The organism is Microbacterium indicum DSM 19969 (assembly GCF_000422385.1).
GTDB classification, from domain to species: Bacteria; Actinomycetota; Actinomycetes; order Actinomycetales; family Microbacteriaceae; genus Microbacterium; species Microbacterium indicum.
The window spans coordinates 1-56,819 of record NZ_AULR01000004.1 but is presented as its reverse complement, the minus strand read 5'-3'; the positions used below and the strand labels follow the sequence as shown (position 1 = coordinate 56,819).

The 56,819-nt window shown below is 68.9% G+C and carries 50 protein-coding genes and 2 tRNA genes (1 of these 52 running past the window's edge); 21 read left to right on the top strand and 31 right to left on the bottom strand.

The features are described from left to right. A protein-coding gene (gene murJ / locus H576_RS0106515) for a murein biosynthesis integral membrane protein MurJ (protein ID WP_029150275.1) crosses the window boundary here: on the top strand, positions 1-1,284 show its 3' portion. The gene continues 318 nt to the left of window position 1, outside the view; 1,284 of the gene's 1,602 nt are visible here — the last part of the coding sequence; its start codon lies beyond the left edge, outside the window; the stop codon is at positions 1,282-1,284. A gap of 72 nt (positions 1,285-1,356) precedes the next feature. Here the strand turns inward: murJ and H576_RS17270 are convergent, their stop codons facing one another. The 8 genes from H576_RS17270 to H576_RS0106475 are packed head-to-tail and all read right to left on the bottom strand — an operon-like array spanning position 1,357 to position 9,707. Continuing rightward, entirely contained in the window at positions 1,357-2,136 is a 780-nt protein-coding gene (locus tag H576_RS17270; RefSeq protein ID WP_029150274.1) for an ATP-binding cassette domain-containing protein, read from the bottom strand. Continuing rightward, positions 2,133-3,005 (bottom strand): ABC transporter ATP-binding protein, encoded by an 873-nt coding sequence (locus H576_RS16625; RefSeq protein WP_051172291.1) that lies wholly within the window; start codon positions 3,003-3,005, stop codon positions 2,133-2,135. Before H576_RS16625 ends, H576_RS17270 begins: the two co-directional genes overlap by 4 nt. Then, positions 3,002-4,585, bottom strand: coding sequence for an ABC transporter substrate-binding protein (locus H576_RS0106500; protein ID WP_029150273.1), 1,584 nt, complete (start codon positions 4,583-4,585; stop codon positions 3,002-3,004). The genes H576_RS16625 and H576_RS0106500 overlap by 4 nt, the downstream gene beginning before the upstream one ends. After that, a complete protein-coding gene (locus H576_RS14615; RefSeq protein ID WP_084502509.1) occupies positions 4,582-5,535 on the bottom strand; it encodes an ABC transporter permease in 954 nt (317 codons plus the stop codon). The genes H576_RS0106500 and H576_RS14615 overlap by 4 nt, the downstream gene beginning before the upstream one ends. Continuing rightward, complete coding sequence (locus tag H576_RS0106490; protein WP_029150272.1) at positions 5,532-6,482, bottom strand: ABC transporter permease; 951 nt, start codon at positions 6,480-6,482, stop codon at positions 5,532-5,534. The genes H576_RS14615 and H576_RS0106490 overlap by 4 nt, the downstream gene beginning before the upstream one ends. Beyond that, positions 6,479-7,468: an NAD(P)-dependent oxidoreductase gene (locus H576_RS14610; protein ID WP_051172288.1), complete on the bottom strand. Its 990-nt coding sequence runs from the start codon at positions 7,466-7,468 to the stop codon at positions 6,479-6,481. Before H576_RS14610 ends, H576_RS0106490 begins: the two co-directional genes overlap by 4 nt. Beyond that, positions 7,465-9,051 carry an amidohydrolase gene (locus H576_RS0106480; RefSeq protein ID WP_051172286.1) on the bottom strand — a complete coding sequence of 529 codons (1,587 nt, stop codon included), beginning with the start codon at positions 9,049-9,051 and terminating at the stop codon, positions 7,465-7,467. The genes H576_RS14610 and H576_RS0106480 overlap by 4 nt, the downstream gene beginning before the upstream one ends. Further along, the gene (locus H576_RS0106475; protein WP_029150270.1) at positions 9,051-9,707 is read right to left on the bottom strand and encodes an FMN-binding negative transcriptional regulator; all 657 of its coding nucleotides are present in this window, start codon (positions 9,705-9,707) and stop codon (positions 9,051-9,053) included. Before H576_RS0106475 ends, H576_RS0106480 begins: the two co-directional genes overlap by 1 nt. Before the next feature lie 27 nt (positions 9,708-9,734). Between H576_RS0106475 and H576_RS0106470 the strand changes: the two genes are divergently transcribed. Together H576_RS0106470 and H576_RS0106465 are read left to right on the top strand one after the other, a co-directional pair. Beyond that, complete coding sequence (locus H576_RS0106470) at positions 9,735-11,051, top strand: aminotransferase class I/II-fold pyridoxal phosphate-dependent enzyme (protein WP_084502506.1); 1,317 nt, start codon at positions 9,735-9,737, stop codon at positions 11,049-11,051. 20 nt (positions 11,052-11,071) lie between these two features. Further along, positions 11,072-12,103, top strand: a complete 1,032-nt coding sequence (locus H576_RS0106465; RefSeq protein WP_029150268.1) for a zinc-binding dehydrogenase — start codon at positions 11,072-11,074, stop codon at positions 12,101-12,103. Between the two features lie 76 nt (positions 12,104-12,179). On the opposite strand, the gene H576_RS0106460 is transcribed toward H576_RS0106465, so the two are convergent. From H576_RS0106460 to H576_RS0106440, 5 genes are read right to left on the bottom strand one after another with little or no spacing between them, the layout of a single operon-like run. Continuing rightward, the gene (locus tag H576_RS0106460) at positions 12,180-12,896 is read right to left on the bottom strand and encodes a Type 1 glutamine amidotransferase-like domain-containing protein (RefSeq protein ID WP_029150267.1); all 717 of its coding nucleotides are present in this window, start codon (positions 12,894-12,896) and stop codon (positions 12,180-12,182) included. 20 nt (positions 12,897-12,916) lie between these two features. Continuing rightward, entirely contained in the window at positions 12,917-15,220 is a 2,304-nt protein-coding gene (locus H576_RS0106455; RefSeq protein ID WP_029150266.1) for an FAD-dependent oxidoreductase, read from the bottom strand. Beyond that, entirely contained in the window at positions 15,220-16,521 is a 1,302-nt protein-coding gene (locus tag H576_RS0106450) for a sugar ABC transporter substrate-binding protein (protein ID WP_029150265.1), read from the bottom strand. The genes H576_RS0106455 and H576_RS0106450 overlap by 1 nt, the downstream gene beginning before the upstream one ends. A 15-nt stretch (positions 16,522-16,536) precedes the next feature. Further along, the gene (locus H576_RS0106445) at positions 16,537-17,451 is read right to left on the bottom strand and encodes a carbohydrate ABC transporter permease (RefSeq protein ID WP_029150264.1); all 915 of its coding nucleotides are present in this window, start codon (positions 17,449-17,451) and stop codon (positions 16,537-16,539) included. Then, entirely contained in the window at positions 17,448-18,383 is a 936-nt protein-coding gene (locus H576_RS0106440) for a carbohydrate ABC transporter permease (protein ID WP_029150263.1), read from the bottom strand. Before H576_RS0106440 ends, H576_RS0106445 begins: the two co-directional genes overlap by 4 nt. A 124-nt stretch (positions 18,384-18,507) precedes the next feature. On the opposite strand from H576_RS0106440, the gene H576_RS0106435 reads away from it, so the two are divergent. Beyond that, a complete protein-coding gene (locus H576_RS0106435; protein WP_029150262.1) occupies positions 18,508-19,284 on the top strand; it encodes an IclR family transcriptional regulator in 777 nt (258 codons plus the stop codon). Positions 19,285-19,361: 77 nt separating this feature from the next. Here H576_RS0106435 and H576_RS0106430 read toward each other — a convergent pair whose 3' ends face one another. The 4 genes from H576_RS0106430 to H576_RS0106415 form a co-directional block, all read right to left on the bottom strand. Next, positions 19,362-21,338: a beta-galactosidase gene (locus H576_RS0106430; RefSeq protein WP_029150261.1), complete on the bottom strand. Its 1,977-nt coding sequence runs from the start codon at positions 21,336-21,338 to the stop codon at positions 19,362-19,364. 86 nt (positions 21,339-21,424) lie between these two features. Next, the gene (locus tag H576_RS0106425) at positions 21,425-22,735 is read right to left on the bottom strand and encodes an ABC transporter substrate-binding protein (RefSeq protein WP_156888152.1); all 1,311 of its coding nucleotides are present in this window, start codon (positions 22,733-22,735) and stop codon (positions 21,425-21,427) included. A gap of 49 nt (positions 22,736-22,784) precedes the next feature. Beyond that, complete coding sequence (locus tag H576_RS0106420) at positions 22,785-23,708, bottom strand: carbohydrate ABC transporter permease (RefSeq protein ID WP_029150259.1); 924 nt, start codon at positions 23,706-23,708, stop codon at positions 22,785-22,787. A gap of 1 nt (position 23,709) precedes the next feature. Then, positions 23,710-24,642 carry a carbohydrate ABC transporter permease gene (locus tag H576_RS0106415; RefSeq protein WP_029150258.1) on the bottom strand — a complete coding sequence of 311 codons (933 nt, stop codon included), beginning with the start codon at positions 24,640-24,642 and terminating at the stop codon, positions 23,710-23,712. A gap of 101 nt (positions 24,643-24,743) precedes the next feature. Between H576_RS0106415 and H576_RS0106410 the strand changes: the two genes are divergently transcribed. Beyond that, positions 24,744-25,751, top strand: a complete 1,008-nt coding sequence (locus tag H576_RS0106410; RefSeq protein ID WP_029150257.1) for a LacI family DNA-binding transcriptional regulator — start codon at positions 24,744-24,746, stop codon at positions 25,749-25,751. Positions 25,752-25,757: 6 nt separating this feature from the next. Here H576_RS0106410 and H576_RS0106405 read toward each other — a convergent pair whose 3' ends face one another. Then, positions 25,758-27,929, bottom strand: coding sequence for an alpha-galactosidase (locus H576_RS0106405; protein WP_036319747.1), 2,172 nt, complete (start codon positions 27,927-27,929; stop codon positions 25,758-25,760). Between the two features lie 115 nt (positions 27,930-28,044). On the opposite strand from H576_RS0106405, the gene trxB reads away from it, so the two are divergent. Beyond that, positions 28,045-28,995, top strand: coding sequence for a thioredoxin-disulfide reductase (gene trxB / locus H576_RS0106400; protein WP_029150255.1), 951 nt, complete (start codon positions 28,045-28,047; stop codon positions 28,993-28,995). A 32-nt stretch (positions 28,996-29,027) separates the two neighbouring features. Continuing rightward, the gene (gene trxA / locus H576_RS0106395) at positions 29,028-29,348 is read left to right on the top strand and encodes a thioredoxin (RefSeq protein WP_029150254.1); all 321 of its coding nucleotides are present in this window, start codon (positions 29,028-29,030) and stop codon (positions 29,346-29,348) included. A 69-nt stretch (positions 29,349-29,417) separates the two neighbouring features. Here trxA and H576_RS0106390 read toward each other — a convergent pair whose 3' ends face one another. From H576_RS0106390 to H576_RS0106380, 3 genes are read right to left on the bottom strand one after another with little or no spacing between them, the layout of a single operon-like run. Continuing rightward, a complete protein-coding gene (locus H576_RS0106390) occupies positions 29,418-29,765 on the bottom strand; it encodes a hypothetical protein (RefSeq protein WP_029150253.1) in 348 nt (115 codons plus the stop codon). Positions 29,766-29,820: 55 nt separating this feature from the next. Beyond that, positions 29,821-31,005, bottom strand: a complete 1,185-nt coding sequence (locus H576_RS0106385) for a ParB/RepB/Spo0J family partition protein (protein WP_029150252.1) — start codon at positions 31,003-31,005, stop codon at positions 29,821-29,823. Next, positions 31,005-31,874 carry a ParA family protein gene (locus H576_RS0106380; protein WP_051172283.1) on the bottom strand — a complete coding sequence of 290 codons (870 nt, stop codon included), beginning with the start codon at positions 31,872-31,874 and terminating at the stop codon, positions 31,005-31,007. The genes H576_RS0106385 and H576_RS0106380 overlap by 1 nt, the downstream gene beginning before the upstream one ends. Before the next feature lie 2,270 nt (positions 31,875-34,144). Here H576_RS0106380 and H576_RS17100 point away from each other — a divergent pair. Both H576_RS17100 and H576_RS17095 read left to right on the top strand, forming a co-directional pair. Further along, positions 34,145-34,411, top strand: a complete 267-nt coding sequence (locus tag H576_RS17100; RefSeq protein ID WP_245559129.1) for a 6,7-dimethyl-8-ribityllumazine synthase — start codon at positions 34,145-34,147, stop codon at positions 34,409-34,411. Positions 34,412-34,420: 9 nt separating this feature from the next. Next, the gene (locus tag H576_RS17095; protein WP_281167307.1) at positions 34,421-34,612 is read left to right on the top strand and encodes a GNAT family N-acetyltransferase; all 192 of its coding nucleotides are present in this window, start codon (positions 34,421-34,423) and stop codon (positions 34,610-34,612) included. Between the two features lie 148 nt (positions 34,613-34,760). On the opposite strand, the gene H576_RS0106370 is transcribed toward H576_RS17095, so the two are convergent. Genes H576_RS0106370 through rpmH form a run of 7 tightly spaced genes read right to left on the bottom strand, consistent with a single transcriptional unit; the run spans position 34,761 to position 38,544 of the window. Continuing rightward, the gene (locus tag H576_RS0106370; RefSeq protein ID WP_029150250.1) at positions 34,761-35,447 is read right to left on the bottom strand and encodes an alpha/beta fold hydrolase; all 687 of its coding nucleotides are present in this window, start codon (positions 35,445-35,447) and stop codon (positions 34,761-34,763) included. 42 nt (positions 35,448-35,489) lie between these two features. Continuing rightward, positions 35,490-36,131, bottom strand: a complete 642-nt coding sequence (rsmG, locus tag H576_RS0106365; RefSeq protein ID WP_029150249.1) for a 16S rRNA (guanine(527)-N(7))-methyltransferase RsmG — start codon at positions 36,129-36,131, stop codon at positions 35,490-35,492. Between the two features lie 5 nt (positions 36,132-36,136). Further along, positions 36,137-36,619, bottom strand: coding sequence for a Jag family protein (locus tag H576_RS0106360; RefSeq protein ID WP_029150248.1), 483 nt, complete (start codon positions 36,617-36,619; stop codon positions 36,137-36,139). Beyond that, positions 36,616-37,695: a membrane protein insertase YidC gene (gene yidC, locus H576_RS14600; RefSeq protein ID WP_036319743.1), complete on the bottom strand. Its 1,080-nt coding sequence runs from the start codon at positions 37,693-37,695 to the stop codon at positions 36,616-36,618. Before yidC ends, H576_RS0106360 begins: the two co-directional genes overlap by 4 nt. Positions 37,696-37,701: 6 nt before the next feature. Beyond that, positions 37,702-38,049 carry a membrane protein insertion efficiency factor YidD gene (gene yidD, locus H576_RS0106350; protein ID WP_036319776.1) on the bottom strand — a complete coding sequence of 116 codons (348 nt, stop codon included), beginning with the start codon at positions 38,047-38,049 and terminating at the stop codon, positions 37,702-37,704. Next, complete coding sequence (rnpA, locus tag H576_RS0106345) at positions 38,046-38,384, bottom strand: ribonuclease P protein component (protein ID WP_029150246.1); 339 nt, start codon at positions 38,382-38,384, stop codon at positions 38,046-38,048. The genes yidD and rnpA overlap by 4 nt, the downstream gene beginning before the upstream one ends. Positions 38,385-38,406: 22 nt before the next feature. Next, positions 38,407-38,544, bottom strand: coding sequence for a 50S ribosomal protein L34 (gene rpmH / locus H576_RS0106340; protein WP_029150245.1), 138 nt, complete (start codon positions 38,542-38,544; stop codon positions 38,407-38,409). Positions 38,545-38,817: 273 nt separating this feature from the next. Between rpmH and dnaA the strand changes: the two genes are divergently transcribed. The 9 genes from dnaA to H576_RS0106295 all read left to right on the top strand — a co-directional run bounded on the left by dnaA (position 38,818) and on the right by H576_RS0106295 (position 49,644). Continuing rightward, on the top strand, positions 38,818-40,221 hold the full coding sequence (gene dnaA / locus H576_RS0106335; protein WP_036319739.1) for a chromosomal replication initiator protein DnaA: 1,404 nt from the start codon (positions 38,818-38,820) through the stop codon (positions 40,219-40,221). A gap of 590 nt (positions 40,222-40,811) precedes the next feature. Beyond that, entirely contained in the window at positions 40,812-41,957 is a 1,146-nt protein-coding gene (gene dnaN, locus H576_RS0106330; protein WP_029150243.1) for a DNA polymerase III subunit beta, read from the top strand. Between the two features lie 19 nt (positions 41,958-41,976). After that, positions 41,977-43,155: a DNA replication/repair protein RecF gene (recF, locus tag H576_RS0106325; RefSeq protein ID WP_029150242.1), complete on the top strand. Its 1,179-nt coding sequence runs from the start codon at positions 41,977-41,979 to the stop codon at positions 43,153-43,155. Further along, entirely contained in the window at positions 43,148-43,642 is a 495-nt protein-coding gene (locus H576_RS0106320) for a DciA family protein (protein ID WP_029150241.1), read from the top strand. Before recF ends, H576_RS0106320 begins: the two co-directional genes overlap by 8 nt. 119 nt (positions 43,643-43,761) lie before the next feature. Then, positions 43,762-45,828 carry a DNA topoisomerase (ATP-hydrolyzing) subunit B gene (gene gyrB, locus H576_RS0106315; protein ID WP_029150240.1) on the top strand — a complete coding sequence of 689 codons (2,067 nt, stop codon included), beginning with the start codon at positions 43,762-43,764 and terminating at the stop codon, positions 45,826-45,828. Positions 45,829-45,863: 35 nt separating this feature from the next. Then, entirely contained in the window at positions 45,864-48,410 is a 2,547-nt protein-coding gene (gene gyrA, locus H576_RS0106310; RefSeq protein WP_029150239.1) for a DNA gyrase subunit A, read from the top strand. After that, positions 48,407-48,811 carry a DUF3566 domain-containing protein gene (locus tag H576_RS0106305; protein WP_029150238.1) on the top strand — a complete coding sequence of 135 codons (405 nt, stop codon included), beginning with the start codon at positions 48,407-48,409 and terminating at the stop codon, positions 48,809-48,811. Before gyrA ends, H576_RS0106305 begins: the two co-directional genes overlap by 4 nt. A gap of 87 nt (positions 48,812-48,898) precedes the next feature. Then, positions 48,899-48,972: transfer RNA gene (locus H576_RS0106300), tRNA-Ile, on the top strand. A gap of 120 nt (positions 48,973-49,092) precedes the next feature. Beyond that, a complete protein-coding gene (locus H576_RS0106295; protein ID WP_029150237.1) occupies positions 49,093-49,644 on the top strand; it encodes a hypothetical protein in 552 nt (183 codons plus the stop codon). 10 nt (positions 49,645-49,654) lie between these two features. On the opposite strand, the gene H576_RS0106290 is transcribed toward H576_RS0106295, so the two are convergent. Further along, the gene (locus H576_RS0106290) at positions 49,655-51,406 is read right to left on the bottom strand and encodes a phosphoenolpyruvate carboxykinase (GTP) (RefSeq protein WP_084502534.1); all 1,752 of its coding nucleotides are present in this window, start codon (positions 51,404-51,406) and stop codon (positions 49,655-49,657) included. A gap of 214 nt (positions 51,407-51,620) precedes the next feature. Between H576_RS0106290 and H576_RS0106285 the strand changes: the two genes are divergently transcribed. Further along, a tRNA-Ala gene (locus H576_RS0106285) sits at positions 51,621-51,693 on the top strand. Between the two features lie 198 nt (positions 51,694-51,891). Here H576_RS0106285 and H576_RS16620 read toward each other — a convergent pair. Further along, the gene (locus tag H576_RS16620; protein WP_156888151.1) at positions 51,892-52,419 is read right to left on the bottom strand and encodes a hypothetical protein; all 528 of its coding nucleotides are present in this window, start codon (positions 52,417-52,419) and stop codon (positions 51,892-51,894) included. Between the two features lie 253 nt (positions 52,420-52,672). Between H576_RS16620 and H576_RS0106280 the strand changes: the two genes are divergently transcribed. Both H576_RS0106280 and H576_RS16310 read left to right on the top strand, forming a co-directional pair. Next, on the top strand, positions 52,673-53,872 hold the full coding sequence (locus tag H576_RS0106280; protein ID WP_029150235.1) for an AAA family ATPase: 1,200 nt from the start codon (positions 52,673-52,675) through the stop codon (positions 53,870-53,872). A 205-nt stretch (positions 53,873-54,077) separates the two neighbouring features. Continuing rightward, positions 54,078-56,369 (top strand): S8 family serine peptidase, encoded by a 2,292-nt coding sequence (locus H576_RS16310; protein ID WP_169564315.1) that lies wholly within the window; start codon positions 54,078-54,080, stop codon positions 56,367-56,369. Positions 56,370-56,536: 167 nt separating this feature from the next. Here H576_RS16310 and H576_RS0106270 read toward each other — a convergent pair. Continuing rightward, positions 56,537-56,819, bottom strand: a 283-nt coding sequence (locus H576_RS0106270) for an integrase core domain-containing protein (RefSeq protein ID WP_156888150.1), incomplete at its 5' end; no start/stop codon positions are given.

The following is a 56,819-nucleotide window of genomic DNA, read 5'->3' as shown; positions in this document are numbered from 1 at the left end:
CTCCTCATCGGCCTGATCTCGTCGTTCCAGACCGACGCGCAGTACGAGCTCGCGGTCGCCTTCGCGTACTGGTGCATCCCCCAGGTCTTCTTCTACGGCATGTTCGCCCTCGTCGGCGAGACCCTCAACGCACGCGGCATCTTCGCGCCCTACGCCTGGGCGCCGATCACCAACAACATCGTCTCGATCGCGGGCTTCGGCCTCTTCATGTGGCTGTTCGGCCCCGGCCGCCGCGACATCGAGGCCTACGACGGCACGATGATCGTGTTCCTCGGGCTCACGGCGACGCTCGGGATCGTGGCGCAGACGGTCGTCCTCTTCGCGTTCTGGCGCCGCACGGGCCTCCGCCTCTCGCCCGACTTCCACTGGCGCGGCATGGGCCTCGGCCAGCTGCGCCGCGTCGCGACGTGGAGCGTCGGCATGCTGCTCGTCGGCCTCGTGGTCTCGGCCGTGCAGCAGCGGGTGATCACGACCGCCTCGTCGGACGCCGTCGTCAACGCGTCGAGCAACATGTGGTTCAACGCGTGGCTCGTCTTCATGCTCCCGTACTCGCTCATCGTCATGAGCATCGGGACGCCCTACTTCACGCAGCTGTCGCACCACGCGCACGCGGGGCGGCACGACGCCGTGAAGAGCGACATGAACACCGCGATCAAGACGCTCGGCCTGCTCGTGGTCTTCGCCGCCGTGACGCTCATGGCCGCGGCCGTCCCCGCGGCACGGATCTTCTCGAGCGACCTCGCCGAGGCCGAGGCGACGGCACCCGTCCTCATCAGCTTCCTCGTCGCGCTCGTGCCCATGGCGGTGCTGTTCATCGTGCAGCGCACGTTCTACGCCTACGGCGACACCCGCACGCCGTTCTTCTTCACGCTCTTCCAGGCGGCGATCGCGATCGCGGGATCCCTCGCCACGCCGCTGATCTTCCTGCACGGCGGCCTGACCGCAGGCGTCGCTCTCGTGCAGTCGATCTCGAGCACCCTGCAGGTCCTGCTGGCGATCTTCCTGCTGCGGCGCAAGCTCGGCGGGCTGCGGATCGGCGGCGGGCTCTGGGCGATCGTCCGGTTCACGCTCGCCGCCCTCCCCGCGGGCGCGGCCGGCTTCGCGATCTACCTCTGGGCGGGCGGCGCCGACGGCTGGATGGCGCAGGGCAAGATCCTCGCGGTCCTCGCCTGCGCGCTCATCGGCACCGTGTCGCTCGCGATCTACGTCGGCGTCCTGGCGCTCTTCCGGGCGCCCGAGCTGAAGCAGATCGGATCGCTCGTCCGATCCCGCCTCGGGCGGTAGCCCGCGGAAATCGGATCGGAGGTCCTCCCGGCAGGCAGATCTCCCTTTACGCGGCGGGGAGCGGCCGGCGGATCAGGTGCGATACAGCGCGGGCATCGAGTCGAGCAGGGTCCGCGTGTACGGGTGCTGCGGCGCGGACATCACCTCGGCTCCGGTTCCCTCCTCGACGATTCGCCCACCATTCATCACCGCGACGCGATGGGCGACGTGCGTGACGACCGCCAGGTTGTGCGTGATGAACAGATAGGTCACACCCGTCTGCTCTTGGAGGTCGACGAGCAGGTTCAAGACCTGCGCCTGCACCGAGACGTCGAGCGCCGAAGTCGGCTCGTCGAGGACGACGAATTCGGGCTTCGCGATCATCGCGCGCGCGATCGCGATGCGCTGCCGCTGGCCACCGGAGAACTCGTGGGGCAGGCGCGTCGCCGACTCGGCCGGAAGGCCCACACGTTCGAGAATCCCGGCGACCCGCTCGCGCCGCTCGCTTGGGGCCATTCCGAAGCCGCCGAGCGGCTCGGCGAGCGATCGAGCGACCGTGAACCGGGGATCGAGCGAGTCGTTCGGGTCCTGGAACACCATCTGCACGCGCCGGCGATGTCGCCGCAGTGCTGCCCCGCGGAGTCCTGTGACGTCAGCACCGTCGAAGGCGATCGAACCCTCACTCGGGCGCCGCATCAGGAGGATGGCACGTGCAAGGGTGCTCTTGCCGGAACCCGACTCGCCCACGAGGCCGAGTGTCTCGCCTCGCGCCACGGACAGGTCCACGTCGTCGAGCGCGGTCACTGCACGCGCTCCGTGGCCGAATCGCTGGGTCAGGCCCGTCACTCGGAGGACGGGGTCGTCGTCGCTCATGCGATCTCCTCGTGCCAGGCGGCATGTGCCGCGAAGTCGTTGTCGGACGAGATCACCGTGAGGGGCGACCGTGCGGCGACCGACGGCCGGGGGATGCTGTCGAGGAGCGCACGCGTGTATGGGTGGTGCGGGGTCCCGAGCACGGACGACACCGACCCCGACTCCACGATGCGCCCGCGATACATCACCGCGACGCGATCGCACAGTTGAGCGATCACGCCCAGGTCGTGGCTGATGAACAACACACCCATCCTCGTCTCATTGCGCAGGGAGCGGATGAGGTCCAGGATCTGCGCCTGCACCGTGACGTCAAGCGCGGTCGTCGGCTCGTCGGCCACAAGCAGGGCGGGACGCGCCACCATCGCGATCGCGATGACGACGCGTTGCCGCTGACCGCCGGAGAGCTGATGAGGGTAGTAGCCCACGCGGCGCTCGGGATCCGGCATGCGGACCGCGTGAAGGATCTCGAGCACGCGGGCCGCGGCCTCCCTGCGGCTCGCGAGACCGTGGATCCGTAGCACTTCGGCAATCTGAGCGCCGATCCGCATGGACGGGTTGAGTGCCGTCATGGGCTCTTGGAACACCATCGAGGCACGGGTCCCCCGCAGCCGGGACCATCCACACTCGTCAATGTCCCGAGTGTCGATCCCCGCGATCTCCCGCCGGGAGGCTTCAACATGAGCGCTATCAGGCAGGAGCCCGAGCGCCGCCAAGGCGACGGTCGACTTGCCGCTCCCGGACTCGCCGATCACGCCGACGATCTCACCGTGGCGGACCGTGAGGTCGATGCCGGCAACGGCGGGCTCACCATCGCCGTAAGCGATGGTGAGCCCTTCCAGCGCAAGCGCTTCAAGACGATCATCTGTCACTCTGCGAGCCAGCTCTCGGTCAGTCGGTAGCGGGAACCATACGGGTCGCTGTCGTAACCCTGCAGCGCGTTCGCGTCCCAGACCTCGAAGTTCGACGGCACGCTCATCGGCACGAGGACGAGCACCTGCTCGGCGACCTCGTCGTTCAGCTCCGCGGTCAGCTCGGCCTTCTCATCCTCATCGATCGCCGCCTTCGCCTCGGCGAGCAGCTCTGTGGCCCGCTCGGCGTCAGCGTTGCCCGACCAGTGGTTCATCGCCCCGGCCTCGGAGAGGAACGGGTCGAAGTAGAAGGTCGGGTCCGCGCGGTAGCTCCACGGCAGCGACACGAGGTCAGTGAACGTCTCGCCCGCTGTGAAGATGGGCGCGAGTTCGGCGGTCGGAGTCGCTTTGAGCTCCAGCGTGATGCCAGCCTCGGCCAGCTGCTGCTGCATCAGCTCGTAGATCGGGTGCTGGCTTGCCAGCGCGTCGGAGAAGTACGACAGCGTGATCGTCGGATCGGGCTGGCCGGCCTCGGAGAGGAGCTCCTTTGCAGCCTCGACATCACGGGTGTAGTACGGCGTCTCGTCCGTGACCTCAGGCGCGGCCGGATCCCCCGCGGGGATCGCGGTCGACACCTCTCCATACCCGAACATCGCGGTGTCGATGAGCGCTTGCCTGTCCAGCGCGAGGGAGACCGCCTGGCGGACGCGGACGTCCGAGAGCGGACCCGACTCAGGGTTGATGAAGATGGGGAGGCTCTGCGTGTAGGAAGGGTTGCCGAGTGTCAGCCCGCCCTGAACCGCCTGATCAGCGAGCGTCCCGTCGCCCAGGTAGGCCGCCTGGACGGTGCCCTGTTGAAGCGCGGAGAGACGGGTCGACTCATCCGGGATCACCGAAAGCACGATCTCGTCAACGTACGGACCGGCGTCGCCCGTGTAGTACTCGTTCCGCGTCAGGGTGAGGCTGACGCCGTCCTCCCAGTCGGTCACCTGGAACGGCCCCGTGCCGTAGGTCTGCACTGAGCGCTCGTCCTCGCTCGCGGCGCCGTACCCCTCGCGTCCGACGATCATGAAGGTCTCGCGATGGGACACCGCGTTCAGGAACGTGCCGTCGGGGCTCGAGAAGTGAAAGGTGACCTCGTCGTCGCCGGTCGCTTCGACGCTCTCGAGATTCGCGAGGTACGCCTTCTTCGAGGTCGTGGCCTGCTGGTAGGTCTCGAACGTGTACACGACGTCGTCGGCCGTGAAGTCGGATCCGTCAGCGAACTTCACGTCGTCGCGCAGGGTGAACACGAACGTCGTGTCATCTGGCTGGTCGTACGAGAGCGCGAGGCCGGGCTCGATCTCGCCGTCGTCGTTCTTGGTGAGGAGCGTTTCGTAGCCCTGATCCATGATCGTCTGGGCAGCGAGCGCCGTCGCGATCATCGGGTCGACGCCGCCGGCCGTCGGCTGCGCGCCGATCGCCCAGGTCAGTGTTCCGCCGTCGACGGGTTCGGATGTCGCGGCGGTCTCGGCGGTCTCGGCCCCCGGGCTGCATGCGGCGAGCGCGATGACTAGTCCGACGGCGAGTGCCGCGGCGGTCGTGCGTGCGAATGGTCTCATGATGTTGCCTCCTGGCGTGAGGGTGCGGTGGTGCGGGGAGATGGTGCGGAGGGAACGGATCGGGGGCGCCTGCGCGATTGCGGCAGGTGCGTCTCGCGACGGGGTTGCAGGAACTCCTGCACGCCGTCGGCCAGCAGGTTCCAGCCGGCGGAGAGCAGGACGATGAGCAGTGCAGGGAAGAGGATCACGAGCGGCTGCAGCTGCATGAAGCGCGTGAACTCGCTGATCATCCGGCCCGCAGAGGGCTCCGGCGCCTGAACACCTTGGCCGAGGTAGCTCAACGCCGCTTCGAGCAGCACGACCGCCGAAGCGACGGAGGCGAACTGGACGAGCAGGGGCGTCAGGGCGTTCGGGAGCAGGTGCCGAAGGACGATTTGAGGCGCGCGGGCCCCGCTGAGCTGCGCCGCGAGTACGAAATCGCGTTCGCGCAGCGCTACGACGGGGGCGCGCATCACCCGCGCGAAGGAGGGAGCGAAGACGATCCCCAGCGCGATCACGAGAGGCACCGCCCCCGTGCCGATGATGACGCCGACGACGAGTGCCACGAGGATCGCGGGGATCGCCAGCGCAGCGTCGACCAGCCGCATCAGTACCGTGTCGACCCAGCCGCCCGTGTACCCGGCGATCAGGCCGACGGCGGTCCCGAGCAGCGCGGCGAGAAGTGCGGCGACTCCCGAGATCACGAGGCTCGACCGCCCCGCGAGCGCGAGCCTCGTGAGCGAATCACGCCCGACATTGTCCGTCCCGAGCGGGTGCGCGGCGCTTGGCCCCTCGAGGTTCCCCCCGACGGTCGCAAGCGGATCATAAGGCGGCCAGAACGTCATGACGCCTGCCAGCAGCAGCACTCCGGCGAGGATGCCGAATCCTGCCCAGAAGGCGGGCCCGGGGCGACGCCGATTGGAACGCGCGCGGTTCGCCGGACGCGTGGTGAATCCTCGTGTGACGCTCATCGGCTGTGCACCCTCACTCTCGGGTCGATCAGGGGATAGAGGAGGTCGACGACGAGGTTGATCGCGACGTAGACCGTCCCGAGGACGAGGACCGCGGCCTGGATGACGGGGTAATCCGTCGCGCGGATGCCGTTGATCAAGAGGCTTCCCATGCCGGGCAGCGCGAAGACCGCCTCCGTGACGACGGTCCCGCCGACGAGCCCGGCCAGCTCGATCCCGACGATCGTCGTGACAGGGATGAGCGCGTTGCGCAGGGCGTGGCGGGCGACGAGTCGAGACGGCGACGCTCCCTTCGCGCGAGCTGTGCGCACGAAGTCCTGGCCGATCGTGTCGAGAAGCGACCCCCGGGTGAACCGCGCGACGAGAGCGGCGAGGGCGAGGCCGAGCAGCAGCGACGGCAACAGCAGGGTCCCCGTGCGCGAGGCGAACCCTTCGGCGGATCCTCCCGCGGAGATGAGTGGGAGACGCAACGAGAGCGAGTTGACGAGGATGAGTACCGTCGCGATGACGAACGGCGGTGTCGCAAGGAACACGAAGGACGATCCGCGCACCAGCACGTCGCCGAAGCGGTTCACGCGCACGGCCGCGAGGACGCCGGCCGGCACGCCGATCACGACGCCCCAGGCCGTCGCCATCGCAGCGAGCTGGAGACTCAGCGGCAGGCGCGTCGCGAGCAGCGTCGAGATATCGTTCGGCATCGTGATCGCCTGGCCGAAATCGCCGCGGAGGACGCCCCCAATCCACACGAAGTACTGCGTGTACCACGGCCGATCGAGCCCGAGCTCGTGCCGCAGGAGCGCGAGCGCCTCGGGATCCGGGTTCGCGGGGTCGGCGAACGCGGCGACAGGGTCGCCGGGGATGAGGCGCACCATCGAGAAGACGAGCAGCGAGAGGACGAGGAGGACGAACAGAGAGGACAGGAGTCGGGAGATCAGGTAGCGGATCATGCGGAGGCCTCCGTCGGGTGTGCGTCGACGAGATTTCTCGGCTTCCCGCCGCTCTGGATGAGCGCGAGCTGGTCGGCGACGAGCCTGTGCAGCAGGCCGAGCATCGCGGGTGTGTTGCCTCCGACGTGCGGGGTGATGAGAGTCTGCGGCAACCGCCACAGCTCGTGTTCCGGGGGCAGCGGCTCCGGGTCGGTGACGTCGAGGGCGGCGCGCAGACGGCCGCTGCGCAGCTCGGCGATCAGCGCGCTCGTATCGACGACCGGGCCGCGTCCGACATTGACCACGGTCGCGCCGTCGGGCAACCGGGACAGCAGGTCGACGCCGATGAGGCCACGTGTCTCGTCTGTCAGCGGCAAGGCGCAGATGAGGGCCGTCGCGTCCGACACGGCGTCCTGGAGGGCGTCGAGGCCGAGCACGTCGACGGGACGATCGCCAGACGCATCGACGCGCGCGGTGCGGGCGACCGGCGTGACCCGGGCGTCGAAAGGCGCAAGCCGTCGCAGGATCTCCCGGCCGACGCCTCCATATCCCAGCACCACGACATGACGGCCAAGCAGACCGGGCATCCGGCTGTTCGCCCACTTCGGCGCGGCATCGACGAAATCGGGGATCCCTCGTACCGAGGCGAGGAGCAGGGTGAGTGCCAGTTCCGCTGTCTGGCCTTCCATGACCCCCGCCGCGTTGGCGAGTACGCACCCGGGCGGCAAGAGTTCCGGCACGCCCTCGTAGCCGATCGAGGGCAGCTGCACGAGGCGCGTGCGCGGAGCCCGGGTGAGCGCAGCGGCGATGTCGGCGAGCCCGACATAGCCGGGGTTCGGTGTCAGGCTGCTCGTGTGGAATGGCGTGACGATGACATCGATCTCGCCAGCGTCGGCGCCCATCGGGTCCCCCACGAGGTCCCAGGTCGCGAACCGAACAGCGGCTTCGGCCGGCAGGAATCGCGCGACGAGGGCGGGATCGAGCAGCGAGGGCAGCGAGGCGATCACGGGCGGCTCTCCTCGTACTCGCCGTCGACGACCGTGCCGACGACATCGATCGCCGCGATCCCCTCGACAGGCGTCTCGAGCGGGTTCCGCTCGAGAATCGTCAGGTCGGCGAGATAGCCCGGGCGGAGCCGGCCGAGGCGGTCGTCCATGTTCGCGGCCCAGGCGGCGTGGGTCGTGATCGTCTCGAGCGCCTCGAGCACCGTGAGCCGCTCTTCGGCGCCGATGACGGTTCCGCGCGAGCTGCGGCGCTCCGCAAACGACTGCACGATCCGCAACGGCGTTCCCGCCAGAGGGCGGTCGGTGCTGCCGATCACGCGCACACCGGCGTCGACGAGCGAACGCCCGCGATAGAGACCCGCCTCACGGTACGAGCCGAGCTGAGCGACGAAGTCGTCACCCTGGTCGTACAGGAAGCAGGGCTGGCTCGCGATCGTGATGCCCAGCTCCGCGAGCGCCTCGATCTGGTCGTCGCGGATGTAGCCGCCGTGCTCAAGGCGGTGGCGACGCCGGTGGCCGGCAGCCTGCGCGGCGCCCTCGCGGAACGCCGCGATGGCTGTGTCGATCGCCTCATCTCCGATGGCGTGGACAGCGAGCTGCCATCCGGCCCGATGTGCGTCGACGATCTGCTCTGACAGGAGCGCCGGGTCGTCGCGGAACACGCCCCGTTCATCGGTTCCCGCATAGGGCTCGGTGAGACGCGCAGTGCGCACCATCATCCCGCCGTCGAGCACGAACTTGAGCGCCCCGACACGCAGCATGTCCGATCCGAATCCGGTGCGCAGTCCGAGGTCGAGTGCTCGCTCGAATCCGTCGACACGGGAGGCCGCTCTGGGACGGAGGGCGTCCCAGCTGGGCATGACCTGTATGCGGACGGGGAGCGATCGCGACTCCCGGAGCCGCAGGAAGGTGTCGAGGTCGAGCGGGTTGAGGCTGCCGATCGATCCGCCCGCGCCCGCGTCGATGCAGAAGGTGACTCCGTCCCGGCGCGCCGCCTCGGCGGCGACGCGAACGGTCTCCCCAGCGTCATCCAGCCGATAGGGCAGACGCTGGTCGTAGACGAGCGCCTGCCGATCCTCTTTCAGGAGCCCGACGGCGACGTCGGGGTGGCACCGCGCAGCGGGGTCCGGGAGCGCGTCGAGGACCGCGGTCGAGACGACCGACGAATGGCTGGAGATGTGACGGGCCCACGCGCGCCTTCCCCCAGCGGCCCGGTCGAGCTCCTCCGCCGTGAGGTCCCGGCCGAGAACCCTCTGGTCGTATCCGCTGATCTCGATCCACTCGTCGACCCCGCGGGCCGCCGCGACGGACCCGATGAGCGCGAGCGCCTCAGCGGGCGTGCGGGCCCCAGAGATGTCGATGGCGCGCATCCCCTGGCCGGTGAGCTGCAGATGCGTGTGCGCATCGATGAAGCCCGGCAGGACGGTCGCCCCGCCCACGTCGATTCGCTCGGCCACGGCGATCCCGTCGATGTCGTCATCGAGGCCGGCGATCCGGCCGCGCCACAGCCCGATCCGGGTCGCGGTGGGTCGCGACGCATCGAGAGTGACGACACGCGCGTTCTCGATCACGGTGTCCAGCAGCATCAGTGTCCTGCCCTTCGCGGAGCCGAGCCGTCCTCGGCGTCCCGCATCGCCCGCGCGATGTCGCGATGCTCCTCCTGCGGCGAGCGCTCCAGGTGCGCGATCGTCGACGCTCGGTCCTCCGGCGTGCGGTTCTGGCCGATCTTCTGCTTCGCCTGCGCCTCGTCGACGAGGATTCGGAACCCGATGACCGCAGGGAGGAGCTCGTCGATGCGGCCCTGGGCTCGCGCGTCGAGGGCCCAGGGCCCGCCGTCCGCCGGCTGCTTGCGGCGCTCGTGAAAGTCGATGAGGTCAACGAGGTGCGACCGGAGCTCCGCGCGGTCGCGCATCGGCTCAGCGGGGCCGCTCACGTGCGCGACAGAGAAGTTGTAGGTGGATAGGCCGGGGGTGTCGCCGTACCAGCCGCCGCTGACGTAGGCGCGGGGTCCATGGAAGACGCACAGCACTCGCTGGCCCGTCGTGATCGCCGCCGCGAGGGGGTCGACGCGCGGGATGTGCCCGATCAGCACCATGCGGTCGTCATCCCTCTCCTCGAAGAGGAGGGGGAGATGAGCCGCACGTAGCGGCGCCTCGACGACGAGCGTCGCGAGCGTCTCCGCCGTCGCGAGAACGCGGAGCGCGGATCTGGCGTCCGCAGAGAAGAGAGGGTTGACCCACATATAGATGTCCTAGTACAGTTACAAACTGTGTTATTTGACCACTTGGCAGGTTTAGTTTCCTCAGGCCAAATCGCCGATGCAATTTCACGAGCGGTTCGTAACGGCGAGTTAACCCAGGGCGCGCAACTCCCCTCGATCCGCAATCTCGCCGAAACGATCGGCGTGAGCCCGGGCACTGTGGCGCTCGCCTACCGATCGCTCCGCGAACGCGGCGTCGTGACCACCGCGCACGGCCGCCGAGCACGGATCGCCGACCGGCCCGCCTTGCCCCGCCCCCTACGCGTCCCGTTGCCACCTGGAGTGCAGGATCTCTCGACCTCCTCGCCCGCGCCGGACCTCCTCCCGGACATCGCAGCCCACTTGACGCCGAATCTGTACGAGCCGCTCCTCTACGACGGCCCGCCCGTGGAACCCCACCTCGCCGAGATCATGCGTGACCAGTTCGCGACCGACGGGATCGACGGAGTGCTCACCGCCGTGAACGGCGCCCTCGACGGCATGGAGCGAATCCTCTCGACCTGGCTTCGACCCGGCGACGCTGTGCTGGTCGAGGACCCGCAATGGGTGTCGTCGCTCGCGCTCTTCAGCGTGCTGGGCCTCGACATCGTGCCGGTCGCGGTCGACGACGAGGGGATGATCCCCGCGCGCCTGCGCGAGGCTCTCGCCTCGCGGCGCTGCTCAGCCCTCGTGCTGACGCCTCGCGCGCAGAACCCGTCAGGCGCGGCGCTGAGCGCCGAGCGCGCCGAGATCCTACGCGGCGAAATCGCCGCCTACCCCGACCTGCTCGTGATCGAAGACGACCATGCCGGTCTCATCGCCGGCGCGCCGGCGCGGACCGTGACGACTGGCCGCCGAGCGTGGGCCGTGATCCGCTCGATGAGTAAGGCCCTCGGGCCCGACCTCCGCGTCGCGATCATGGCGAGCGATGCCGACACGGCCGATCGCGTACAGGGGCGCCTGCTGATCGGGCCGGGGTGGGTGAGCCACTTCTCGCAGCGGCTCGTCTCCGCCGTCCTCGCTGATCCGGAGGCGCGGAGCGCCGTGGGGCACGCCGAGCGCACGTACACCCTCCGACGTGAAGCGCTCATCGACGCACTCGCAACGCGCGGGATCGCCTCACGCGGCCGCTCGGGCCTGAACGTGCTCGTTCCCGCGCCCGAGGAAGCGCCCCTCGCTGCGTTCCTTCTCTCGCGCGGTTGGGCGGTGCGGTCCGGCGAGGCCTTCCGCCTGGGCTCTCGCCCGTTCCTCCGCGTGTCTATCGCCACGCTCGACAGCGAGCGAGCGCCCGAGTTGGCCGACGCGTTCGCCGAGGCGATGCGGCCCGGCGACCGCCGCGCCATTTGACCCCTGTCGAAAGGATCCCCATGAAGGCATACGTGTTCCAAGCTCCCCACCGGGTCGTGCTCCGCGACCGCCCCGACCCGCGCATCGTCGCCCCGGGCGATGCGGTCGTGCGCGTCACCGCGACGTGCGTCTGCGGGTCCGACCTCTGGTACTACCGAGGCGAGAGCCCACGGGAGCACGGACAGGGGATGGGCCATGAATTCGTTGGGGTCGTGACTGCCGTCGGTGCCGAAGTGCGCGGCCTGCGCCCCGGGGACGCAGTGCTCGCGCCGTTCCGGTGGAGCGACGGGTCATGCGCACACTGTCGCTTCGGTCTGAGCTCCGCATGCGTCTCGGGAGGGATCTGGGGGGAGCCGGGCGCGGACGGGGCTCACGGCGAGGCTGTGCGCGTTCCCTTCGCCGACGCCACGCTCGTGCGCCTCCCCGGCGAGCCCGTCGGCCGAGAGGCCCTTCCGATCCTGGCGGCCGCCGACGTGCTCGCGACGGGGCATCACGCAGCCGTGAGTGCGGGAGTGCGCGCCGGCTCCTCTGTCGCGGTCATCGGCGACGGGGCGGTCGGGCTGTGCGGCGTGCTCGCCGCACGACGACTCGGTGCGGAGCGCATCGTGGTGTTCAGCAGGCACCCACAGCGGCAGACGATCGCACGAGTCTTCGGTGCCGACGAGACACGGCCCGAGCGCGGAGACGCGGTCATCGAGCTGACAGCGGAGCTGACCGACGGCGTGGGGTTCGATTCCGTCCTGGAATGCGTCGGCACGGGAGAGTCGATGACGACAGCCATCGAGGCTGTGCGACCGGGTGGCGGCGTCGGGTTCGTCGGCGTTCCGCACGGGTCCGAGATCCCCGCGGCCCGCCTGTACGGGAAGAACATCCGCCTGTCGGGCGGCCTGGCCCCGGTGCGCTCCTACCTCGACGAGCTCGTGCCCGACGTCCTCGACGGATCACTCGACGCGTCGCCGGTCTTCGACCTGGAGGTGGGGTTCGCCGACCTCGCGGACGGCTACCTGGCGATGCACGAGCGCCGGGCGATCAAGGCCTTCGCGCTGCTCTGACGATCCGTCATCCGTGGTGGGCATCGATCCGCCCCGAAGACACCAGATCGGGCGTCGTCTCCGCCGGAGGGCTTCCCTACAGCCGCCGCGGCGCGATCGAGGTCTCGACGGCCCGGCCGTCCTCCGCGACCACGCGGTACGCGGATCCGTCCGACTCGGCGACGAACTGGGTGGGCTCGGTGCCGCGGTAGACGATGCCGACCCCCTCGTCGACGGCGTAGCCGCCCGGGATCGCGCCGTCGGCGATCGCCGCGTGGAAGGCGGGGCGACGGCCCGGCTGCGAGTCGTAGTGCACCGCGATCGAGGTCGGCACGAAGCCCAGCGCGTCGTCGACGACGTTGATCGTGTCCCCGCCGAACGACGATGTGGGCCCGCCGGCGTGCCAGCAGATCGCGCCGGCCGAGACGCCCGCGAGCACGACGCCCCGCTCCCACGCGCGGCGCAGCACCTGGTCGAGCCCGTGCGCCCGCCACACGGCGAGGAGGTTCACGACGCTGCCGCCGTTGACCCACACGACGTCGACATCGGCGAGCGCCTCGTCGAGGTCGGGGAAGTTGCGCCCGAAGAGCCGGATGTGGAACGCGTCGACCCCGGCCCGCGCCGCCGCGGCGAGCTCGTCCGACTCGGACGGGCGGGGATCCCCCTGCGCCGTTCCGATGATCGCGACCCGTGCGCGGCGGCCCTCGACCCCGGCCAGCTCGACCGCGTACCGCTGCAGCGGGCTGAAGTCGATGCCGTGCCAGGTCGAGGGGGTCCAGCCGCCGCAGGTGGCCAGGATGGTGCGTTCCGCCATGGGACTCAGTGCTCCGTTCGTCAGAGGGTGACCGGCCGATCGTATGCCCGCACCGCGTAGACGCGGGCGTCGGGCACGCCGTTGGTCGCCGTCACGCGGATCCGCAGCGCCGTCGTCGAGACGGGCTCCTCGAGGGTGTGGATCCGATGCCTCCTCCTGTTGCCCGTCGCGCCCGCGACGGCCGTCCACGAGCCGTCGACGAGGGCCTCGACGGCGTAGTCGCGCGCGAGCTCGGGGAAGATCGGCTCGGGCGTGCGGTGGTGGTGGAGCGTGTTGAGCTCGGTGTCGACGTCGTCGTCGAAGACGAGGCGCACCTGAGCCACCGTCTGCGGGGCGTCCCACTCGAGCAGCAGGTGCTCGTCGAGGGCCTGCGACGGCGGCTGGTCGAGCAGGTCGGACGGGTCGTCGGCCGCGCCGCTCGCGGCCGACGACCACATGTTGGGCCCTCCGTAGAAGCGCTGGAAACCGCCCACGGCGCGCGCAGGGGAGTAGGCCTCGGTCGGCGGATCGAGCCGCGCGACGACGGTGCGGCCGCGCAGCGGGATCGCGGGCCACGCCACGTTCGCCTCCGACGCGTCGAACTCGACGTTGTCGTCGCCGTCGGCCTGTGCGCGGCGCACGAGCGAGATCACGCCGGGCACCTGCTCGTCGGCGAGGCGCACCGACACGGCGGGGTCGGCGTCGAGCACGACGACGACGTTCTCGGCCTCGCCGGGCGCCCACGCGAGGGGCAGGCGGATCCACTGGGCCCGGCCCGCCTCGACCGCGACGTCGGCCTCCGCCTCGCGCCGGATCGGGACGGCGTTCTGCCGCTTGCCCGTGGTCCACAGCGAGGCCCTGAGGGTCGTCGACTCCGTGACGTCGAGGAGCACGTCGACGCCGTCGATCCGGGGATCCGCGGGCACGACGAGACCCACGGGGTCGACGAGGGGGAACGGGACGCCGGACGAAGACGGCGTCACGTCGGCGCGGTGCGACGTCGCGCTGACCCGCGCCGCGCGTGCGAGGTCGAGCGGATCGTCCCCGCGCACCCCGAACACCGACGCGTCCTGCCGGAGCAGCAGCTGGCGCAGCTCGGCCGCGTGGTCGCGGGCGATGTCGCGCGGCGTGACGCCCTTCGCGAGGGCGAGCGCGGCGCCCGTCGCCGCGGCCTCGCCGAGCGTCCCGCACGTCGCCATGACGCGCGACGACCCGAAGGCGATGTGCGTCGCCGAGATGTCGCGCCCCGCCATGAGCAGGTTCGCGACGTCCTTCGAGTACAGCGAGCGGAAGGGGATCCCGTAGATCCCGTTCGAGAAGCGCTGGTGAGCGCCCGGCTGGGTCGCATACATGCCCTCGACCGGGTGGAGGTCGATCGACCAGCCGCCGAACGCGACGGCGTCGTCGAAGTCGACCTGCTCGAGCAGGTCGTTCTGCGTCAGCACGTGGTCGCCGAGGAAGCGCCGGTACTCGCGCTTGCCGGGCAGGTTGCCGACCCATTCGAGGTCGAGGTTCGCGGCGTCGAACTGCCCCGAGTTCTTGATGTGGTCCCAGATCCCGAAGATCACCGACTTCAGTTCGTCGCGGATGCGTTCGTTGTCGTCGACCGTGTCGAGCTCGCCGCCCCACTCGATCCACCAGTAGTGCGTCCCCGTGTCGCCGGATCGGAGGATCCGCGACTCGAGGATCGTCGTCTCGTGGATGTTCTTCGTCGACTCGGGCGCGACGAAGCGCACGGGGTGCCCGACGTCCTTCGTGTGGAAGAGGATCGTGGATCCGAGCAGCTGCCTGTCGGCCTCGTCGGGTGCCCACGACTCGCCGAACTCGTGCTTCGCCTCGCGCCCGATGCGGTGCGAGGCCCCCGCGAGGGCGCCGACGAGGCCGTCGCCCGTGCAGTCGATGAAGGCGGGGCTGACGAAGTCGCTCCACACCTCGGATCCCATGGTCCAGCCGCGCACCCGCTCGACGACCCGCTCGCCGTCGCGATCGACGGCGTCGACCTCGCGCACGTCGGTGTTGAGGAAGAGGCGGATGTTCGGCTCGGCGCGCACGGCGTCGAGGACGACCTCGTCCCAGATGATGGGGTTGCCCTCGGGGTTGCGGAACTGGTTCTCGACGTACAGCTCGCCGACGACGCCCGACTCACGGGCGAAGCGCTGCACGCCGTGGGCCGTCGCGCCGCACACCCACACGCGCACCTCGCTCGACGAGTTGCCGCCGAGCACGGGGCGGTTGCCGACGAGGGCGACCCGCATGCCGAGGCGTGCGGCCGCGATCGCGGCGCACACCCCGGCGAGGCCCGCGCCGACGACGGTGATGTCGGACGTGACGGTCTGGGTTCGCATCAGGAGATGAGGCCCTCGATCGTGCCCTTCGCGGTCGCGAGGGCGTCGGTCGCGGACGCCTTGCCGATGAGCACCGACTGCACGGCCTCGGCGATCGCCGAGTCCATCTGGCCGTAGTTCACGTAACCCCACAGCGGGTTCGACGTGGCGGTCGCGGTGATCTTCTCGGCGAAGGCGACGTTGAACGGATCCGCCGCCACCTCCTCCGACGCGAGGCCGGCCTCGGTTGCGGGCGGCAGGCCGCGGTCTGCGAAGTAGGAGGCGACCTGGTCGGGGTCGCTCGTGATCCACTGCGCGAAGTCGGCGGCGGTTCCCTCGCCCTCTCCCTCGACGACGCAGATCGCGCCGCCCCAGAAGACCGAGACGGGGGTGTCGCCGGCCTTCACGGTGGGCCGCGTCATCGGCGTCATCTTGTCGACGATGTTCGGGTCGCTCGCGGCGTCGACGACGGCCGAGACGCCGACGGGGGCGTCGTCGTAGAGCGCCGCGGTCTCCTGCGCGAACAGGTTGCGCGCCGCGAAGCGGTCGACGTCGGGCGAGATGAGGCCCTCGTCGTACAGCTTCTTGTACCACTCGACGGCCTTGACCGAGGCCTCGTCGCCGAGCGTCACGGTGTCGTCCTCGACGACGGTGCCGCCGAAGGTCTGGATCCACATCATGATGTCCTTGAGCTGCGCGACGTCGGTCGACGCCGCGTAGGGGATCACGCCGATGCCCTTGAGGGCGCGCAGGCCCTCCTCGAACTCCTCGATCGTCTGCGGCTCCATCGAGGCGCCCGCCTTGTCGAAGAGGTCGGCGTTGGCGATGAGGCCGATCGCGCCGATGTTCCACGGCAGGGCGTACTGCACGCCGTCGAGCTGCGAGGCCTTGAGCGCCGAGTCGGTGTACCCGCGGCCCTCGGCGTACGAGCCGAGATCGCGGAGCTTGCCGAGCGCCGCGAACGCCGACAGCCAGGCGAGGTCGACGTGCGCCGCGCCCGTGAACTGGCCGCCGCGCACCTGGAGCGTGAGCTGCTTGAGGTAGTCGTTGTACGGGTAGGTGACGCCGGTCGCCGTGACGCCGTTGTCGGATCCGTACGCCTTGAGGGCGGCCTCGAGCGAGGGCTTCGCGGCCTCCTCCGAGAGGCTCCACGACGCGAAGTCGAAGTCGGTGGGGGTGCTGTCGGTCGCCGGCGCGGCGGCGTCGCCGGACGCGGCGGTGCCGCCCGTCGCGCAGCCCGAGAGGGCGAGGAGTCCGACGGTTCCGAGGCCGACAGCGGAGAACCGCAGCAGGTCCCGGCGCGAGAACGTGGTGAGGGGCATGATCTCTCCTTTGATTCAGCCCTTGACGGCGCCGGCGGTGATTCCGCCGACGAGGAAGCGCTGCAGCAGCATGAACGCCACGGCGACGGGGATCGAGACGAGGAGCGAGGCGGCCATGAGCTCGGGCCAAGCCGTGTCGGCCTCGCTGATGTAGGTGTTGACGAGCCCGGGCGGCAGGGTCTGCTTGTCCGGCCCGGCGAGGGTGAGCGCGAAGATGAAGTCGTTCCAGCCGCGGACGAAGGCGAACAGGCCCGAGGCGACGAGGCCCGGCGCCGCGAGCGGCATCACGATCTCGTGGAAGATCCGCCACGGCCCCGCGCCGTCGATGCGCGCCGCCTCGATGAGGTCGTCGGGCAGGTTGTCGAAGAAGCCCTTCAGCATCCACACGCACAGCGGGAGCGTGAACGTCGTGAACGAGATCACGAGGGCGAGGTAGGTGTTGAGCAGGCCGAACTGCGCGAAGACCAGGTAGAGGGTCACGAGCAGCAGCGCCTGCGGGAACATCTGGCTCGAGAGAACGAAGTACATGAGCGAGGTGCGCCCGCGGAAGCGGTACTTCGAGAACGCGTACCCCATGTACATCGACACGACGACCGAGAGGACGGCGGTGATGAGCGAGACGACGACGCTGTTGCGCAGGTAGACGAACAGCTCGGATCGCCGGAACACGTCGACGAAGTGCTCGAACGTGATGTCGGTCGGGAACAGCGCGGGCGGGAACCGGAACACCGAGCTGTTCGGCGTCAGGGCCGTGACGAGCAGCCAGTACACGGGCGCGAACGCGAACACCGCGATGATGACGAGGGCGATCCACAGGGCCCAGCGCGGCGGCTGCTTCGCGCGGCGGCGCGGCGCCGGGCGGGCGGATCCCGTCACGATCGCGTGCGTCGAGTCCGCGGCGACGCGGCTTTCGGGGAGGAGAGCGGTCATCGTCCTGCCTTTCGCGCGTCGCGCTCGGAGAAGGTCACGTACACGACCACGAGGATCGACAGGAGGAGCATCCAGAGGAGCCCGATCGCGCCCGCCTGGCCGAGGTCGTAGCCCGTGAACGCCGTCTCGTAGACCTCGGTCGCGAAGGTGCTCGTCGTGCCGGCGGGGCCGCCGCCCGTCATGACGAAGATCGTGTCGAAGTGCTGGAAGTTCCAGATGAACTCGAGGAGCATCACGAGCCCCGCGACGCCGCTGATGTGCGGCCAGGTGACGGCGAAGAACCGGCGGATCGTGCCGGCGCCGTCGATCGCGGCCGCCTCGTGGAGCTCGCCCGGCACCGACTGGAGGCCCGCGAGGAGCATGACCATGACCCAGGGGAACGAGTTCCAGGTCTTCGCGATGATCAGGGCGCCCCAGGCCGACTGCGTGTCGAACAGCCACGCGACAGGCGAGTCGATGATGTGGAGCTGCATGAGGATCCCGTTGACGACGCCGTAGTTGCCGTCGAAGATCCACGACCAGAGGAACGAGACCACGACGCCCGGGATGAGCCAGGGGATGAGGAACGCGCCGCGGAGGAAGCGCTGCCCGAAGAAGCGCTGGTTGAGCACGAGCGCGAGGGCGAGCCCCAGGACGAAGGGGCCGACGGTCGCGCCGACGGTGAAGATCAGCGTCTGTCCGACCAGGCGGCCGAAGTCGTTCGTGATCGCGTGGGCGATGTTGTCGAACCCGACGAAGGTCTGCCCGGGGTAGAGCAGGCTCTCCTCGAAGAACGCCGACGCGAGCGAGCGGATCAGCGGGTAGACCACGACGGCGCAGAGCAGGATGACGCCCGGCAGCAGCAGGAAGGTCAGGAAGGACCTCTCGGTGAGCGGCATGCCGCGCCTGTTGCGGCGTGGCTTCGCGAGATCGGGCGCGAGCTGCGCGGTCATCATCGGCCTCCAGCGGGGTGGCATCGTCTTTGACGTCATCGGGCACCCGGCGGGTGCTGAGGTTCATCGTGCACGAGAGTTCGCGATGTTGCAATGCCTATGCACTATGTGCATGATGGGGGACATGGCTGCAGAGAAGGGGTCGAACCAGAGCGTCGAGAAGGCCGTCGCGCTGCTGGAGGCCTTCCGCGACGGACAGGCGCACCGCGTCGGCGAGGTCGCGAAGGCGACGGGCATCGGCCAGTCGACCGCGTCGCGGCTGCTCGCGACGCTCGAGACGGCCGGGTTCATCGAGCGCGACCCCGAGACGGGGCTCTACGCCCTCGGAACCGAGCTCCTGACGCTCGCGGGCGTCGCGGTGAACCGCAACCCGGTCCACCGGGCGGGGCGCATGGTCGCGCAATCGCTCGCCGCGAAGCTCGGCCTCGGCGTGAACCTCGGCGTGCGCCACGGCGCCGAGCTCGTCTACGTCGCGCACTTCGAGGGATCCCGATCCCCCAAGTCGCACACCCTCCTGGGCGAGCGGGTTCCCCTGCATGCGACGAGCATCGGCAAGGCGGTGCTGTCGGGGCTCGACCGCGCCGACCGCGACACGGTCCTCGCGCGCGGCCTGCCGTCGTACACCGACCGCACACACGCCGACAGGGCGAAGCTCGACCGCGAGCTCGCCGTCGTCGCGCGGCGCGGCTACGCGACCGAGGTCGAGGAGTTCGTCCTGGGGCGCGCGTCGGTCGCGGCCCCGATCGTCGACAGAACCGGATCCACGATCGCGGCGATCTCGATCTCGGGCCCGCTGACGGCGATCGACCTGTCGACCCGCGAGCGGGAGCTGGCCCAGACGGCGGTCGAGACGGCCGACCGCATCAGCACGGCCCTGGGCTTCCACGGCCCGGGCTACTGACGCGCTGAAGGACATCTTTCCGCCCGTCGGACATCGAATTCGATGTCCATCAGGCAGAAAGATGTCCTTCCGGCGGGTCAGGCGACGATCGCCACACCCCGCGCGGGGAGCTGAGCCCCGCCGTAGAGGTAGCTGCCCTCGATGCCGTCGAGCGCGATCTCGTCGTCGGTGCGGTTGATGAGGAAGCGCACGTCGCCGCGCACCGCGAGCTCGACGCGGCCGCGAAGGGGCTCGGGGAGCTCCGACTCGACGCCCGCGAGCAGCGCGGGCAGGACGGCGGCGATGCCCTCGGCGCCGAGGCGCGTCGACACATAGGCGGCCGATCCGGATCCCACGGGGCGGCGCGTGATCGCGGCGCCGCCGGCGAGGTCGCCGGACGTGTAGGTCGCGAGCACCTCGACGGCGGGGTCGACGACGTCGACGGGCTCGCTCCAGAGCGACCCCGAGGTGCCGTTCGAGAGGGGCTCGGTCTCGCCGTCCCACAGCGGGCGATACTCCTCGACGCGGACGCCGAGCAGCTCGCGGAGCGCGCCCGGGTAGCCGCCGAGCCACGCGTGATCGTTCTCGTCGACGACGCCCGAGAAGTAGGTCGTCACGAGGTTCCCGCCTCCCGCGACGTAGCCCTCGAGCTGCGCGCGCAGCGCCGCCGGGACGCTGTACAGGACGGGCGCGATGACGACGCGGTAGCCGTCGAGCGCGTCGCCCGCGGGGACGACGTCGGCGCGCACGCCGGCGTCGAGCAGGGCCGTCCACCAGTCGAGGGCCTCCCGCTGGTAACGCAGCTTCTCGCTCGGGTGCGAGTCGAGCTCCGCGCCGCGCCACGAGTCCCAGTCGAAGAGGATCGCGACGTCCGACTGCGCGCGATCGGATCCGACGACCTCGCCGAGCGAGCGGAGGATCCGGCCCAGCTCGACGACGTCGCGGAAGACGCGGGTGTCGGCTCCGCCGTGGGGGACCATCGACGAGTGGAACTTCTCGGCCCCCGCGGCCGACTGGCGCCACTGGAAGTAGCAGACCGCGTCGGCGCCGTGCGCGACGTGGGTGAGCGAGTCGCGGATCAGCTCGCCAGGCCGCTTGGGCCGGTTGATCGGCTGCCAGTTGACGGCGCTCGTCGAGTGCTCCATGAGGTACCAGGGTCGGCGGCGCGCGAAGCCGCTCGTGACGGCCGCCGAGAACGACAGCTCGTCGCGCCCCTCGGTGACGTAGTGGTCGTTCGACACGAAGTCGATCTCACCGGCCCAGTCGGCGTAGTCGGCGTGCCGCGTCTCGCCCATGACCATGAAGTTCGTCGTCACGGGGACGCCGGGGGTCAGGCGGTTGAGGATCTCGCGCTCCGCGATGAGGTGGTCCTTGAGCGCATCCGACGAGAAGCGGATGAAGTCGCGCTGCTGCGTCGGGTTCGGGAAGGTCGCGGCGGTGCGGGGCGGCAGGATCTCCTCGAAGGATCCGTACCGCTGCGACCAGAACGCGGTTCCCCACGCGTGGTTGAGCGCCTCGATCGTGCCGTAGCGCTCCGCGAGCCACAGCCGGAACGCGCGCGCGGCGTCGTCCGAGTAGTCGTAGGCGTTGTGGCAGCCGAGCTCGTTGCTGACGTGCCACGCGACGATCGCGGGGTGCTCGGCGTAGCGCTCGGCGAGCTTCTCGACCATCTCGAGCGCGTAGGCGCGGAAGACGGGCGAGGTGGGGCGCCAGTGCTGGCGTCCGCCCTGCGTCAGCGTCACGCCGTCGGCCGTCACGGGGAGGATCTCGGGGTGCTTCATCGTGAGCCACGGCGGCGGCGAGGCCGTCGCCGTCGCGAGGTCGACGCCGATCCCGTTCGCGTGCAGGAGATCGATGATCTCGTCGAGCCACGCGAAGTCCCACACGCCCTCGGCGGGCTGGATCCGCGCCCAGGAGAAGATCGCGATCGACACGACGTCGACGCCAGCCTCCTTCATGAGGCGGACGTCCTCGTCCCACACCTCGCGCGGCCACTGGTCGGGGTTGTAGTCGGCGCCGTACGAGATGCGGGGCGCGGTGCCGTCGGGCGTTCGGAGCCAGCGGTGGCCGGTCATGCTGCGGATCCTTTGCGGAGAGGAAGAGGAAGAAAAAGGGGCGGGGATCCGTGCGGATCCCCGCCCGTGAGGGAGCGACCCGAAGGTCACTCCATCGTGAAGCCCTGCTCCGAGCCGTAGCTCTCGAGCGTGGACTGCCAGGACGCGAGGCCGTCGGCGATCGTCGTGTTGCCGAGGTACGCCTGGCCCACCGAGTCGGGGAAGACGGTGTTCGCGTACGCCTGGAACGGCAGGTACTGCCAGCCCTCGACGACGTCGGCCGACGCCTGCGAGAGGATCTCGTTGGCCTTCTGGCCGCCGAAGTAGTCGAACTCCTTGTTCAGGAACTCGTCCGACTCGAGGTCGGCCGTCGTGGCGGGGAAGCCGCCGCCGTCGATGCGGATCTGCACGCCGTCGCCGGCCGCCATGAAGTCGAGGAAGTCGTAGGCGAGGGCCTGGTTCTCGCTGCCCGCCATGACGCTCATCGCGCTGCCGCCGTTCTCGCTGTTGGCCGCCTCGCCCTCGTTCCACGTGGGCATGGCCGCGACGCGCCAGTCACCCGACGCCTGCGGGACGCCAGACTCGAAGTTGCCCGGCATCCACGCGCCCGTCGGGAGCGTGGCGATCGTGCCGTCGCCGAGGCCCTGGTACCACTCGTCGGTCCAGCCGGCGATCGGCGCGAGGAGGTCCTCGTCGACGAGCTGCTGCCAGAAGGTCGCGAACTCCTGCGAGCCCTCGTCCGAGAAGTCGATCGACACGTTCGTGCCGTCGACCTGGAACGGCTGGCCGCCGGCCTGCCAGATCATCGACGTCGTGAATCCGGCGTCGCCCGCGTCGGCCGCGAGGTACATGTCGGGGTTCGCCTCGTGGAGCTTGCGGGCCGTGTCGAGGAACTCCTGCCACGTCGTCGGGACCTCGAGGTCGTACTCGTCGAAGACCGACTGGTTGTAGAAGAGCGCCATGGGGCCCGAGTCGAGGGGGAGTCCGTACACGCCGTCGCCGCCGTACGTCACCGAGCTCCAGGGGCCGGTCGCGTAGGTGTCGGCGAGGTCGTCGGCGCCGAACTCGCTGAGGTCGGCGAGCGAGTCGCCGATCGCGTACTGCGGGAGCGCGAAGTACTCGATCTGCGCGAGGTCGGGTCCGCCGGATCCGGCCGTGATCGCGTTGGAGAGCGCCGTGTACTGGTCGGCGCCGGTTCCGACGTTCTCGACGTCGATCGTGACGCCCGGGTGCGCGTCCTCGTAGGCGGCCGCGACGTCGGGGATCGTGGTGTCCCACGCCCAGACGGTCAGCTCGCCGCCCTCTTCGGCCGCGGCGTCCGGATCCTCGGCGGATCCGCCGCTGCAGCCCGCGAGAGCGAGCGCGCCGATCCCGGCGAACGCAGTGGCCGTGAGCACGCGGCGCGTGGTTCGGGTCATCTTCATGGTGGTCAACTCCATCGTTGGTGGTGCGGGGTAGGGATTCGGGTCATTCCTTGACGGAACCGGCGGCCAGGCCCGACTGCCAGTAGCGCTGCAGGAAGAGGAAGGCGATCATGAGCGGGACGACCGTGAGCAGGGATCCCGTGAGCACGAGGTCGAAGATCGCCTCGCCGCCGACGGTGCCCGCCTGGTTATTCCACTGGTTCAGGCCCAGGATGAGCGGGTACCAGCTGCTGTCGCGCAGCATGATCAGGGGCAGGAAGTAGTTGTTCCACGTGGCGACCATCGTGAACAGCAGGACCGTGACGGTCCCGGGCGCCAGGAGCGGCATGCAGACCTGCCAGAACGTGCGCCACTCGCTCGCGCCGTCGATCCGCGCGGCCTCCATGAGCTCGGTCGGGATCGCCTCGGTCGCGAAGGTCCACATGAGGTAGAGCCCGAAGGGCGAGATCAGCGACGGGATGATCACTGCGAGGGGGGTGTTCGTGATCCCCATCGAGCTGAACATGAGGAAGGTCGGCACGGCGAGCGCGGTCCCGGGGACCGCGACGGCGCCGATGACGACCGCGAAGACGGCCTTCTTGCCGGGGAAGTCGAACTTCGCGAGCGCGTATCCGCCGAGGATCGACAGCAGCGTCGCGCCGCCGGCCCCGACGATCACGTACAGCAGGGTGTTGCCGAACCAGCGCAGGAAGATCCCGTCGTCATAGGTCAGCGTGCGCCAGATGTTGTCGAAGAGGTTGAAGTCGTGCCCGAACCAGAGGCCGAAGGTCGACAGCAGGTCGCCCTGCGACTTCGACGCGTTGATGAGCAGCCACACGAGGGGGAGCAGCGAGTACACGGCGACGAGCGCCATGAGGATCGTGAGCAGGATCGAGCGCTTGGGCTTGTCGATCGTGCCGAGCTTCGCGCGGGCGCGGTTCTTCTTCGACGCGTTGGGCGAGAGGGTGACGAGGGTCGTGCTGGTCATGTCACGCGTCCTTCCGCATGCCGCGCAGCTGCACGACGTAGGCGACGATCATCGTGATGACGCCCATGATGATCGCGACGGTCGCCGAGTAGTTCTGCTGCTGGCCCGCGAACGCGAGCGTGTAGGCGTAGAGGTTCGGCGTGAACGACGTCGTGATGGCGTTCGGCGCCATCGACTGCATGATGCTCGGCTCGTTGAAGAGCTGGAAGCTGCCGATGATCGAGAAGATCGCCGCGATGACGATGGATCCGCGGATCGCGGGGAGCTTGATCGACCAGATCACGCGGCCCTGGCTGGCCCCGTCGATCGCGGCCGCCTCGTAGAGCGACGTCGGGACGACGCGCAGCGCGGCGTAGAAGATGAGCATGTTGTAGCCCATGAACTCCCACGTCACGACGTTTCCGATCGAGGCGAGGATGAGGTCGGGCGACAGCAGGTCGGGCAGGTTGACGCCCAGCAGGTCCTCGAGGTTGCCGACGAGGCCGAAGCGCTCGCCGTACATGAAGCCCCACATGAGGGCCGCGACGACCGCGGGCACGGCGTAGGGCAGGAAGATCGAGAGCCGGAAGAAGCTCTTGCCGTAGAGCCGGCCGCTGTCGATCGCGAGCGCGACGAGCATCGACAGGCACAGCATGATCGGCACCTGGATCAGCAGGAACATGCTGACGCGGAGGGCGCCCTGCCAGAACGCGCCGTCCGTGAACGCCTGCACGTAGTTGTCGAGGCCGACGAAGGCCGTGCCGCCGATCATCTGGGTGCGGAACAGGCTCAGGATGATCGCGTAGACCAGCGGCGCCACGAAGACGAGCGCGAACACGATCGCGAAGGGCGCGAGGAACGCCCACCCGGTCCATCGTCCTCGGGCGGCCCTGCTCGTCTTCCTGTTCGTCGCACCCCCTCGGGTGGGGGTCGTCGTGATCGACATCGTCGTCATGCTTCTCTCCTCGCTTCGTCGCGGCAGACTCCCCCATGTTTACGCAAACATCCGTGTTTCGCTAGTCTGAATCCGGAATCCGCGATCACGAAGAGGTATCGATGCCCGAATCCACGCGCCGTGTCTCGATGGCCGACGTCGCCGCGCGCGCCAGCGTGTCGTCGCAGACCGTCTCGCGCGTCGCGAACGGCACCGGGACCGTCGTCGACGCGACGCGCGATCGGGTCATCCGGGCGATGGACGAGCTCGGGTACCGGCCGAACAGCGCCGCCCGGGCGCTCAAGCTCGGGTCGTTCCGCACGATCGGGGTCCTCTCCCGCACGCTCTCGACGATCGGCGACGTGCGCACGATCGAGGCGATCTCGTCGTCGGCCGCCGCCGAGGGCTACGCGACGACTCTCATCCCGGTGCACGCCGCGGCGCCGGGAGACGTGGATCGCGTGTTCTCGCGCCTGCAGGAGCTCGCGGTCGACGCACTGATCCTCAACCTCGAGTCGCCCGCGCTGACGCACGCCGCGTCGCTGCTGCCGCCCGGCGTGCCCGTCGTCTACATGGATCCCGAGGCTCCCGGCGCCCGCGTCGTCGTCGACACCGATCAGAACGCGGGCGGGGCGACCGCGACCCGGCATCTGCTCGAGCTCGGGCACGAGACCGTGTGGCACATCGCGGGCCCCGCGGAATCGCGCCCCGGCGGCCGCCGCGAGGCGGGCTGGCGCGCGACCCTCGAGGCGGCGGGCCGCGCCGTCCCAGAGGTGCTGCGGGGCGACTGGTCGGTCGAGTCGGGCTACCTCGCGGGCCGCGAGATCGCCGGGCGCGACGACGTCACGGCCGTGTTCTGCTCGAACGACCAGATGGCGCTCGGCATGTACCGCGCCCTGACCGAGGCGGGCCGGTGGGTTCCGGGCGACGTGAGCGTCGTGGGCTTCGACGACACCGAGGACGCCCGCGGCTACGCCCCGCCCCTCACCTCGATGCACCAGGACTTCGACGACGTCGGATCCCGATGCGTCGCGTCGGCGCTCGCGCTCGTGCGGGGCGACGGCGTGCCGCCGCTCTCGGTCGTCGAACCCGAGATCGTCGTCCGGTCGAGCACCGCGCCGCCCCGCTGAGCGCCCCTACCGGGCCGAGACCTCCACGATCAGGGCGTGCTGCGGCGCGAGGGTCGGCAGGGGCAGCCCCACTGTCCCGAGAAGCGCCGCCGGCACCGTCAGACCGGCCTCGGAGCGCGCGCCCTCGACCCAGGCGGGCTCGAGATCCTGCATCGTCCGCGGTCCGCCCGCGAAGTCGAGGATCCGCACGGTGTACGAGCCCGCGGCCGGGAGGCCCGGGAGCACGACGGATCCGCTCCGCGCGGCCGGCGCCGTCTCGGTGCGGCTCCAGCGGTAGACGGCGCGCGAGCCGTCGTGCGCCACGACGCCGTCGAGGGCCGCGCCCGCGTCGAGGCCGTCGGCGTGCACCGCGCGTCCGCCGTGGAGGAGGGGCCTCAGGCGCTTGTGCTCCGCGACCCAGCGCGCGACCTCGGCGAGCTCCTCGTCGGTGCACTCGAGCAGGTTCCACTCGATGCCCGCGTGCCCGAAGAACGCCGACGCCATGCGCGCCGACAGCGACGTCGCGCGACCCGTGGTGTGCGCCTCTCCCGGGCCGATGTGCCCGCCGATGAGCTCGGGCGGCAGCAGCAGGCCCGTCCAGCGCTCGATGCGGCCGCGCTCGACGGGGTCGTTGCAGTCGGACGCCCACACGCGGTCGGTGCGGTCGAGGATCCCCAGGTCGATGCGCGCGCCTCCCGCCGAGCACGACTCGATCTCGAGGCCGGGGTGGCGCAGGCGCAGCTCGTCGAGCAGCGCGTAGAGCGCGAGCGTCTGCTCGTGCACGATGGGCCGGTCGGCCCCGTCGCGGCGCGCGACGGCCTCGAGCAGCTCGCGGTTGTGATCCCACTTGATGTAGTCGATGCGGTACTCGGCGACGAGGGCCGAGATGCTCTCGAGCAGGTGGGCGAAGGCGTCGGGGCGCGAGATGTCGAGCACCTGCTGATTGCGCGAGGTGCCCGTCGGGCCGTCGGCCGGTCCGAGGATCCAGTCGGGGTGCGCGCGGGCGAGGTCCGAGTCGGGGCTGATCATCTCGGGCTCGAACCAGAGACCGAACTGCATGCCGTGCGCGCGGACCCGCTCGACGAGGGGGCCGAGGCCGTCGGGCCAGGCGTCGGGAGAGACCGTCCAGTCGCCGAGCCCCGTCCTGTCGTCGCGGCGCGATCCGAACCAGCCGTCGTCGAGGACGAAGCGCTCGACGCCGACCTCGGACGCGCGGTCGACGAGGCGGCCGAGCGTCGGGAGGTCATGGTCGAAGTACACGGCCTCCCAGGAGTTGAGCGTCACGGGGCGCGGCGAGCGCGGGTGGCGGTCGCGGGCGCGCAGGCGGTCGTGGAAGCGGGCCGAGACGCCGTCGAGGCCAGCGTCCGACCAGGCGAAGAGGGCCGTCGGCGCCGTGTAGGCGTCGCCCGGGGCCAGGCGGATCTCGCCGGGCGCGAGGCCCTCGCCGAGCCCGAGGACGCCCGCGTGGGATCCGGATCCCTCGGGCAGCCTCTCGGCGAGGTAGCGCTGCTCGCCGCTCCATGCGAGGTGAGCCGCCCAGACCTCGCCGCGGCCGAAGCCGAAGCCCGCCGTCCCGGCGGCGAGGAGGAAGGGGGAGTCGTGGCCCGGCTTGCCGCGTCGCGCCCGGCGCAGGTGCGTTCCGAAGCCGAACGCCGAGCGCTGCGGGGAGCGTTCGCGGCACCAGCGTCCCGTGAAGTCGAGGATCTCGCCCGCGCGCTCGGGGACGGGAAGCAGCGCCGTGAGCGCCCCGAGCTCGTAGACGCCCTCCGCGTCAGCACCGCGCTCGAGGCGCTCGTCCACCGAGAGGACTCCGAAGCGGTCGACCGCGAGCGCGACCCGGAGCGTCAGGCGGGTGATCCGGTCCTCCAGGACGAAGACGGCGGATCCCTCGCCCGTGCGCTCCCAGGAGGCGAGTCGGGGCCGCGGCGTCGTCGCCGATCCGGCCGCGTGGCCGTCGAGGGTCGGCGTGCCGCTCCACGCCTCGCGCTGGGTCGCCCAGAGCGGGAAGGTGCGCGGCGCGTTCGGCTCGGAGCCGAGCACCCCCACCCCGTCCGCAGCGGCGAGGGCCGCGAGGTCGGCGTCGGAGAGGGCGCCGACGTCGGCGCCCCAGTGCAGGATCCGGGGGACATCGGTGCCGAGCGCGACGACGACGCTCGACCCTCCGCCGCGCAACGACAACGCTGCAGGTGTCTGAGTCACCCCGCGATTCTCCCGGGTCGCGCACGCGGCGCGCAACACGGCGGAACCGCGGGAATACACGGCACGTAGCATGGGTTTCAGCCGTCAAGACACCCGCCTGAGGAGGCAATCCATCGTGCGCGATCTCATCATCATCGGATCCGGCCCGGCCGCCTGGACCGCCGCCATCTACGCCGCACGCGCGACGCTCAAGCCGACGGTCATCACGAGCCAGGTCGAGGTCGGCGGCGAGCTGATGAACACGACCGAGGTCGAGAACTTCCCGGGCTTCCCCGAGGGCATCATGGGGCCCGACCTCATGGCGAAGATGCAGGCGCAGGCCGAGAAGTTCGGCGCCGAGGTGCTCTACCAGGACGCGACCGAGCTCGACGTCGACGGCGAGGTCAAGAAGGTCACCCTCGGATCGGGCGAGACGCTCGAGGCGAAGGCGCTGATCTACGCGACCGGATCCGCGAACCGCAAGCTGGGCCTCCCTCGCGAGGAGGAGCTCTCGGGCCACGGCATCTCGTGGTGCGCCACGTGCGACGGCTTCTTCTTCCGCGAGAAGGAGATCGTGGTCGTCGGCGGCGGCGACTCGGCGATGGAGGAGGCCAACTTCCTCACGAAGTTCGCCTCGAAGGTGTACCTCGTGCACCGCCGCGACGAGTTCCGCGCCTCGCGCATCATGCAGCAGCGCGTCTTCGACAACCCCAAGATCGAGGTCGTCTGGAACAGCGAGATCGCCGAGCTCCAGGGCGCCTCGGGCGTCACGGGCGTCGTCCTGCGCGACACCGTCACGGGCGACACCCGCGAGCTCCCGATCGAGGGCATCTTCGTCGCGATCGGCAACGACCCGCGCACGCACCTCGTCCACGACAAGCTCGAGCTCTCGCCCGCCGGCACGATCGCGCTCGAGGGCCGCTCGTCGCGCACCTCGGTCAAGGGCGTCTTCGCCGCGGGCGACGTCACCGACCCGCACTACCGTCAGGCCATCACGGCCGCCGCGAGCGGCACGGTCGCCGCGCTCGACGCCGAGGAGTACCTCGTCGAGCTCGCCGACCGCCCCGCCGAGGCCGTCGCCGCCTGATCCGCTCCGTTTCTCAACACAGGGAGATCGCTATGACCGCTGCATCCACCACAACCGCCGACTTCGAGAAGGACGTCCTCCAGGCCGACGGGCCCGTCCTCGTCGACTTCTGGGCCGTCTGGTGCGGCCCGTGCCGCATGGTCTCGCCGGTCCTCGACCAGATCCAGGAAGAGAACCCCGAGAAGATCAAGATCGTCAAGGTCAACGTCGATGAGAACCCCGAGCTCGCGATGAAGTACCAGATCACGTCGATCCCGGCCATGAAGCTCTTCAAGGGCGGCGAGAACGTCACGACGATCATCGGCGCCAAGCCGAAGCAGGCCATCGAGCAGGACCTCGCGCCCTTCATCTGATCCGCGCACCGCACGAACGGACGCCCTTCCCCACGCGGGGGAGGGCGTCTCGGCGTCTGGGGGGCGGCGTCAGTCGCGGATCACGCGGACGACCGAGTCCCACCGCCGGTGGGTGTTCTCGGAGCCCCAGAGCCGCCGTGCGGCCGGCGTGAGCTCGGGGTACTTGTGCGCGATCTGACGCAGCAGTCGCTGGTTGCGCGCATGCGTGGGACGCAGCCCTCCGTCGGCCTCGATGTGCTCGGCGCGCAGCGTGAGCACGACGAGCTCGTCGACGGTCGGCAGGTCCTCCATGAAGTCCCACGGGTCCTCGCCTTCGCGCAGGCGCTCGTGGATGAGGCTCGAGAGCTCGTCCTGGGCCTCGGCGCGCAGAACCTCCACCGACGCGCGGCGGGGCAGCAGGGGCTCTTCGGAACTCACCCTTCCAGGCTACGCGCGGCCACCTGGGCCCCGGGTGGCCCTGTGGATACCCGTGTCAGGACTCGTAGCCGGTCTCGCCGATCTCCTCGAGGATCCGATTCAGGTCCTGAATCGACGCGAAATCGATCGTGACCTGGCCTTTTCGTGAGGTCAGCGACACCTTGACCTTGGTGTTCAGCCGGTCGCCGAGACGATCCGCCACGTCTGAGAGATACGCGCGGCGGGCGCCCTGCTTCGCCTTGGGCTTCGCGGCCGGCTTCTCGGCCGTCTCGAGGACGCGCCGCGCGGCGCTCTCGGCCGCGCGGACCGAGAGCTCCTCGTTGACGATCTTGTCGGCCAGCTTGAGCATCGCCTCGGCGTCGCCGTCGAGCGAGAGGATCGCGCGGGCGTGCCCGGCACTCAGAACGCCGGCGGCGACGCGCTGCTGCACGGGCTCCGGCAGGCGCAGCAGACGGATGGTGTTCGAGATCTGGGGGCGCGAGCGGCCGATGTTGGTCGCGAGCGCGTCCTGCGTGATCCCGAAGTCGTTCATGAGCTGCTGGTAGGCCGACGCCTCTTCCAGCGGGTTCAGCTGAGCGCGGTGGATGTTCTCGAGGAGCGCGTCGCGCAGCATGTCCTCGTCGGCCGTCTCGCGGATGATCGCGGGGATCTCCGCCAGGCCGGCCTCGCGCGACGCACGCGTGCGCCGCTCACCCATGATGAGCTCGTACGTGCCGTCTTTCTTGTCGCGCACGACGACCGGCTGGAGGACGCCGAACTCGCGGACCGAGTGGACGAGCTCGGCGAGGTCGTCGGCGTCGAAGAGCGTCCGCGGCTGACGGGGGTTCGGGACGATCGCGTTCGGGTCGATCTGGACGAGCCGCAGCCCGGGGATCTCGGCGAGCTCCTGCTCGACGGGTTCGGCCGCGGGGGAGGGGGCCTCGTCCTGAGCCTGCGGCTTCTTCGGCGCCGACTCGGCGACCGACGGCATCGAGGTGCGCGAGGTGCGCCGCTTCGCCGCGGGCTGCTTCGGAGCCTCGTCTGCTTCGGGCTTCGCCGTCTTGGCGGACGTGCTGCTCTTGGCGGCCGTGCCGCGCGAGGTCGCGGCGCGCTTCGCCGGCGCCTTCTTCTCGGCGAGGTCCTCCTCGACGGCCTGCGCGGCCGTGCTCGCGAAGAAGACGTCGGTGGGGCGCTCCTTCGTCTCGGTCGCCGTGGGGATGAGTGCGCCGATACCCCGGCCCAGACCCGTGCGCTTCGCCATCACTTCTTCCCCTTCTTGCGCGGAGCTCCGCGCTTCACGATCTCGACTGCCGCCTCGCGGTACGCGACAGCGCCCGCCGAGTTCGGATCATAGGTGATCACCGTCTGTCCGAAGCTCGGGGCCTCCGACACCCGCACGGAGCGGGGAATGAACGTCTGCAGGACCTCGTCGGGGAAGTGCTCGCGCACCTCGTCGGCGACCTGCTGCGCGAGGCGCGTGCGCCCGTCATACATCGTCAGGAGGATCGTCGAGACCTTGAGCCGCGGGTTGAGGTGCTTCTGGATCATCTTCACGTTGCCGAGCAGCTGGCTCAGCCCCTCGAGGGCGTAGTACTCCGCCTGGATCGGGAGGAAGACCTCGGTCGCGGCGCTGAAGGCGTTGATCGTGAGCAGGCCCAGCGACGGCGGGCAGTCGATGAAGACGAAGTCGAGGGGCTCCTCGAGGCCGTCCATGTACTCGATGAGCGCCGTGTCGAGGCGCTTCTCGCGCGCGACCTGCGACACGAGTTCGATCTCGGCTCCGGCCAGGTGGATCGTGCTCGGGAGGCAGAGGAGCCGCTCGTTCTCGGGGCTCTGCTGCACGGCATCAGCGATCGACATGTCGTTGATGAGGACGTCGTAGACGCTCGCCGTGTCGGACGAGTGGGGGATCCCCAGCGCCGTCGATGCGTTGCCCTGCGGGTCGAGGTCGATGACGAGCACCCGGCCGCCGAGGTCGGCGATCGCCGCCGCGATGTTCACCGTCGAGGTCGTCTTGCCGACCCCGCCCTTCTGGTTCGACACCGTCAGGACGCGGGTTCCGCCGTGGAAGTCCACGTCGGTTTCCTCGAGACGCTGCCTGCGAGCGCTCAGGTCCTGCAGCTGACGCATGATCGGGCTGTCGTCAAACGCGGCAGCCACATCGTTGGATCGCTGGCTCACACTGGTCCTTCCGTCGCCGAGGCCGACCTCCCCAGCCTATCCCGCGCCTCGACATGCGACGGGCTTGACCACGATGTTTCACGTGAAACACGAGGCAGATCAGCCCGCCGTGGTCGCGATTCTCGGCGATGTTTCACGTGAAACATCGGGTGCGGTGGTCTCGCGAGATTCGATACTTGGGGACAGCCTGGCGCCGCGTCGGAGACGTCGTTCTGGGCACCTTGACCAGCCGCCCCGATCCTCACCGCGCGGGCCGGACACTCGCCCAGCGTGCACGAGGTCTGCGCCCCGATGTTTCACGTGAAACATCGACTGCCGGTGGCACCCGGCCATGCCCTATGCATCCCGCGTCACCTCCCTGCGCTGCCGAGAGGTGATCGTCGGAGGCCCACGTGAGATCGGACCCGCAGGCGACGCCCCGGCCACTGCGTTCAAGGCCGTGGACATCCGGGTAGCTCCCGACCGCAGCCTCGACGTCCGAGATCGTTCGTCGGCTCGCAACCCCTCACCGCTCCTGGCTCGTCCCGCCTTCGTGCGGGCCGCGTCTTCATCGCCGTCTACCCGAGCGCCAGAGCCTGTCCGCCCCCCTTGCGTCGCAGCACGGGTTCCGCGAGCCTGCGCCACCCGTAAGCCGCTTCTCTTCGAGTCACCGTGACCAGCTCGGTACGTCTGCCTCGCCGACTGCCGGCCACCCCTCGTCACCCCCCACACTCCTTGTCTCGCGCCCGACCGACCGTCCGCCTCGCGTCGCTCCCGTGTCGACGAGCCAGTCGCCAGGAGTGCCGCACGCACTGTCCGCGGGATGCGCGGACCAGCGCCGAGTCGCTCGGTCCTCGGTGATCCCGCACCAGGTGACCGGCAGGCGTACCTCGAGAGGACCCACGCGTGCGAGCGCGATCGATCGGCGAGCGCTTCAGGCACTGAGTGTTGCAGCCTGTAGATGGACTGCCTGATCAGGGTCGGAGCCACCGTGCGAGGGTCGGGTCGGGCTCGAGTTGCCTTCACCGGTGACGCCGTTCTCGCCGGACGACACGTCACCCACCCCTTTCCACACACAGTGACGGCCCGCGCGACTGACCTCGCGAAGACGCCGCCGCCGGTTGCGCTCACGGCGATCGACGAATCCCTTCCGATGTTTCACGTGAAACATCAGCCTCACCGTTGTCCGTCGCGCGACGCGGCGTGCATCGATTGTCTGCTCGTGACAGTCGGGAACCTCCTCCGGTGCTGGCGACAGATGTTTCACGTGAAACGTCGACCCGAGTGAGACCGCCTGCCGCCCCGCCGCACGCAGCCAAACCCTCGCCTCCTTCGCGCGGCGACGGATCCCGAGAGGTCCGACGTATGCATAGCGTGCGATTCGGCGTCTGCGGACCGGTGCGATCGCCGCGCGGGATGCTCAAGCCCGCCAGCCCGCGTCCGGCGACAGGTTGAGATCCCCGCCGCCGCCCGCCCGACTCCGCACATCGACTCGGCGGCGTCCGGGCGCACGCGCACGCGTCGTCATCACAGGAGCTCCCGAGAGTCCCGCTGAGCTCTGCGCGAGGCACGTCGAGCGCCGGACGTCCCTTCCGTCGCCCGCGCGCCGGCAGGAGCTTCACGGCGCCCGACTTCACGGCGCCGCTGCGATCGGCGCACCTGCCCGACGACGAAAGCGACCATCGACCTGTCGGTGCCCGCGCTCGCTCGCTGCCTGCCGCCGCTCAGCCCGGGGGAGTGGCGCCGCCACGACGACGCCACGCACCCGATGCTCCGGATAGACGGCACGCACCGTGCGGACGCTCACTCGCCGTCACTCACCCCGCGACCCCGACTCACTTCCCGCCTGGGTCCAGCACTCACCGATCGATGGGCGGCGCCGCGCGAGGTGATCGCACCCCATCGAACTGCTCCCGCCGCTCCCGCGAGGCCGCGTCGGATGGCTGCGACAGCCGTCGATCGCCGGCCTCGTATCTCCGCACCCGCTCTCCTGCGGTCCGTCGACAAACCCTCTGGCGCCCTGCACCGCGCGTAGCGTAGTCTTATCGGCGCCGTCGTCCCACGAGCGAGGACCGAGTCGAGGTCGAACTTCCATCCCGACACCCGCCCGCCAAGAGTCCGTCGCCGGATCATGAAGCCTGAGGCACGGGCCCCATCGCCGACGTGTTTCACGTGAAACATCGACGGACCGGCGGGCACCCGGGGACCGTGGAGCAAACCGTGGCTGGCAGACTGGGGAGGTGGATCTGAGTCTCGCCCCGATCGACGCCGAACGATTTCCCGCCTGGCGGGCTCGGTGCCACGCGGAGTACGTCGCCGACCTGGTCGACTCCGGCGAGGACCCGCGCTCGGCGGAGCGGCACGCGCAGGCGTCGCTCGCCCAGGCCTTTCCCGACAACGGACCCACAGACGACCACGCGGTCTTCGACCTCGTCCACGACGTCGACGGGATCGTGGGCTACCTCTGGATCGGGCGCGACAGCTCCGGCGATCCCGCATCGTGGTAGGTCTGGAACATCGTCGTCGAGGCCGCGCATCGGGGCAGGGGATTCGGTCGCGCGGCGATGCTCCTGGGAGAGGAACATGCTCGCGCAGAAGGCGCCACCTCACTCGGCGTCTGCGTGTTCGGCCGCAACACCGCCGCCCGCGAGCTCTACGCATCGCTGGGATTCGAGATCACGACCGTCAAGAGGCGCAAGCAGCTCTGATCGCCCGCGCCAAGATATCGCGGACTCAGCGGCCAGACCTCGGCGCGAAGGCAGTCAATGGCGATGTTTCACGTGAAACATCGCGTGGGAGATCGTCAGCGCGCCGCGGCCGACAACCCCACACAAGAGACAGCCCGGCGCAACATAACTATTCAACAACCGTAGACAAAAGCTGACCCAGGCGCTCCGGGACGGAGAACTGCGGCCAGTGCCCGGATCCGATCCGAACGACCTCGACGTCGTCGATGGCCGCGAACTCCTCGCCGTAGGCACCCCACTGCGCCAGCGGCGAGCCCATCTCGTCAGCCGTGAGCCCGCCCATCAGGAGCGTCACAGGAACGCCGTACCGGCCGCCCGCGAGGGGCAGAGGCGAGGTCGTCACCGCGGCCGGGACGGAGAGCGCTCGTTCCGCGGCGCGACGGCGCGTGGCGGGGTCGAGATCGAAGGTGTCCTCCTCGGGAAAGAAGTCCCATCCGGGGAACGGCACGACGCCGTCCGCCACGGCGAACTCCGAGATCCCCGACCCGGGCGGGGGCGGGACCGTGTCGACGAAGACGGCGCGCGCCACGCGATCGGGGCGACGGTCGGCCGCCCCCCAGGCGACGTTCCCGCCGCCCGAGTGTCCGACCACGACGACGGGATCCGGCGACGCGTCGATCTCGGCGACGACCGCGTCGACCCACGTCGTGATGTCGATTCCCGCCACGGCGTCGCCCGGCAGGCCGACGCCGGGCATCGTCAGCGGGCGTGCCTCGATCTCGGGGGAGAGGTACGGCAGCACCGCGTCCCACGACGACGCGTCGAGCCACAGGCCGGGGATCAGGAGCATCCGCATGGGGCGAACGCTACGCGCCCTCCCGGGCCCGCGGAAGGGCCCTCAGGCGCCGCGGACGACGGCGCGCACGACGCGGGTGGGCTCGGCGATCACACCCTCGCCGAGGATCTCCACGCGCACGTCGCTGAGCTTGTGCTTGCGGATCACCTTGGCCGCCTTCTCGATCTCCTGCGGGGCGCTCTGGCCCTTGAGCAGGATCAGCTCGCCGCCGTCGCGCGCGAGAGGCGCCGTCCACGGGATCAGCGTGCGCAGGGCCGACACGGCGCGAGCCGTCACGGCGTCGAGCATGCCCTCATAGCGCCCGGCCTCCTCGGCACGCGCGCGCTCGATCGTGACGTTCTCGAGCCCCAGATCCTCGACCTGCTCCGCGAGCCACGCCACGCGGCGCTCCATGGGCTCGATGAGCACCCAGTGGACGTCGGGGCGGGCGATCGCGAGCACGAGGCCAGGCAGGCCGCCACCGGAGCCCACGTCGCCCACGCGGCCGCCAGCGGAGAACAGGGGAGCCGCGATGGCGCTGTTGAGGATGTGCCGGTTCCAGAGCCGCGGGAGCTCCTGCGGCCCGATGAGCCCGCGCTCCTCGCCGTGCTCGGCGAGGTTCTGCGCGAAGCGACGAGCGAGATCGATGCGGTCGCCGAACAGCGCCTCCGCCTCGGCGGGCTCCGGCTCGAGGATGTCTGCCATGGCGCTCAGGCGCGGCGGATGACCGTGTGGCGGTCGTTGCGCTCGCCGTACGACTCGGAGACGAGGCCCCGGTCGGACACGATGTCGTGCACGAGCTTGCGCTCGTACGAGCTCATCGCGGGCAGCGACGCCTGCGACGCGCCCTCGTCGAGCTTCGCCTCGGCGGCGTCGACGAGCTTCTCGAGCTCGGCGCGGCGGGCGTCGCGCGATCCTCCGACGTCGAGGATCAGGCGCGAGAACTCGCCCGTCTCGCGCTGCACCGCGAGGCGCGTGATCTCCTGCAGCGCCTGGACGGTGTCGGGATCCGCGAGCCTCTTGAGCGACTCATCCTCGCTCTCGACCGAGACGTACGCGCGCCCCTGACGCACGTCGAGCTCGAGGTCGCCATCGATGTCGGCGATGTCGAGGAGGCCCTCGATGAAGTCGGCCGCGACGTCGCCCTCGCGCTCGAGCTGCTCGGGAGTCGGGTCCTGGTGCGCGTCGGTCATGCCTTGCTCCCGTCGGCCTCGGGCGCGGATCCGCCCTGCTGGCCGTTCTGCTGCGGCTTCTGCTGGGGGGCCTTCTTGGCCCGCTTCGCGCTCTTCGGCTGCACGCGCTTCGCCTTGTTCTGGCGCTCGATCTCGGCCAGGCGGAGGAGCTCCTCCTGCTCGCGCTCGTACTCCTCGCGCGAGACGACCTTGCCCTCCTTGTTGATGGCCTTGCCGCGCTTCGCGACGCGCGCCTCGCGCGCCTTCCAGGCCTCGGACCCGGGGGTCGGGTTCTCGCGGATGATGTAGAACTGCTGGCCCATCGTCCAGAGGTTGTTGAAGAACCAGTAGCTGACGACGCCGAGCGGGAAGAAGACGCCCGAGAAGATCATCGCGAACGGGATGATGTACATCATCACGCGCTGCATCTGGTAGGCCTGGCCGGTCTTGGCCTCGGGGGAGAGGTTCTTCGACACGATCTGCAGCTGCGTGAAGAACTGGGTCGCGATCATCGCGGCGACGAGAATGATCAGCAGGACGATCGCGGAGACCGAGACCGGCGTCTGCTGGAAGTGCTGCACGAGCGTCATGTGCAGCGGCGCGATGCCGAACAGCGACGCGTCGTTGAACTGGTGCACGAGGTCGGACGTGAACAGCCACGAGTTGCGGCCGGGTGAGTCGGCGGCCGCCCATGTGCGGACGTCGTTCAGCGTCCAGTACAGCGAGAGGAAGATCGGGGTCTGGATCAGCAGCGGGAGGCAGCTCGACAGGGGAGAGGTGCCGTGCTTCTTGTACAGCGCCTGCGTCTCGCGGGCCATCGCCTCACGCGAGAGCTGATCGCGCTTGCCCCGGTACTTGTCCTGGACCTTGCGCATCTCGGGCGCGATCTCCATCATCTTGCGTTGGCTCTTGATCTGCCGCACGAAGAGGGGGAAGATCGCCAGTCGCACGATGACGACGACGCCTGCGATGGAGAGGATCCATGCGAGTCCGCTGTCCTGGGACATGCCGAGGTGCGTGAACACCCAGTGCCAGCCGACGAGGATCGCCTCGATCACCCAGCGGATGGGGACGAGGATGTTCCCGAGAAAGTCCACGGAAGGTCAGTCCTTTCGACGCGGCATGACGAATCCGCGAGGAGTCAGGTCGTACGAGAAGTGTTCGTGCGGTCGCACGTCGTCTTCGCCGCCGGCGGCCCAGGGGTGGCACCGGGCGATGCGCATCGCCGCCATCCCCGATCCTCTCACGAGGCCGTGCTGCTGCACCGCGCCGACGGCGTAGGCGGAGCACGAGGGGTAGTAGCGGCAGACCTCGCCGTAGAGGGGCGAGATCACGGCGCGGTAGGCGGTCAGCAGCGACAGCCCGAGGTTGCGCAGGATCAGACGCGGATCCAGGTAGCCCAGCACGCGGAAGCGCGCCGTGCCGTAGGAGGTCGAGGGGAGGACGCTCATGCCGATGCCCTGCGCTCGAGGCACGCGAGGATCTCGCGGCGCAGATCCGCGAAGGGCATCGTCGCCGCGGCGGGGAGCGCGCGGATCACGACGTCGGCGCCGTCGCGCAGGCCCGGCGCCGCCTCGTGGCAGATCGCCTTGAGCCGGCGACGCACGGTGTTGCGCGTGACGGCGTTGCCCACGGCCTTGCTGACGATGAAGCCGAAGCGCGCGGGGCGCGGCTCCTGCGTCAGCACGACATGCGTCACGCCGGGTGTGCTCGCGCACCGCGATCCCCGCCGGACGACTGTTCGATAGTCGATCCCGCGGGTGATCCGCTGCGTACGCGCAAGCACACCCGGCGTGAGGAAGAAGGTGTTACGCCGAGAGCTCGGTGCGGCCCTTGCTGCGGCGCGCGTTGAGGATCGCGCGGCCGGCGCGGGTGCGCATGCGGGCGCGGAAGCCGTGCTTCTTGGCGCGGCGGCGGTTGTTCGGCTGGTAGGTGCGCTTGCTCATCGTGTTCTCACTCCGGGTGGGATTGTCACCGGAATCGACTCACCGGAGACGTCGTACGAAACTGCCCAGGTAGGGCGGAAGTCAACCGAAACAGGCTACGCCGACGCGCCCGGATTCCGCAAACCGCGGGCGCAATCTGACAGTATCCCCACAGCGACCCCGCGCGCCCGGGAGAGACACGCGGATCCGGCGTCCGCGACGTTTGCGGCGAAGGCCCTTCCTGGCTAGCGTATTCCAAGTTATCCACAGGCTGTGAACAAGGGGGACGTGCGGATGGCAGAGGTACCGGATGTGCCCGTGTGGCGACGGGTCGTCGCCGAGCTCGAAGGCGACGATCGGATCACGCCGCAGCTCGAGGGCTTCCTGAACCTCGCTGTCGCGCAGGGCGTCATGGGCGGGGCGCTCTATCTCGACGTGCCCAACGACCTGACGGCCGGGCAGATCAACAAGAACGCCCGCGAGCCGATCATGGAGGCGCTCGCGAAGGTCGGGGAGGGCGTCGGGTCCTTCCGCGTCGTCGTGAACCCCGAGCTCGCCGATCAGGCGTACGTCCCCGAGCCGAACCCGATCGGCGAGGAGGCCGCGAGCCGGGCGGAGGCGGATCGCCCCGGGCCCCGCCCCATCGAGACGGCCCAGACGGCGTCGCGCAGCGAGACCCGCCTCAACCCGAAATACGTCTTCGACAACTTCGTCATCGGGCAGTCCAACCGCTTCGCCCACGCCGCGGCGGTCGCGGTCGCCGAGGCGCCGGCGAAGGCCTACAACCCGCTCTTCATCTACGGCGACTCCGGCCTCGGCAAGACCCACCTCCTCCACGCCATCGGCGACTACGCGCAGAACCTCTTCCCGGGCGTTCGCGTGCGGTACGTCTCGAGCGAGGAGTTCACGAACGACTTCATCAACTCGATCGCCGACAACCGCGGCGCCGCGTTCAACGCGCGCTACCGCGACCTCGACATCCTGCTGATCGACGACATCCAGTTCCTCCAGGGGAAGGCCGAGACGCAGGAGTCGTTCTTCCACACCTTCAACACGCTGCACGATCACGACAAGCAGGTCGTGATCACGAGCGACGTCGCGCCTCGCCTACTCACGGGCTTCGAGGACCGCATGCGCTCGCGCTTCGAGTGGGGCCTCATCACCGACGTGCAGGCGCCCGACCTCGAGACGCGCATCGCGATCCTCCGCAAGAAGGCGTCGAGCGAGCGGATCTACATCCCCGAGGACGTCATCGAGTACATCGCGACGGCGGTCTCGACCAACATCCGCGAGCTCGAGGGCGCGCTCATCCGCGTCTCGGCGTTCGCGAGCCTCAACCGCTCGGAGGTCACGCGCGAGCTCGCCGAGGGAGTGCTGCGCGACATCGTCGACAAGCCCGAGGACACGGTCGTCTCGCCGACCGAGATCATCGAGGCGACCGCGAAGTACTTCAAGCTCACGGTCGAGGACCTCTACGGACCCAGCCGCGCGCAGGCCGTCGCCCTCTCCCGACAGATCGCGATGTACCTGTGCCGCGAGCGCACGAGCCTCTCGCTGCCGAAGATCGGCCAGCTGTTCGGCGGGCGCGACCACACGACCGTGATGTACGCGACGAAGAAGATCACGGAGCTCATGAAAGAGAAACGCCAGGTGTACAACCAGGTGCAGGAGATCACGGCGCAGCTCGGCCGCGGCTGAGACGCGCCCGACTCCATCCACACGCCGATGCGTGTCGCCGCAGCATATCCGGCGACTTCTCCACACGTTATCCACAGGGCCCCCGATCGCCGGATCGGGGGCTTTTCGCGGTTTCCGGGCCCGTGTGCGGCCTCCGGCATGTGAACCCGCGGTGACGTATTCCCCAACTCGGCCTTGACAGACCGGATCCCCACCCCTTAATGGTTCTCCCCAGTGTGGACAAGTTGTGGATAACTGTGGAGACACGCGACCCGCTTGTGCAGGACACGCCCTCGGGGTGTGAAAAGCGCTGTGAGAGGCGAATCGCCCGCAGGTCGCTCGTCCACGCTGCCTCCGCACCCCGTCCACAGATCACAACGATGTAGTTCCCATGACCCGACAGGGATCCACAGAGTTATCCACATTCTCCACAGCCGTTAACGCTGTTAAGAGAACTTCTCTGAGAAGGGGATCCGATCACCTCAGGCGGCGGAGACCGGGGGTCGAGCGCGTCGACGACGAGCTACTAGCATGGGTTCTCCCGTGACTCGCGCCCATCGCGTCGAATCTCGCACCGTGTCGCGGGTAACAAGCCACAGAGGGAGTGCTCCGTGAAGTTCCACGTGAACCGAGACGTGTTCAGCGAGGCGGTCTCGTTCGTCGTCAAGCTGCTGCCGCAGCGCAACCCGCAGCCGATCCTCGCGGGCGTGCTCATCGAGTCGACCGAGGACGGGTTACTCGCCCTCTCGGCCTTCGACTACGAGGCCTCGGCCCGCACCGTCATCGAGGCGACGATCGACGAGCCCGGCACGATCCTCGTGCACGGCCGACTCCTGAACGACATCGCGAGCCGCCTCCCGAACGCCCCCATCGAGATCTCGACCGACGAGGACGGCGGCGTCGCCGTCGTCTGCGGCCCCGCCCGCTTCGCGCTCGCGTCGATGCCCGTCGAGGAGTACCCCGCGATCCCCGAGGTCACGGGCGAGTCGGGCCTCGTCCCGGGCGAGGACTTCGCGACCGCGATCGCGCAGGTCGCCTTCGCCGCGTCGCGCGACGACGTGACCCCCGTCCTCACCGGCGTCCAGCTCGAGGTCAAGGACCAGCACCTGAGCCTCGTGGCGACCGACCGCTACCGCGTCGCGATCCGCGACATCGACTGGGACGGCGCGCAGCACGACGCGACCGCGCTCGTCCCGGCGCGCACGCTCAACGAGGTCGGCAAGACCTTCTCGCACGGCGGCAACATCTCGATCGCGTTCTCGGGATCGGGCGACCGGGAGATCATCGCCTTCACGGCCGGGAACAAGACCGTGACGTCGCTGCTCATCAAGGGCAACTTCCCGCCCGTGCGCCGCCTCTTCCCCGAGCAGACCGGCCACTACGCGGTCGTCTCGACGAGCGACCTGCAGGAGGCCGTGCGCCGTGTGGCCCTCGTGCTCGACCGCTCGGCTCCCCTGCGCTTCACCTTCGGCCAGACCGAGGTGACGATGGACGCGGCCGGCGGCGACGCGGCGCGCGCGTCCGAGGCCGTCGACTCGACCCTCACGGGCGGCGACGAGGTCACGCTCGGCCTCAACCCGCAGTACCTCCTCGACGCGCTCGGGGCCGTGAAGAGCGAGTTCGCCCGCATCACCTTCACGTCGAGCGACAACGCCAACAAGCTGAGCCCGATCCTCGTGTCGGCCCAGACGTCGGCCGAGGACGCGGGGAACGACAACTTCAAGTACCTGCTGCAGCCCAACCTGCTGCTGCGCTGATCGGGCCCGGGCTCGAGACGTGATCGTCGAGCACCTGAGCCTCGTCGACTTCCGCAACTACGCGCAGGCCGAGCTCGGCCTGCGCCCCGGCACGAACCTGCTCGTCGGCCGCAACGGCCAGGGCAAGACGAACCTCGCCGAGGCGGTCGCCTACCTCGCGACCCTCGGATCGCATCGGGTTTCGTCAGACGCGCCGCTCGTGCGCGAGGGCAAGGAGGCGGCGTTCGTCCGCGCGCGGCTCGTGCACGGATCCCGCGCCGTCCAGCTCGAGCTGCAGGTCAACAAGCAGGGCTCCAACAAGGCGCGCGTCTCCGGCAACCCCGTCCGGCCGAGCGAGCTGCCCCGGTACGCGCAGGTCGTCCTCTTCGCCCCCGAGGATCTGCAGATCGTGCGGGGGGATCCCTCGGTCCGCCGCCGCTTCGCCGACCAGCTGCTCGTGCAGCGGATTCCGCGCATGGCGGGGATCATCGGCGACTACGACCGCACGCTGCGGCAGCGCACCGCCCTGCTGAAGTCGGCGCGGGCTCGCGGCATGAAGGTCGAGCAGCTGACGACGCTCGACGTGTGGGACGAGAAGCTCGTCGAGCTCGGCGCCCAGATCATCGACGCCCGCGCGGCGCTCGCGGCCGACCTCGAGAAGCCCCTCGCCGACGCCTACGCCGCGATCGCGGGCGAGGATCACGCCCCCGGGCTCGCCTGGGCGCAGTCGATCGGCGGCGCCGACCCCGAGGAGGGAGACGCCCGAGAGACGGCGCCGACGGGAGGCGCGACGGCGGAGCGCTTCCGCCAGGCGCTCGCGGAGAAGCGCGCACAGGACCTCGAGCGCGGGATCACCCTCGTCGGGCCGCACCGCGACGACCTCGTGCTCCGTCTGCGCGGGCTGCCCGTCAAAGGGTACGCGTCGCACGGCGAGAGCTGGTCGGTCGCGCTCTCGCTGCGCCTCGCGTCGGCCGAGCTCCTGCGGGCCGAGTCGCTCGGCGGCGACCCGATCCTCATCCTCGACGACGTGTTCGCCGAGCTCGACGCGGCTCGGCGCAGGCGCCTCGCGGCCGTCGTCGCGGGCTACGAGCAGGTCATCGTGACGGCGGCCGTCGCGGGCGATCTCCCCGACCCGCTTCGGGATCACGCCGTCCGGATCGAGGCGGGGCAGGTCCTGGGCCCGTTGGCCGAGCACCCCTTGGACGAGTCGCATGGCTGACGAGCGGCCCCCCGGGATCCCCGAGACGATCGCGACCTACCTGCGGCTGCGAGGGCTGCCGCTGTCGAAGGCGGCGAGGCGGCGCAAGCGGCAGCGCGGCCAGCAGGAGGGATCCGCGCCCTTCACGAAGGGACGCGACCCGGGATCCATCGGCGACGCGATCGACGCGCTCACCGCCGGGAGCGGGTGGAACCCGCAGCTCGAGCGCGAGACCCTCGCGCTCAACTGGCAGGAGATCGCGGGCGACGACAACGCCGCGCACTCGTTCATCGAGACCTTCGCGCAGGGCCTCGTCGTCGTGAAGTGCGACTCGACGGCGCGCAGCAAGCAGATGCATCTCATGCGCGCGGCGTTCCTCACCCGCATCATCGAGCTCTACCCCCACGCCGGCGTTCGGGACATCCGCTTCCATGGGCCGGACGTCCCTACCTGGAATCATGGCTTCAGACGCGTTCCAGGGCGCGGTCCGCGCGATACCTACGGTTAGTGCACCCAGGATCCCATCCCCGACGGATCTGTCGCGTCTGAGGGGCGCCTGCGGGCTTTCGAGCCGTCGAACGGGGTAGAATGAAGGGGCTGTACGGAGTACAAAGGAGCCCCCTTCCGATGACGAGCGAGACCCCTCAGAACGAGCCTGAATCGACGACGGCCGACGCGGGGGGCGAGCGCAAGCACGTCGGGCCCGGAAAGGTCGAGGGCGAGTACGGAGCCGACCAGATCCAGGTGCTCGAGGGGCTCGAGGCGGTGCGCAAGCGCCCCGGCATGTACATCGGATCGACGGGCCCGCGCGGCCTGCACCACCTCGTCTACGAGATCGTCGACAACTCGGTCGACGAGGCGCTCGCCGGCTACTGCGACACCATCTCCGTGACGCTGCTCGAGGACGGCGGCGTGCGCGTCGACGACAACGGGCGCGGCATCCCCGTCGCGATGCACAAGGTCGAGAAGAAGTCGACGCTCGAGGTCGTGCTCACGGTGCTCCACGCCGGAGGCAAGTTCGGCGGCGGCGGATACGCCGTCTCGGGCGGCCTGCACGGCGTCGGATCCTCGGTCGTCAACGCGCTCTCGACCCGCCTCGAGGCGGTCGTGAAGACCGACGGCCACGTGTGGCGCCAGTCGTTCGCCGACGGCGGCACCCCCGTCGCCCCCGTCGCGCAGGGCGAGGAGACGAGCGAGACCGGAACGAGCATCTCGTTCTGGCCCGACGCCGAGATCTTCACCGAGACGACCGAGTTCGAGTACGAGGTGCTCCGCACCCGCTTCCAGCAGATGGCCTTCCTCAACAAGGGCCTGAAGATCGAGCTCTACGACGAGCGCCCGCAGTCGATCGAAGAGGTCGAGACGGAGGAGGGCGCCCCCGAGGCGCAGCAGCGCCACGACGTCTTCCACTACGAGCGCGGCCTCACCGACTACGTCCAGTACCTCAACGCGGCGCGCAAGTCCGAGTCCGTGCACGACGACATCATCGACTTCGAGTCCGAGGACACCGAGCGGAAGATCTCGCTCGAGGTCGCGATGCAGTGGACCACCTCCTACAGCGAGAACGTGTTCACCTACGCCAACACGATCAACACGCACGAGGGCGGCACGCACGAGGAGGGCTTCCGCGCGGCGCTCACCTCGCTCGTGAACCGCTACGCGCGGGCGAACAACCTCCTCAAGGAGAAGGACGACAATCTCACGGGCGACGACGTGCGCGAGGGCCTCACGGCCGTCATCTCGGTCAAGCTCGGCGAGCCGCAGTTCGAGGGCCAGACGAAGACGAAGCTCGGCAACACCGAGGCGAAGAGCTTCGTGCAGCGCATCGTCTCCGACGAGCTCGGCGACTGGTTCGAGCGCAACCCCAAGCAGGCGAAGAACGTCATCACGAAGGCGATCGACGCCGCGACGGCGCGCCTGGCCGCCCGCAAAGCCCGCGAGTCGGCGCGACGCAAGAGCGTCTTCGAGTCGGCCGCGATGCCCGACAAGCTCAAGGACTGCACGTCGAAGGATCCGTCGATCAGCGAGATCTTCCTCGTCGAGGGAGACTCGGCAGGCGGATCCGCGGTCGGCGGCCGCGACCCGCACACGCAGGCGATCCTGTCGCTGCGCGGCAAGATCCTCAACGTCGAGCGCGCGCGCATCGACAAGGCGCTCGCCAACCGCGAGGTGCAGGCGATGATCCAGGCTTTCGGCACGGGCATCGGCCCCGAGTTCGATCTCGAGAAGGCGCGCTATCACAAGATCGTCGTCATGGCGGATGCCGACGTCGACGGCCAGCACATCACGACGCTGCTGCTGACGCTGCTGTTCCGCTACATGCGCGGTCTCATCGAGGCCGGCTACGTGTACCTCGCGATGCCGCCGCTGTACCGGCTCAAGTGGTCGAACTCCGAGCACGAGTACGTGTTCAGCGACCACGAGCGCGACGTCCTGCTCAAGCACGGCGCCGAGAACGGCAAGCGCATGCCCAAGGAGGCGGGCATCCAGCGGTACAAGGGCCTCGGCGAGATGAACGACAACGAGCTGTGGGACACGACGATGAACCCCGAGACGCGCACGCTGCGTCAGGTGACGATCGACGACGCGGCCGCGGCCGACGAGATCTTCTCGGTCCTCATGGGCGACGACGTCGACTCCCGACGCACCTTCATCCAGCGCAACGCGAAGGACGTCCGGTTCCTCGACATCTGATCGAGAACGCGGACCGGACGTAAGGAGAGAGCCCGATGGCAGACGAAGAACGCCCCGACGAGATCCTCGAGCACAACCACGGCAACATCGACCAGGTCGATCTGCAGTCGGAGATGCAGCGCAGCTATCTCGACTACGCGATGAGCGTGATCATCGGGCGCGCGCTGCCCGACGTGCGCGACGGCCTGAAGCCCGTACACCGCCGCGTCGTCTACGCGATGTACGACGGCGGCTACCGCCCGGACAAGAAGTTCTCGAAGTGCGCCCGTGTCGTCGGCGAGGTCATGGGTCAGTACCACCCGCACGGCGACAGCGCGATCTACGACACCCTCGTGCGCCTCGTGCAGCCGTGGTCGCTGCGCTACCCGCTCGCGCTCGGCCAGGGCAACTTCGGATCCCCGGGCAACCAGGGCGCCGCCGCCCCGCGATACACCGAGACGAAGATGGCCCCGATCGCGCTCGAGATGGTGCGCGACATCGAGGAAGACACCGTCGAGTTCGAGGACAACTACGACGGCGAGACGCAGGAGCCCACGGTCCTGCCTGCCCGCTTCCCGAACCTGCTGGTCAACGGCTCGGTCGGCATCGCCGTCGGGATGGCGACGAACATCCCGCCGCACAACCTGCGCGAGGTCTCCGACGCCGCGCTCTGGGCGCTCGATCACCCCGACCTGCCCCGCGAGGAGCTCCTCGGCGGGCTCATGCAGCGCATCCCGGGCCCCGACTTCCCGACGGGCGCACAGATCCTCGGAACCAAGGGCATCCACGAGGCGTACCGCACGGGCCGCGGATCCATCACGATGCGCGCCGTCGTCGCGATCGAGGAGATCCAGGGCCGCACCTGCCTCGTCATCACCGAGCTCCCGTACCAGGTCAACCCCGACAACCTCGCCGTGAAGATCGGCGAGCTCGCCCGCGAGGGCCGGGTGCAGGGCATCGCCGACATCCGCGACGAGACCTCGAGCCGCACGGGCCAGCGCCTCGTCGTCGTACTCAAGCGCGACGCCGTCGCGAAAGTCGTACTGAACAACCTGTACAAGCACACCGACCTGCAGACGAACTTCGGCGCGAACATGCTCGCGATCGTCGACAACGTGCCCCGCACGCTGCCGCTCGACGGGTTCATCTCGCACTGGATCACGCACCAGCTCGACGTCATCGTGCGCCGCACGAAGTTCCGCCTCAAGAAGGCGGAGGAGCGCATGCACATCCTGCGCGGCTACCTCAAGGCGCTCGACGCGCTCGACGAGGTCATCGCGCTGATCCGGCGCTCGTCGACGGTCGACGACGCGCGCGAGGGCCTCAAGGCGCTGCTCGACATCGACGACCTGCAGGCCGACGCGATCCTCGCGATGCAGCTCCGCCGCCTCGCGGCGCTCGAGCGGCAGAAGATCATCGACGAGGCCACGGAGCTCGAGGCGAGGATCGCCGACTTCCGCGCGATCATCGCGTCGGAGGAGCGCCAGCGCGACATCGTCAAGACCGAGCTGGCCGCGATCGCCGACCGCTTCGCCGACGACCGCCGCACCGAGATCCTGCACGGCTTCGACGGCGACGTGTCGATCGAGGACCTGATCGCAGAGGAGGAGGTCGTCGTCACCGTCACGCGCGAGGGCTACGTCAAGCGCACGCGCAGCGACCTCTACCGCTCGCAGCACCGCGGCGGCAAGGGCGTGAAGGGCGCGGCGCTCCGCGGCGACGACGTCGTCGAGCACTTCTTCGTCACGACGACGCACCACTGGATCCTGTTCTTCACGAACACGGGCCGCGTCTACCGCGCTAAGGCGTACGAGTTGCCCGAGGCCGGGCGCGACGCGAAGGGCCTGCACGTGGCGAACCTGCTCGCGCTGCAGCCCGACGAGACGATCGCCGAGGTCATCGAGCTCAAGACGTACGAGGACGCCGAGTACCTCGTGCTCGCGACCAAGGCGGGTCTCATCAAGAAGACGCGCCTCGGCGAGTACGACTCGAACCGCCAGGGCGGAATCATCGCGATCAACCTGCGCGACGGCGACGAGCTGCTCGACGCGATGATCGTGAACGGCGACGACTACCTGATGCTCATCAGCCGCAAGGGCATGTCGCTGCAGTTCGCGGCGAGCGACGAGTCGCTGCGACCGCTCGGCCGCGCGACGAGCGGCGTCAAGGGCATGTCGTTCCGCGAGGGCGACGAGCTGCTGAGCGCCTCGGTCGCCCGCGCCGACACATACGTGTTCACGGTGACCGACGGCGGGTACGCCAAGCGCACCGCGATCGAGGAGTACCGGATCCAGGGCCGCGGCGGCCTCGGGATCAAGGTCGCGAAGCTCAACGACGACCGCGGCGAGCTCGCCGGCGGCCTGATCGTGGAGGAGGACGACGAGGTGCTCGTCGTGCTTGCGAAGGGCAAGGTGGTACGCTCGGCCGTTGCCGAGGTGCCCGCCAAGGGCCGCGACACGATGGGCGTGGTCTTCGCCAGGCCCGCCAAGGGCGACAGCATCCTGACGATCGCTCGCAACAGCGAGCGCGGTCTGGGTGAGGACGAAGACGCCGACGAATCGGCAGAAGACAACGCTCCCGAGACCCCCGAAGGTGACGCATGAGCACGGTAGCCGACAAGCTCGCGCAGAAGTCCGCGCAGAAGTCCTCGTCGAAGCAGGTCCGCCTGCGCCTCGTCTACGTCGACTTCTGGTCGGCGGTCAAGCTGTCGTTCCTGATCGCCATCGCGATCGCGATCGTCACGCTCGTCGCGATCCTCCTGCTGTTCCTCATCATCCAGTCGACGGGTCTCATCGGCCAGCTCGACGAGTTCGTGAGCAGCTTCAGCGACGGATCCATCTCCCTCGCCTCCGCGATCGGGCTGCCGCAGGTCTTCGCGTTCGGCGCGGTGTGCGCGATCCTCAACCTCATCGTCGTGACGGTGCTCGGCGCCGTCGCCGCCGGCATCTACAACATGGCCGTGAAGATCACGGGCGGCCAGCTCGTCGGCTTCACATCCAACTGACAGGCTCGCCCGGGCGCCTCGGTTTGGCTGGTGCGCCCGGGTTCGGGTAACATCTTGCAGGTTGGGAAGTTCGCTTCCCGATGGGATGGGGCTATAGCTCAGGTGGTTAGAGCGCTTCACTGATAATGAAGAGGTCCCAGGTTCAAATCCTGGTAGCCCCACGTTCGCCCCGGATCTCCTCGGAGATCCGGGGCTTTCTCTGTCTCGGTGACCTTGTCGGGCCGGACCTGCGCGTGGGAAGCTCGACGAATCCGCACAGGTGCCATCACGACGGGGAAGACATGCTCACGACCGGTTGTCGACTCCCCTGCCGCCTGTTCGCCGGCGGCCTGATCGTGGCCGCGATCGCGGTCACGGCGGTCTGCTCGCCGTCGCCCGCGCCCTCGTCGGCCGGGGACACGCCCGCGGTGACGGACGCGGCGGCCACCCCGTCGAGCGACGCCGCGGAAGCCACCCCGACGGCCGAGCCGCAGGTCGAGACGTCGGAGGCCGCCGACTACACCGCCCTCTGCGAGGCGAACAGCGCCGCCACGGCGGCGAAGGCGGGCACAGTCGGCGAGGACCTCGCCGCCGTCTCCGTGCAGCTCGAGGAGATCAACGCGCTTCTTCCCCTGCAGGGCGTCAGCGAGGAGCTCGGGCGCGGCGCCGAGGCGTTCGCCGAGTCGGCCGCGGCGGACATCGCTGTCCTCGAGCAGTTCCCGGCGGACAGCCTCGTCTCCGACGTCGGCCTCGACCCGAAGTTCACCGAGTCGGAGGCTCTGCAGCGGATCGCCTCCGACCCCGACTACCAGGCCTTCGTCGTGTGGATGATCCAGGAGTGCGGGGTCGGCTGAGGCGGATTTCCTATCTGAGTCGCTCGCGCAGCGACGCGAGCTCGGCCGCGAGCTCGGGCGGGATCCGGTCGCCGAACCGGGCGTAGAACTCCTCCGTCAGGTCGGCCTCCGCGCGCCAGGCCGTGCGGTCGACGGCGAGCAGCTGCTCCTCGTCGACGTCGATGCCCGAGGTGTCGAGGGATCCCGGGGCCGGGACGCGCCCGATCGGGGTGTCGACGGCCGCGGCCTCGCCCTGCAGGCGGCGGATGATCCAGTCGATGACGCGCGAGTTCTCGCCGAAGCCGGGCCAGAGGAACGCGCCGTCCGCCCCCTTGCGGAACCAGTTGACCTGGAAGATCCGGGGCAGGGTCTCGACGGATCCGCCCATGCGGATCCAGTGCGCGAAGTAGTCGGCCATGTTGTAGCCGCAGAACGGCATCATCGCGAAGGGGTCGCGCCGCAGCTCGCCGACCGTGCCCTCGGCCGCGGCCGTGCGCTCGGACGAGATCGTCGACCCGAGGAACACCCCGTGCTCCCAGCTCGTCGCCTCGACGACGAGGGGGACGTTGGTCGCGCGCCGCCCGCCGAAGAGGATGACGTCGAGCGGGACGGCCTCCTCCCACGCGTCGGAGATCGACGGAGACTGCGCGGCCGCGACCGTGAAGCGCGAGTTCGGGTGCGCCGCGGGGCGTCCATCGGCCGGGGTCCAGTCGCGGCCCTGCCAGTCGATGAGGTGATCGGGGGCCTCGTCGGTGAGCCCCTCCCACCACACGTCGCCGTCGTCGGTGAGGGCGACGTTGGTGAAGATCACGTCGTGCGTGAGCGTCTCGACCGCCGTGACGTTCGTCGAGGCGCCGGTCCCCGGGGCGACGCCGAAGAACCCGGCTTCGGGGTTGATCGCGTGGAGCTTGCCGTCGCCGCCCGGCCGGATCCAGGTGATGTCGTCTCCGAGCGTCTCGACCGACCAGCCGGGGATCGTGGGCCGCAGCATCGCGAGGTTCGTCTTGCCGCAGGCCGAGGGGAACGCCGCCGCGACGTGGTACGCGCGCCCGTACGGATCCGTGACGCGGATGAGCAGCATGTGCTCGGCCATCCAGCCCTGGTCGCGGCCGAGGACCGAGGCGATCCGCAGGGCGAAGCACTTCTTGGCCAGGATGGCGTTGCCGCCGTAGCCGGATCCGTACGACCACACCTCGAGCGACTCGGGGAAGTGCGCGATGTGCTTCTCGGGGTTCGAGGGCCAGGCCGTGTCCATCTGCCCGGGGGCGAGCGGGGCGCCGACGCTGTGCACCGTGCGCACGAAGGGCTCGCCGGCCGCGATGAGGCGCGTGACGTCGTCGCCGACCCGCGTCATGATGCCGATCGAGGCGACGGCGTAGGGGCTGTCGGTGAGCTGCACGCCGAGCTGCGAGATCGGGCCGCCGACCTTTCCCATCGAGAACGGGACGACGTAGAGCGTCCGGCCGCGCATCGACCCGGCGAAGAGCGGCTCGAGCGTCGCGCGCATCTCGGCGGGTGCGACCCAGTTGTTGGTCGGGCCCGCGTCCTCCTCGCGCTCGGAGCAGATGAATGTGCGCGACTCGAGGCGGGCGACGTCGTCGGGCGTCGAGCGCGCGAGGTACGAGCCGGGGCGCTTCTCGGGGTTCAGCGGGATGAGGGTGCGCTGCGCGACCATCTCCGCGAGGAGCTCGTCGCGCTCCCGGGGGTCGCCCGAGATCCACTGGATCCGGTCGGGCTCGGTGAGGGCCGCAATGCGGTCGACCCAGCCGAGCAGGGCGCGCATACCGGGACCGTCGATGTGCGGCTGGGTGGAGGTGCGGGGCAGCGGGGCGGCGATCGTCACGGTGATGCTCCTTTGCGTCGGTGTGACAGCCAGTGAACCGGAGGATTCGCCGAGATTCTCGGCCGGGACGTGCGAAAGAATCGCCGTTCCTTCTGCTTTGTCAAACGCCCCATGGCCCCGGTAGACTGAACCCTCGAGTCACCGTACGGTGCTCGGGGCCTTAGCTCAGTTGGTAGAGCGCCTGCTTTGCAAGCAGGATGTCAGGAGTTCGAATCTCCTAGGCTCCACGAAGAGACGGGCGAAGGGACGCCCGAAGGGACGTGGGAAAGTTGCTCTGATCAGGAACTTTCTTCGGTCTCTATCGGTACGTTCTCCGTCTCATTGGCAGTGGCAGTGGCAGTTGTCGTAGCTGTTGGAGTTCGAGGGAACCCCAGGTCTTCTGACCTGGGGTTTTCTTGTTTTCCGTTTCGATTCCCGGCAGGTGCCTAGAGGTCATCGGTACGTCCTGCATACGGTGACTTCGCCTGACTTGGGCCATCGGATTGGGACGGTTCGGCGCCCGTGGTCCTGTTCTTCTCCTGTGCTTCGCGTTGCTTGGCGAGGTTGACGAGTGTCTCGGCGAGAAGCTTCATGTCGGTTGGCCGGTCGGGGTCGGACCATGCGATGAGTCTGCTGGGGCCGCGTCTGCGTCGACGTGGTGCGGGAGCGAGTTGGGGTTGCGCGCGAAGAGGGGCGATCGCGGCCTCTGCCCGCTGGTGCGCTTGAGTATCAAGGGTGGCGAAGGATCGATAGGCGAGGCCGGCCGCCTTCGCCAGGTCGGGCTGCGCGGCGACTGCCGCATCGCGACGAGCGATGACGTCGGACTCGGAGAGGTCGTGGCCGAACAGGTAGAAGTCCTGGAGCGCCCATTGTTGTTCCGCTGTCAGGCGTCTGAGGAGGTGCCCGCCGGTAGCCCAGTTCGTCTGAAGACTCGTGCGGCGGGCGAAGAACTCTGTGCGATTCAGTTGTGGCATGTGACCTTCATGGCACAGCAGCCCGAACGGAAGATGAACTCGTTCGGTGTATTCGCGATCAGTTCATCCGTCGCGCACTGGATCGATACTGACTGCAACCCATGCCATCGAAGAGCCACTGCTGGCCTGAGAGGCGGCGCGCCCGATTCGATGACGAGCGAGAGGATCGTGGGCTTGAGTGGACGGGGCGCTACGATGCGGAGATGTCCGTGTTGGGCTCATCAATGTCCGATGCCAGGCATACACTGTCTTCATGCAGCACTTTTCTATCCTTCGATCGCTAGTTCGTGTCGCGCTGGCCAATGACACTCCTCCGCTTAGGCATCAGGTCGAGCGTCTTGTGGAAGCGATGTCTGCCGCGGGCGAGGAGAAGGAAGCGGCGGCGCTGAAGAAGATGCTGTCGACTGCGTCGCGAGCATCGGAGCTTGCTCCAAGTCGCATCGCCAAGAGCCGGACGGCGATCGCCGTCGGCGAACGACTCACCCCGACCGTCCCGGTTCCTGTGGACAAGGAGTCGGCGGCTGAACTGGCGACTGTGATCATGCCGGATCAGATCCATGTTCGATTGCCGCTGTTCCCCGCATCAGTCCAAGAAAACGTGGAGGCGCTCCTTCAGGAGTGGGAGAGTGCGGAGGTGCTGCGCCAAGCAGGGATGCGCCCAACTCAGTCGCTGCTGGTCTACGGGGCGCCGGGTACAGGGAAGACCACATTGGCGCTTTGGTTGGCGCAAAGACTGGGTATCCCGGTGGTTCTTGCTCGTCTGGATGGCCTCATCAGCTCGTACCTCGGAACAACCGCGCGGAACGTGGGTGCGTTGTTCACGTTCGCCAATCGATATGAATGTGTTCTTGTGCTCGACGAGTTCGACGCGATTGCCAAGCTGCGTGATGATCCTAACGAGGTCGGCGAGATCAAACGAGTCGTGAACGCGCTGCTGCAAAACATGGACTCGCGCGACGGGCGGGGCATCACGATTGGCCTAACCAATCACGAGTCGTTGCTCGATCCAGCAATCTGGCGGCGCTTCGAGGTTCAGCTCGCCGTACCGATGCCGGAGTTCGATCAGAGGGTTGAGATTGCTCGTCGCTTCCTCGACGACGATGAGGCAGCTGGCGCTGAAGCAAAGTTGCTCGCTTGGGTGTGCGAGGGTGTGTCGGGCGCGGAACTTCAGACCATGGCGACCAAGTATCGCAAGCGGCGCCTCCTCCAGGCGGACTCTGGTGCCGCTCCCATCAGAACTGCGGTGCAACTCTCTCGATCGACCTCGGTGCACATCAGCGCTGAGCGACGGCGTCAAATCGAGAGGGACGATGCAGCACTGACTCGTGACCTCGCCGCAACGGATTCGACGTTCAGCAACGTCGAGTTGGCTGCTCTGTTCGATTGCAGCACTAAGACGATTAGCCGACGCCTCGGTGGCGGCGGTGAGGAGGGCGACACAGATGCCGAATGAACCAGTTCAAGTCGTCCTCAACCCCGGGGCGCTCCGAGCGCCACGAGATCGCCAAACACCCAACGGCAACGGGACGGACTTCTATGCTTCTCGTCCGAGCGCGTTCGGCGCTCACCGGGAGACTCTTGCTACAGCGCTGCGGGGAGTTCTCGCGGCGCTCGAAAGCGATCTGACTTTTGGGGGCCTTGGGTATCTAAAGGTAACCATGGCGCCGAACGCGATCGCCAAGAGCCATCGCCCTCAACAACGTCTCTTCCGTCCTGCTCTCACGCCGCATGTTGCGACAGCACGGGTCGGGGAACCGATATATGCGGTCACGCCTGATAGCTTGCGCAAGGTGCTCGCAGCGGTGCTGAAGGCGGAAACGAAAGTGCCGCAGAAGGTGGACCCGAAGACTGGGCGTAGCTTCCCGAACCCCTCACGGTATCGGTGTGAAGTGTCAGCGATCGACACCATCTCGCTGTGGACGGAGGAGGACAAGCGAGGCTTCAGCGCTGCCGAAGGGGCCGCATGGCTGTCACGAGCTGGCACCGGAGGCCGCTACCTCGTGGAGCTGTTCCCGATCGCGACGGCGGAGACAAGTCCTGAACTCACAACGGCAGAGCAACACGCCATAGAGTCTCTACAGAACGGCGTCGGGGCACTCAGCCTGAGCATGATTCGGCTACGGGGTGCTGGCGCCCCCGTTCTTTCTCTCCAACCGTTGCCGCCAGGGATGCCGAGCATAGTTCGTCTCGCGCTGCCGCAAGGCGATGCCGCTTCTCCTTCTCCCGAATCTGCGGAGCCACCGGCCGTTGTAGACGAGGCAACGCACCAGAGTGTGTTGGAATCAATCTCTCGAAACCCTCTTGTCCGATCCGTGCTTCTGCCACCCGTCGTGCAGCGAGCTGCGACGGCACCGCTTTCTCTGGGGTCACCGCTCCCCGCTGGAACCTTTGATCGCCCTTCAGAGGCCTCCGCTGCGCTTGTCGGCATCGTCGACGGTGGAGTCGGGGATGCCGTCGGGGACTGGGTCGAGGGCCGTTGGGGTCAGCTCGCGGACACGGACCGAGACGTAAGCCATGGCACGTTCATCTCCGGCCTGCTCGTCGCGGCCGGCACCCTGAACTCGTTCCTGGCAAAGCAGCCTCACGGCTGTCGCGTGATCGACGTGGACGTGCTACCGGCGGATCCGGGCGAGACTGGTATTCCTTTTGACGCCTACTACCCCGGGGGAGTCCCGGACTTCATGGACGAAGTGGAGGCAGCGATTGCGGACCTACGCACCCGATATGGCGTCCGCGTCTTCAACTTCAGCATGAACTTCCGGACCCCCGGCGACGGAACCCGATACGGGTACGCAGCAATTCGGCTCGACCAGATCGCCGCTCAACAGGATGTGATCCTCGTCATCTCTGCAGGCAACATCCCCCTCGCACAACAACGCGCAGAGTGGTCAGCAGACACGACCGCCGCCCTCGCTAGCTTGGTTGCCGACACCGACGGCATCCTCGCTGAACCTGGCGAAAGTCTCTTTAATGCTTCTGTCTCAGCACTCAACCCTCCAGGCCTTCCAAGCCAGGTTCCGTTCGCATTAGCTCGATACAGTCGACGCGGCCCGGGACTACGCGGTGCAACGAAACCTGACTTCGCCCACGTTGGCGGATCCGGTACCCCATCACCCACGATCGGCTCGGGACTTTTCTCCGTTACCGCAGATGGCAATCTCGCTGCCGATGCAGGCACCAGCTATGCCGCCCCGCTCGTCGCTCGTCGGCTCGCCGACCTAGACTCGCTCATCGAAGGTGATGTCTCAAGAGAAGTGCTCTTGGCAATGTTGAGTCACCACTCTCACACCCCTGGAGTGTTCGCGCAGAAGGACATCTTGCCGGTCACGCGCGATCTGATCGGCTTCGGAGTGCCAGTCGAGGCCGAGGAGATGCTGCAGCGCGATGATTCCGAGATCACCTTGGTCTTCGATAGTGTCCTTCAGCCCAATGAACAGGCGACCCTCACTTTTGCATGGCCGGAATCCCTTGTAACGGACGGCAAGTGCCGAGGATACGCGAAGCTCACGCTTGTAGCTCGGCCTCAGCTGGCGTACGAGCATGGTGACGAGCGGGTGCGTGTCAACATCGCCGCAAAACTAATGCAGCAAAACAAGGACGGTGGCTTCGACAACCGTCTACGCCCCGTGAACATGGCCAAGACTCGCGACGGCGAGCCTCGGGCCGAACGTGACCTCATCAATGAGACGCTCAAATGGCAGGTAGCCAAATCGTTCGACGCGCGTCTCGCTGGGCGGGGGCCGAGCTCGACCTGGAAGTTCGTCGTCAACTATCTCACTAGAGCCGATGAGGTGATGCCAACCGAAGGCGTTGAGTTCGCGGCAGTCCTAACGATCTCCGATCCGAAAGGTGTGGCCCCTGTGTTCCGGCAGATGCGACAGCAACTGGGGCAGCTTGGCATCCGAACCGATGACATCCGCACCAGCATCCGATCTCGTGCGCGTGCCTAATTCGTATCGGTGCCGAGGAACGCAGGGCAAGACGACGAGCTACGATCATTACGCCCGGGAATGCACCATCGCCCTGCTGACTCTTAGCCTCGGACACGTCCGGGCAAGCTAGCGACAATGAGCCGGCAGGAGCGGGGACTGCTGCACGGGTAGGTGACAGGTTGTAGTCACGCCGCGAGTGCGACGGTCGTGTTCATGATGGTCTCGAATTCGATGGGCGTCAAACGGCCCAGACGCGCCTGGCGTCGCCGGCGGTGGTAGGTCCGCTCGATCCAGGTGACGATCGCGATGCGCAGCTGCTCGCGGGCTGTCCAGGAGCGGCGGTTGAGGACGTTCTTCTGGAGCAGGGCGAAGAAGCTTTCCATGGCTGCATTGTCACCGCTCGACCCGACTCTGCCCATGCTCCCGACCATGCGATGACGGGCCAGAGCACGCAGGAACTTCCTGCTT

What these genes read in the sequence shown, in the direction of transcription:
- H576_RS0106460 (WP_029150267.1), bottom strand. Translation starts at nt 12,896, where the DNA reads ATGGCGGAACGCACCATCCTGGCCACCTGCGGCGGCTGGACCCCCTCG.
- gyrB (WP_029150240.1), top strand. Translation starts at nt 43,762, where the DNA reads ATGACGAGCGAGACCCCTCAGAACGAGCCTGAATCGACGACGGCCGAC.
- H576_RS0106490 (WP_029150272.1), bottom strand. Translation starts at nt 6,482, where the DNA reads ATGATCCGCTACCTGATCTCCCGACTCCTGTCCTCTCTGTTCGTCCTC.
- H576_RS0106445 (WP_029150264.1), bottom strand. Translation starts at nt 17,451, where the DNA reads ATGACCGCTCTCCTCCCCGAAAGCCGCGTCGCCGCGGACTCGACGCAC.
- H576_RS0106435 (WP_029150262.1), top strand. Translation starts at nt 18,508, where the DNA reads ATGGCTGCAGAGAAGGGGTCGAACCAGAGCGTCGAGAAGGCCGTCGCG.
- H576_RS17270 (WP_029150274.1), bottom strand. Translation starts at nt 2,136, where the DNA reads ATGAGCGACGACGACCCCGTCCTCCGAGTGACGGGCCTGACCCAGCGA.
- H576_RS0106320 (WP_029150241.1), top strand. Translation starts at nt 43,148, where the DNA reads ATGGCTGACGAGCGGCCCCCCGGGATCCCCGAGACGATCGCGACCTAC.
- H576_RS0106295 (WP_029150237.1), top strand. Translation starts at nt 49,093, where the DNA reads ATGCTCACGACCGGTTGTCGACTCCCCTGCCGCCTGTTCGCCGGCGGC.
- H576_RS0106440 (WP_029150263.1), bottom strand. Translation starts at nt 18,383, where the DNA reads ATGACCGCGCAGCTCGCGCCCGATCTCGCGAAGCCACGCCGCAACAGG.
- H576_RS0106360 (WP_029150248.1), bottom strand. Translation starts at nt 36,619, where the DNA reads ATGACCGACGCGCACCAGGACCCGACTCCCGAGCAGCTCGAGCGCGAG.
- H576_RS16310 (WP_169564315.1), top strand. Translation starts at nt 54,078, where the DNA reads ATGGCGCCGAACGCGATCGCCAAGAGCCATCGCCCTCAACAACGTCTC.
- H576_RS14615 (WP_084502509.1), bottom strand. Translation starts at nt 5,535, where the DNA reads ATGAGCGTCACACGAGGATTCACCACGCGTCCGGCGAACCGCGCGCGT.
- H576_RS0106370 (WP_029150250.1), bottom strand. Translation starts at nt 35,447, where the DNA reads ATGCGGATGCTCCTGATCCCCGGCCTGTGGCTCGACGCGTCGTCGTGG.
- rpmH (WP_029150245.1), bottom strand. Translation starts at nt 38,544, where the DNA reads ATGAGCAAGCGCACCTACCAGCCGAACAACCGCCGCCGCGCCAAGAAG.
- H576_RS0106450 (WP_029150265.1), bottom strand. Translation starts at nt 16,521, where the DNA reads ATGCCCCTCACCACGTTCTCGCGCCGGGACCTGCTGCGGTTCTCCGCT.
- H576_RS0106280 (WP_029150235.1), top strand. Translation starts at nt 52,673, where the DNA reads ATGCAGCACTTTTCTATCCTTCGATCGCTAGTTCGTGTCGCGCTGGCC.
- H576_RS0106385 (WP_029150252.1), bottom strand. Translation starts at nt 31,005, where the DNA reads ATGGCGAAGCGCACGGGTCTGGGCCGGGGTATCGGCGCACTCATCCCC.
- H576_RS16620 (WP_156888151.1), bottom strand. Translation starts at nt 52,419, where the DNA reads ATGCCACAACTGAATCGCACAGAGTTCTTCGCCCGCCGCACGAGTCTT.
- H576_RS0106305 (WP_029150238.1), top strand. Translation starts at nt 48,407, where the DNA reads ATGAGCACGGTAGCCGACAAGCTCGCGCAGAAGTCCGCGCAGAAGTCC.
- H576_RS0106430 (WP_029150261.1), bottom strand. Translation starts at nt 21,338, where the DNA reads ATGACCGGCCACCGCTGGCTCCGAACGCCCGACGGCACCGCGCCCCGC.
- yidD (WP_036319776.1), bottom strand. Translation starts at nt 38,049, where the DNA reads ATGAGCGTCCTCCCCTCGACCTCCTACGGCACGGCGCGCTTCCGCGTG.
- H576_RS0106465 (WP_029150268.1), top strand. Translation starts at nt 11,072, where the DNA reads ATGAAGGCATACGTGTTCCAAGCTCCCCACCGGGTCGTGCTCCGCGAC.
- H576_RS0106475 (WP_029150270.1), bottom strand. Translation starts at nt 9,707, where the DNA reads ATGTGGGTCAACCCTCTCTTCTCTGCGGACGCCAGATCCGCGCTCCGC.
- rsmG (WP_029150249.1), bottom strand. Translation starts at nt 36,131, where the DNA reads ATGGCAGACATCCTCGAGCCGGAGCCCGCCGAGGCGGAGGCGCTGTTC.
- H576_RS0106480 (WP_051172286.1), bottom strand. Translation starts at nt 9,051, where the DNA reads ATGCTGCTGGACACCGTGATCGAGAACGCGCGTGTCGTCACTCTCGAT.
- H576_RS0106455 (WP_029150266.1), bottom strand. Translation starts at nt 15,220, where the DNA reads ATGCGAACCCAGACCGTCACGTCCGACATCACCGTCGTCGGCGCGGGC.
- H576_RS0106420 (WP_029150259.1), bottom strand. Translation starts at nt 23,708, where the DNA reads ATGACCAGCACGACCCTCGTCACCCTCTCGCCCAACGCGTCGAAGAAG.
- H576_RS0106410 (WP_029150257.1), top strand. Translation starts at nt 24,744, where the DNA reads ATGCCCGAATCCACGCGCCGTGTCTCGATGGCCGACGTCGCCGCGCGC.
- gyrA (WP_029150239.1), top strand. Translation starts at nt 45,864, where the DNA reads ATGGCAGACGAAGAACGCCCCGACGAGATCCTCGAGCACAACCACGGC.
- trxA (WP_029150254.1), top strand. Translation starts at nt 29,028, where the DNA reads ATGACCGCTGCATCCACCACAACCGCCGACTTCGAGAAGGACGTCCTC.
- H576_RS0106500 (WP_029150273.1), bottom strand. Translation starts at nt 4,585, where the DNA reads ATGAGACCATTCGCACGCACGACCGCCGCGGCACTCGCCGTCGGACTA.
- H576_RS0106290 (WP_084502534.1), bottom strand. Translation starts at nt 51,406, where the DNA reads ATGCGCGCCCTGCTCGGCTGGGTCGACCGCATTGCGGCCCTCACCGAG.
- H576_RS0106415 (WP_029150258.1), bottom strand. Translation starts at nt 24,642, where the DNA reads ATGACGACGATGTCGATCACGACGACCCCCACCCGAGGGGGTGCGACG.
- dnaA (WP_036319739.1), top strand. Translation starts at nt 38,818, where the DNA reads ATGGCAGAGGTACCGGATGTGCCCGTGTGGCGACGGGTCGTCGCCGAG.
- H576_RS0106380 (WP_051172283.1), bottom strand. Translation starts at nt 31,874, where the DNA reads ATGCGTCAGCTGCAGGACCTGAGCGCTCGCAGGCAGCGTCTCGAGGAA.
- H576_RS0106425 (WP_156888152.1), bottom strand. Translation starts at nt 22,735, where the DNA reads ATGACCCGAACCACGCGCCGCGTGCTCACGGCCACTGCGTTCGCCGGG.